We start from the raw sequence: 57,671 nt of genomic DNA, 5'->3' as shown, positions 1-57,671 counted from the left end.
TTCTACTACTGTTTCAGGTGCGAACCATTCTGAAACTCGTTCAGATATGGTCCAAGCGTACCAAACTAAATGTAAGGGGGCATTAATTGTAACCTCATTAGTAATGGTTCTACCATTTGTAGTGGTTGTCAAAACAAATCCTCCTTTTGGAATTATTTTCATTTGTAGAATATCATTAATAGTAAGTTAAATAAAGAATTTTCTGATTTATTTAAAAAGAAAAGATTGTGAAGATTTGTACTTAAAGTAACGGGTAGCTTATGAAAGAATAAATAATTGATTTTTTGATTGAGATCATATTTTTATTTATTCCATTATAGGGCGCAATTCTTGAAGAGGGATTGTGCCTTTTTCAATAATAGGGCGCTTTCCTAGAGAACAAGGATCAGCGCTTATTTTCATTTTAGGACCAAATCTGGAATGGGGGGGAAATGGGGAGTTACTCAAGTAAAACATTTTGTTTGAAAAAGGATAATTGATATTGATCCGGTGAAAATAAGCCTAAAATAGTTAGGGTGATGTAAATGAATAAAAAATTTTCCTATTTATTGTTAATATCAATTATTTTAATTCATGGAGTAAATAATGAAACTATTTTTGCTAATTCTGTAAAAGAAGAAAAACCACCTAAAAGCGTTTGTATAGAAGAATCTGAAAAAGAATATCAAGAATTTAATAATAAGGTGTTAAAAGATATTGTTAAAAGCTTTAACTTAGATTTATCAGAGTATCAAGAATTTATATCTGATGACTTGATGTTAAAAGTAGGGGAGAAGCTTAATGACCATTCTGACAAGATGTCGCTACAGTCTTTATTTGTCGGAAGTAGTAATGGTTCAAGGCGACTATTTTTAAAGAATGGCTTAGAAGGAAAAGAAGGTTATTTTCTTTATAAGAAAATTAATGGAAACAATGTTAAAAAGAAGTTAAGTAAAATTGGTGAAGTATGGGTCGTTATGTCAGTGGATGAAAAGAAGGCCAAGAAGATTCGAATTAAGCGATTCAACTGGGATAAATGCTCTGAAAATTAGAATATACCGGTACATAAATATTTTTTCTTATTTTATTAAAGGGCGTAAGTGTTGAAGTTGAGGGTTGCTGCGGCAATCCTTTTTCTTATTCGACTAAGTGGCAGGTTTGTTGATAAAGGATAAACTCAACTTCATGTCGAATTTCTTGTAAATAAAAGAAAATATGAAGATTCGATAAAGCCATATTAAAGGTAGTAATGAGGAGGAAAAAGATGAATAAACCTTATAACATCATTTTAATTTTAGTGTTAATAATGAATATTGTTATGGGGGTTGCGTTATTTAAACAAAATTCATTACTTATTGAATATAAAAGTAAAATTAACGAACTTGAAGTAAAAGTGGAAGACTTGGATGATGTTGTTAAGGAACGAATTGTGTCTGGTTTGAGAGAAATTTCAAACAAAGATAATTGGAATACACGAAATGAATTTACAAAAAACAGAAAAGTGATACTAAGGGTTATGGAAGATCCAAGTCTGAGGGCGGGAAAATCCTTTGGTTATATATTCAGTTTTTCTGAACCATTTGAAACGTTTAATAGAAAAGAATTAGCTATTTATGCCTACCACAAAGAGACAGGAAATAAAATTACAGTTGTTCCTCCAAAAATCATAACTGATCCATCTTATGGGTATCCTAGTTTAGAACATTTTACTGCAACTTTTATAATACCAATAAGTGGTTTGTGGCGATATGAGGTAGAAATAGATGGTGAATTCTATGCAGATGTAATCCTGATGGTAAAAAAATGAGTTTTTGAGAATAGGTTAGTGTGCTTTAGTTAACTAACTGAGATGCCCATTTGATAGTTTTTTTCACATTTTCCATATTCAGCAATCGGGCGCGATTGTGGTGCAACATAGATAGGAAATGATCAAACTTTTTTATAAAAGAATGAACCAACTGAAAATATTAAGAGCGTGTTTTGATCAATCTTTTTTTCAAAACACGCTCTTTTCTATGATCGTTTATCAAGGTTATTAGTATCAATTTGATCAAACTTTATTTTAAAGCAACAATTGTGTTGTGTAGAGAAAATATTACCGCTTCTTACACAAAAATAAAGTACCTTAAATAAAAAAAACGTTCACAAACCGAAGGTTTCCTGATCCGATTCAGGTAGACCTTCGGTCTTTTTTATGCTCGAAAAAAGGTAGGGAAAAGGTCGAGAAACGCATGAGAAAAGGCATGAAGAAAAGCATGAGAAAGCAAGATACAACAGGGTTTAGCAACGAAAAAGAAAAAGAAAAAGCATGAGTAAAAGTGGGAAAGAAAGCGGGATAAAACCCGATCCTTAAACCTTAATTCTACTCTGTTATTATTATGTCGGATTCAGTGAAAAAACGTTACACAAATGAGGAAAAAGCGTGAAAAAAGTGGGAACGTTATTATTCTTTAAGCTGAAATGGAAAAGGAGGAGAAAAGGGCGTGAGGGCAAGCAGGACAAGGGTTTGAGCGGGGAAAGGCAGGAGAAAGAAGATGGACAAAGAATTTTATGTGTCAACATGTGTAGCTGTCCATCAACATTATAGTTGGTAATTTTACTTTATAATAGGTAACTAAAACATCATGGTGTCACCTTACAATAAGGTATCTTTAATAAAAGTAACATCACCCCAACCGAAGGTTCTCTGATACAGATCAGTTAACCTTCGGTTTTTATTATGCCTGAATAAAATCCTGACAAGACTTGAACAAGAACTAGTAATGTTAAGTGACAAAAAAGTTGCTTTAAAAATGTGAGTCTTTCTATTCAACAATCGGGCCAATTAATTGAATAAAAACAGATTAAATGGAAGGTAATTGATATAGAACAAATTTATAAACATGACTTTTTCTTTTTATTGGACCATAAGGAAGGAATTTAATGGGTGCATCTTGAAAATTACCTAAACTAATGAAAAAAATAGGAGGCAATAGTTGACTCATTCTGGTATAAAAATAATTAATTTTGATGACCAATGGATAAAGGAATTCAAATCAATAAAACAAGTAATTAGTAAGTCATTAAGTGATTTGATTATTAATATTGAACACGTTGGAAGCACTTCAGTCAAAGGGCTTGGAGCAAAACCAGTCTTGGATATAGATATTGTAATTGAAGATTACGATGTCTTCCCTAATGTTATTCAAGCACTTGAAAAGATAGGGTATTTTCACCAAAAAGAATGGAGTTTTGAAGGTAGAGAAGCATTTGGAAGAAAAAATACATCTACTCCTTGGGATGGAAAAGGTACAAAATGGATGGAGCATCACCTTTATGTTTGTAACAAAGATAGTAAAGAGCTCGCAAGGCATATAGCATTTAGAGATTACCTTCGTAATAACCCAGAAGCAGTAACTGAGTATGAAAACATTAAAAGGACTTTAGCAAAGACTATGAAAGACCGAACTTCCTATACGTCAGGTAAAACAGAGTTTATAAAAAAAATTTTAGAAAAAGTAATGGATTAACAATCAAATATCTTTTTAGTTCTTCAACAAAAGGGCACTTTTCTCTAACAAGGAAAGTACCCTTATTTATGTAAAGGGCCATATAATTGAACAACCCTCTTCAAAAAAAACGATATTTATAGTGAAGGATTTTCACTTATGAAGTTTAAATTTCCTAATAAATTTTTATAAAACATATGAATGTAAACGCTTATCTGTTAAAATTATGTAAAATCATAAAGGGGAATTTATTTAAAACGATTCACCATAAGAAAATCATGTTAACCGGATGTATATATGCACCGCAACATGATAACGAGTATATCCAGGATAATATGCGCTTCCTCATCGACAAAGAAGAAAATGGAGGAATAAATGAATATTGAACTTGAAAAGCTGATTTATGCTTTAAACCAACGGTTCAAGACGAATATCATCTCTACTGACTGCCAAACTATGCCGTTACAGGGCGGAACTGTGGGGAATGTGTACCTGGTAACGGGAATCGCCGAAACCGTGGATGGCGAAAAATTGCCGTACCGTATAGTGCTGAAAATCCAGAACAAATGGGAGCGTTACGGCGATCTTGGTTCATGGCGCCGGGAATATGATCTCTATTCGTCTGACTTGGGAGCGACTTTCTCGCAAGCCCTTCGTTGGCCGATATGTTATCACGCCGAGTTCAATGCCGAAGTTAATGAATACCATCTGTGGCTGGAATATATCGATGGCGTAACCGGTTTAGACTTGACCGGTGACATGTATGAAGAGGCCGCGTTGGAGTTAGGGCGCTTTCAAGGCAAGCTGTATGCGGAGAAACCCGCCGTGCTGCAGAGCCTGACCAACCTGAGCCATCCGGATCTCATGAAGAATACGTATTTGCATTACCGGTCATGGCCGGTCGTCTACGATTATATACGATCGGAAGACTGCGAATTGCCCCTGCACGTGCGGCAAATGCTCATCGACATCGATGAGCAAGCAGACGAGATATTCGCTCGTATTGAAAAATTGCCCCTCGTTCTATGTCACCGGGACTTCTGGGTAACCAATCTTATCTATGCTGACGGGAATTTCGCGCTTATCGATTGGGATACCAGCGGATGGGGCTACCTGGGCGAGGATCTCGCAAGCCTGATCGCGGATGAACCGGATATCGATAACATGGTCGAACACTACCAACGATGCATCCCTGCGTATTACAAAGGCTTTTCGGAGTATGCGGATGTATCCCGAATTTCCGATCATTGTGTCTACGAGATAATCCTTCTCGTATTCGGGTACAGGCTTGTCGAGGGGTATCTCCACACAGAGGCTGATGACGAGAAGACGAAGCATGTCCATACTCTCCAAAAAATCTATGAAATGAAAACCATACCCTTTATGGTTTAATAAAATTAACAGGCTATCACATCAGCCTGTTTTGTGTTTATCCCTAAGGGTCAATTTGGGTATTTTTGCATATCCCCCGAAAAAGGGTATGCTTATTCAAGATAAGGGCGCGATTGTTTAATAGGTGTCTCTTTCTTATTCAATTAACTGCCAATTAGTTGTATGAGAGAAGGACATAACATATTAGTCATATAAAATATGTTATGTCCTTTAATTTATCTATACTTTTTAATTTAGGTCTTGATAAGTTTTAAAAGTTTGATAATTTAAAATAAAGATCGATAAAAATCCTGTGTTGATATACAGGATTTTTTCATGTTCCACAATCGGGCCAGATTATTGAGGAACTTATTCGTCAATTAGAGTATTCGAGTTTGAATATATCATTAAAATTGTGAAGATTTTACTAAACTAATTGATGAAGGTTAGTTTAGTAAGAAAACGTTATAATGTAGGTGAAAGAATTTCATATATGTGGATTTAATTAATTGAAGGTAGCCATTCAAGGGGGAGAACGATGTACACATATTTAGAGTTTGAAAATAAAATGGTTGATGAATTAGTAGAATTTTTAACATCAGAAACATGGAGTTTTCATGGACAGGAGAATCCTACTGAGGAGTCTATAAGAGAAAATTTAGCCAACGGAAATTATAACGAAAATGGGAACCAAACATTTTGGATCATGGATAATCATACAAAAATTGGTTTAATAAGAATTTTTGATTTAGAAGATCCCATATGTTTATTCGATTTGCGATTGAAAGAAAAGGTTAGAGGCAAAGGAATAGCAAAGCATGTCCTTGATTGGTTAAGTACTTATGTATTCAATAATTACACTCATATTATTAGAATCGAAGGTCATACAAGATATGATAATTTTGCGATGAGAAAAACGTTCTTTAATAGCGGATTTGTAAAAGAATCTTATAACCGTAGATCCTGGAGACAAAGCGGACAATTATTTGATTCTGTTGGATATGCACTGATAAGAGAAGACTGGGAGAACAATACCAAAACAATAATAGAAGATAACTTTCCATACTAACTTAAAGGAAACATAGATGAAGAAAGATTCTGAAATGTAATAAGTGGTAATTGATCATGGATATTGCAGAAGGTTCTTAATACTGTTAAATGATCTTCCGTTAAAGGGCGCTTTCCTGTAATAAGGAAAGTGCTTTTGCAATATAAGGGCCAGATTCTTGAAGATTCCCCTTCTGAGAGAATCGGTATCAATGTTAAAATATTGCAAGAGAAATCAGGTTCCTAGAGACTTATAAGTTCAAGCAAATAATGCAGAGACGAAGGGAGGACGGTACTAACATGGAAAACGTATCAAATGTAGATAAATTGGAATCAATAAAATCCTTCCAATCGACAATCAGAAAACTCGAAAACTCCTTGGCTACAATGACTCAGAAAGGCGCAAATACCACCTTATTAAAGAAACGACTCAAAGCTAGTTACATCGGCTTAGCCATGCTCGAAAACGTTTGGAATCAAAGACCCCATCATTACACCATGGAAGATTTAGCAGAAACTCGCAATGTTCTTACTGGTTTATTTCCATCAATTGAGAACAGTTATGCTAAGTTAAAGGTAGGTAGTCCCCAAAGAACGCTTTTAGAAAGAAGAATTAAAGCGTTGGAGCTAGCTGTTAAAGCGATTGATGATCTTTCCAATGAATAACTCATCTAACTAAATGGAGTAACTGGGGCTTTAGTTCTAAAATAATTAAGTTATTTCAGGATTGAAAACACACCATTGTTATTCAAGTAAAGGGCGCATTTCTGGAAAAAGAATTGTACCTTCTTTAGCTATAGGGTTAGATTATCGTTATGGGTAATAGTCACGAAAAATAGCAAATATTATTATGCTAAATAGTTTTAAACGTAAAATATTACTTATGTGGTTGTTTAAAGATTTTTACCTATAAACTGGAATGGACCATTTTAATTAAAAAGGAGAAAAAATACGGTGGATAGTATAATCGAGAATGACGAGGTTGGAAGGGTTAAAGAAACGATTTTAAAAAATTTTGAAAACGTGAAAATTGATCATACAATAAAACTTGGTGAAGGTTGGATGAATCGTGCATACCTGATCAATCATAAGTTCGTATTTCGATTTCCAAAGGAAAAAGACGGAGCGATTGATACAGAAAAAGAAATAAAAGCGTTACCGAACCTAAAAAAACATATCTCCCTAAATATACCTCAATTTATTTATTGTGGGAAACAAGATAATGGATATCCTTTTGTCGGCTATGAAATATTGCCTGGAGTGCCTATGAATGAACAACTATTTCACTCATTATCATCGGGAACAAAGGACGAAATCGCCTATCAAATCGCAGAGTTTATGGATCAGATCAGTTCATTCTGTGTTGAACAAGCGAAGGATTTAAATATACAAGAAAGTAACTTCCATCAAGATTACTTCGAGATATTTCATGAGGTGAAGGAAAAAGTTTTTACTAAAATTGGTCAAGAAATGCAAACATATATTTCTTTTCGATTTAAAACATACCTGGAAAATAAAGACTACTTCAGATACTCACCTAAGCTCCTTCATGCCGATTTATCGTTGGAACATTTATTATTTGACCAAAAGAGGCAAAAACTAACTGGAGTCATCGATTTTGGTGACATAAGGATTGGTGACCCTGATTATGAATATTTATATTTGTTCGAAGAGTGTGGAGAAGTATTCACAAAAAAAGTGATGGCAATGAGAGGGGATGAAAACGTTCAACATAAGCTGCGAAAGCTCTCTTTTTTTCTGCTGGCCGATAACGTTGTACTATTATTAGAAGGCATAAAAAGAAACAGTAGCGAGATGGTAGAAGAGGCAATAAAAATCATTCAGTACGAAATGAAAAAACCACTAGCCTGAACACTACGATTAAAGCAAAGTTTATTCTACAAACGGGCGCGATTGTTTAATAGGTGTCTCTTTCTTATTCAATTAACTGCCAATTAGTTGTATGAGAAAAGGACATAACATATTAGTCATATAAAATATGTTATGTCCTTTAATTTATCTATACTTTTTTAATTTAGGTCTTGATAAGTTTTAAAAGTTTGATAATTTAAAATAAAGATCGATAAAAATCCTGTGTTGATATACAGGATTTTTTCATGTTCCACAAAAGGGCCATTTGAATACTTATGGTAATGATAGTATGGTGTTTCTGAAAAATTGTACTTAAACTATCTGGCCCTTAGTTGAACAAGGTATTAGTCCACTAATAATAGAATATTTATATAAAACTATTACTAGTAAAGAGGTGTTTCTTTTTGAATCGGGTATTAAGAAAATTAATTATAGCGACCATTTCAACTGTTTTGGCAACGCTAATTACATATCTAATTTTTTATAAGGACATCGATAAAGGTGTTCTAGTGCTTGTTTTTATAATATTTGCTCTTGGAATATTTACATATGGAATCGGAGTATCACTCCTTGCAAATTATTTTGCCAAAAAGATTAATCAGAAAGCAGTGAAAACTTTAATTAAATTTCTTATTTACTTAATCTTTGGTGGGATTTTTACCATATTTGGATTTATTGGTGTGTACAGTTTAATTGCTTCTTTTTGTTTTTTTATTACTGAAGAAATCATCTCAAGATAATACTAAATCAGAGACTTTATCATTATTCAAAATACGGTGGTTTTCTCTGGATAGAAATTAATCACTTAACAGATGCGTTAGTTAAACTAGCTTAATGTAGCAATTCATAATCATTATCTTGCTCTTCCTGGAATCGGGCGCGATTCATTAATATGAACGAGAGTCCTTTTTATATTTGAGACAGATACTTTAAGAAGGTTTTTAAGTTAATGATAAAGAAATAAAAAAGAATTATGTTTCTTGGGAGAGGTTGTAAAATGATTAAGGCTGTCATATTTGATTTAGATGGAACCTTGTTAAATCGGGATGAATCAGTTAAAAAGTTTATTGATAATCAATACAAGCGATTGAATAAATGGGTAGGGCATATTCCAAAAGAGAAATACACCATAAGATTCATAGAGTTGGATAGTCGTGGGTATGTTTGGAAAGATAAAGTGTATCAACAATTAGTCGATGAATTTGAAATAACTGGTGTTAATTGGGAAGTTTTACTTGGGGATTATATAAGCGAATTTAAGCATAGTTGCGTTCCTTTTCCTAATCTACTAAGTATGTTAGAAGATTTGAGAAAGAGCAACCTATTATTAGGAATAATTACAAATGGATATGGGCAGTTTCAGATAGATAATATAAAGGCTTTAGGTATTGAAAAGTACTTTAAAACTATTTTAGTTTCTGAGTGGGAAGGAATAAAAAAACCTTCCCCTCAAATATTTAAAAGAGCCTTGGAGCTACTGAATGTTTCAGCTAATGAAAGTATATTTGTTGGAGACCACCCAGAAAATGACGTGAAAGCTGCTCAAAATGTAGGGATGAAAGGAATTTGGAAAAAAGATTTTCAATGGGAAAATGTCAAAGCAGATATTATTATAGATGATTTTGCGGCATTACCCTTAATTATCAAAAATTTAAACAAACAATTAATTGAGTCTTGATAAACTAACGGATAGAAGCGCAGATGTTATTCCGTTAAAGGGCGCTATTGTTGAATTACGATAACACAGGGGGGGGAATCTTTAGCAGATAGGTGGTTTACAATTAAACATCCAGTTGCTTGATTAGCCAGGGAAAAAGGTTTTAAAGAATGTTACAAAATCATTTTGTGATTGAAACTGAGCGTGAAAGTATAATATTTGAAAATCGACCAGATGGTTTTTATTTAAAAGGACAACGTGTTCTTGATATTTTTTCTATCACTGAAAAATTAAAAAACTTTTCAATCGAGGAAGCTACTAGTAGTAATCAACTTACTGGTGAATTAAATGTTAGCATGGATTATATCTATCTGAATTGACCATATATTTTAATTTCAGAACAGAATGGAAAGGGAATTATAAGTCTTCGTAATGAACCTATCCAAAAAGCATATAAATTATAATTTATTGTTTCTGACAAGGAGTAAATAATGAAGAATATAGATTACCGAATCAAACACGAGGCAGATGAGTTTAGAGAGCAGCTCAATCGATGTTAAAAAAATATAATCCTAGAGACTACTCAGTATTAGTTTCAAATCTAATACATGAGGTACTTGAAGGTAGAAAGCACCTAAGCATTATCCCTTACATTTTTTATTACATTCTATCGAGGCTAATTGTTTGTATCATCACAAACATAGAAATGAAGAACTTACAGAAAAGAATTTTAACAAGATAATGAAGCATTATATTCAATACTATGATCCTGTCGCTCAACATTTTTTAGGTCAATACGAGGGTGTCATGCCATTTTTTGAAAAGTTGGACCGTTTCACCCCTTTGGATATGATTATCTAAAGGGGTGTTTTTGTGTCGAAAAGAAAAAGAACATCTAAAATTGATAAGTGGATTAAAGAGGGTCGAGGAACTGGCAGTGGGGCAGTGTACACATCTAAAAAATATTGTCCTTAAACAATAAAGTATGTACTTAAATAAAAAAGTCTGGTTGTGATCAGTTAAGTGTAAAGCTAAGTCATCAGTTTAATATTTATTATTTTCAAGGAAGAGAACAGAGCGATGTTCTCTTTTTTTGCGGAAGCAAGTTGAAGATAAAAGTAAAGGGTAAATAATGCTTTTGGACGATTATATAATTTTTTACTTAGCTTAACTGCTAATAGTATGATACTTTTTTAATATAATAATTTATTAGTTTTGAGAACATTCATTGTGTTGTTTTTATACAAATGAAATATAGGTGAGGGAAAGGATATTAGAATGGAAAGTAAAAAAGCAAGTAATATAGTTAGAATGATTTGGTGGGCAGTCTTTATCATTATTGCGGTATGGAGTGCATATATGTTGTTTGATGGTAGAGGAACGAAGGCTTTCATGGGATTGTTAACGATAGTTAGCTTAATTGCAATTGGTATTTGGCAAAAAAAGTCACGTTATGCATTTCCAGATTTCTTTGCCGGAATGACATATGTGTTTATTTTTATTGCTGTAGGATTGGGAACGTTTGGTGGATTTTATAGCATTCCTCATTTTGATGATTTTCTGCATTTAACTTCAGGGATATGGATTGGATGTGGAGCATGGATCATAATGGGGCTATTAGTAGGAAAAACTATTATTAATCAGCTTCCTAAGTTCTTTATTGGGTTGTATATTATTTTATTTGCGCTAGCAATCGCAGGAGCATGGGAACTTCTTGAATTTGCTGGTGATAAACTGTTTCATTTCACAGCACAAGGTCGAGATCATGATGATACGATGTTTGATATGATTGATGGATTAATCGGAGGTATCATCGCATCCGCTTTTATTATAAGAAGTCATAGCAAGAAATGAAGCTAAAGGGGTATCGTCTATTACGGACGGTACTCTTTTTTGTATTTAATATTTGTATAGAATAGCTAATAGAGTATGATGAAAGCAGGAATCGCTTATTATATGAATCTACAAATGCATGAAAGACTTGATTTTTGATGTTTTATTTAGAAGAACAAACTTTTTTAAGTGATTCATCACCGCTTTTTGTGAAATAGCACATCTTTTTTCAAAATGGATTCTTTTTGGTTCTCACTAAATAAGGGTTTGCAAAACATTTTTGAACAAACTTTATTCCAAACCAACACTTTTGTTATCGGAAATTAGAACTGTTCCGTAGCAAAATATTATGTACTGTAGGTAAAATTAATTGTTTCCTAACACGAGTGAAAATTGGAGAAACCCTCCAGTTTTCCTCGTGTTTTTTGTTTTATAAGGCAAAAAAGCTCGAAAAAAAGTGGGAAAGCGTACTGTTGGTACGTCATCTAAATCTAATCAAACGTTTGATTAAAAGCGTGAAATAGCTTGGTAAATCAAGGTTTTATAGAAGGAAGCATAAGAAAAATAGCGAAAAAAGGCAGGAATGGCAAGGGGGTGAGAATACCTTTTAATTATTCAACTACATGAGAAAAAAGATTTTTATAAAAATAAATGCATGAAAAAAGTTTCCTTTAGATGGTATAATTTTTTATGTATTTTTAATTGGAAGGAAGTGAATTCATGAGTAATTTAGAAAAAATTAAACTCGTGAAGCCACCATTTCCCAAGCTACGATGTTTTTCTTTCAAACCTATAATTATCTAGGAGAGGATTATTTTGAAGAAAAACATCGGAAACAAAACACCTAGCTTATTATTACTAATTGTATTAGTAGGCTTCCCACAAATTAGTGAAACCATTTTTAGCCCATCATTACCTTCTATCGCAGAAGCGTTTGAAACTTCTATGAGTGATGCACAGCTAACGATGAGTGTGTACTTTATCGCTTTTGCCTTCGGGGTATTTTTCTTTGGGCGTTTATCCGATAAAATCGGTCGTCGCAAGGCAATGCTTTATGGGCTGTTTTTATATTTTGTTGGTAACGTACTTTGTTTAGTAGCAAATGAAATGGTGGTTTTATTAGTCGCTCGCTTTATTCAAGCGTTTGGTGCAAGTGTTGGCTCTGTCGTGACACAAACGATTTTGCGTGAAAGCTTTTCTGGCGTTGAGCGTCATAAATTGTTTGCTCAAATTTCAGCTGCCCTTGCCTTCACACCTGCCATTGGCCCGTTAATCGGTGGCTTTACCGATTATTATTTTGGCTTTAAAGTCGTATTTTTGGTGTTAGTCGCTATGAGCGTTATTGTATTTTGCTATGCGTTTTTACGCTTACCTGAAACAGCGCTTGCTACAATTGAAATGAAGCCTCTACTACCAATAGTAAAGCGCATGATTACAAATGCGCGTCTATGGCGCTACGGCGTATTAATTGGCGGTATTAACGGTGTATTATTTAGCTTTTATACCGAAGCACCATTTATTTTTACGCAATACTTTACACTAACAAGTGCGATGTATGGTTTTTTAGGCATTATCGTTGCGCTCGCTTCTATCGCAGGTGCGGTTGCTTCTAAACGACTCGTTAGCCACACAAAACCTGAGAAGATTATCGTACGCGGGTTAGCCATTATGCTCATCGGTACATTGCTCGCTACATCGGTACATTTTTTACCGATTTCATTACAAATGCCGACCATGATTGTTAGTGTGTTCATTATTTTATTTGGTACAGGTACCGCTTTACCAAACTGTTTAAGCTTAGCGCTCATTGACTTTCAAGACGTCATTGGTTCTGCGGGTGCGATATTTAGCTTAGGTTATTATTTACTTGTCAGCGCTACAATCTATGGTATGAGCGTTTTCCATAACGGAACAGTCCTTGCGATGCCACTATATTTTTTAGCACTAGGGATTGTTATGCTTTTAATAAGCTTACCCTTACTTTATAAAAAAGAGGCGATGTTTTGAATAATGTCGCGATGCTTAAAAAAAGATAAATGCTTGACCCTCACGCTACGTAATAGGGGTCACTATATCATTTATAAGCCAAGTCGAAATAAACTTTAGGCACCTCGAAAGTGATTAAACTTTTTTATAAAAACTAAACTTAATCTGCTGGGTAAGAATCCATTTTGATCAATCTTTTTTCAAAATGGATTCTTTTTATTTATCGTAAAATCTGGGTTTTCGTGGTATTTTTGATCAAACTTTATTTTAAAGCTACATGTGTTGTCGTTTTAAAAATTTTTGGGGGAAAAGCAGGAGGAAATGATGGACAAAGATTTTTATGTGTCAACAATAGATTTTTATCAAACTTTGTTTTAATTTATCAATCATTTTTATTAGTTACCGAACTTTTTTACAAATTATCATAATTTAATTTAAATAAATATAAAAAATAAGCATGTATTCTGTTTCAGACTAGAACTTTTTACCATTATACATCTCTACCCAAATCTATTAGAATAGATAAGATATAGTTTTTTCAAGATTCTTAATAGGATAAGGAGAGCAATTAAGTGAAGAAATGGAATTTTTTATCGACAGTCATTATTTTAGCTGTTGTTATTATGATAATGCCTAGTAAAAGCAATGCTACTTCCCTGTCAGAAGCAGAGAAGCTGGTTCAAAAAGCTGAGAATGCTGCAACAGTATTAAAATGGGAAATTTCTTTAGAGCATAGAAAAATAAAGTATTCAGATCCTGTTACATTACCGAATATGGATTTATATAATACTACAAAACATGCTAGACAATTAGCATACAATGCAATCAAAAGTCTTCCAGCTCAGGAAAAAGTTAAATTAACTAAAAGAATGGAGAGCAACGTAGACATTCATTTTAATAGGTCTATGGCTTATATTGACGCTATAATGTCCGGAAAAAAGATCATGTATAAAACAAATGACTTTTATGAAGCGTATGGATTGAATCCGCTAAGTGATCAAACCGAAAAGGCTTATCATGATTTATCTAGTGAGATTAGGAAGCAAGCGATATTACTATATCGTGTATATGGTAAGTCAACAAGAGATGCGATAATAGACAAATATAAAAGTCCAGGGGAAAAAGCTATACAATCTACAAAATCTGTCATAAGTGTAAAAATGGAAATAGACCAACTGCATCAATCTATTGCTAATAATAAAAACAAGGAAGAATTACTTTTGACCGTTAAGGAAATTGAATCAACTGTTAATAAAATACATGATGAAAAAGCTAGACAACTATTACATACAAAATTAGATGAGGCTAAAAAGACCATTCAAGGAGACAGTCTGCTAGATAAATCGTTCTTGTATTTATCTGATTTAATTCGGGAGGCTGTTATACATCCATCACAGCCTATTATTTATGCGTTAAATGAAAATAAAGATGTTCTAGAAATCAACTATGAAACTGGTAAAGTTCAGCGGCTTACAATGAACTTAATTCCCGAAAGAATTTATTTTTACAATAATGAGCTTTATGTCGCCTTATTGAAAGGTACACATAGTCCTTATTGGTGGAAAGAATATCAAGAAGGAGCCATTGCCATTATTGATACTGCTACTTTTACATTAGCAGAACAGTTTAATATTGATATCGATCCATTTGATATTGTTGCAGATGGAAAGTCTATTTATGTATCAAGTGGTTCAGGACAATGGACAAATATTAAAGGATATTCAAGAGAAACTCTACTTGAAACATCAAAGAGCGGCTCAGTTTACCATAAGAGTTTTTTAGAAATGCACCCAAGTTTAGATAAGCTCTATGTCATTGATACGACTGTAAGTCCAAGAGATGTTGAATGCCACTTAATTGTAGATGGTAAAATAACAACAGGATACGACTCACCTTACCATGGTGATTACCAGCTTAATACAAATATGACTATTTCTCCTGATGGAAAATATATTTTTAACGGTTCTGGTGTCATTATGATTGCTTCTGATGCCAAGGCAATGAATATGAAGTACCTAACAAAACTATATTTTCCTTTTGAACAAATCACCTTTAACATGAATGAAGGATTCTTCTATACAAGTTATGGAAAAAATCTAGATGTTTACAATTACAAAACAATGGAAAGAGAAAAGCATTATGTAATGAGCGGAGATATCCAAAACGTATTTTATCAAAATGGGAAATTAGTTATTATTTCAGTCGAAGAATTATATTCTTCAAAACTACCAACATACGCTATAAAAACGTATAAGGTTGAAGGAAATAAAATTATTCAGTAATTGAAGGTTTTTCCTGATAGGTCAGAATTTAGTTTTAGGGAAAAACAATAAATATCACATAGAATAAGGGTACCAATCGGATAATGATTGGTACCCTTATTTTTATCAGTCAATCAGCGACAAATAGCGCATTACATTCTAGCTTAAAATTATTTTTGACAACTTTTCACTCATTTTTTGGAGTGTTATACTCATCTTCCACAAAACCAGCTAATAGATTGTCAACATTTTTCAATAAAAAATATAAAACCTACATGATATACTAAAAATGAGTATGCTAAATAACCTTCCTTAATCTAATTGGAAGGTTTTGTTTTATTTACTTAGATATGATTTCTAAACCATATTTTGGAAAGTTGTTCTACTTTTTAATAGTGCATAGATCCAATGAAAGAGCTTATTCGCACAAGGAATTATTGCTACTCTAAAAGATTTTCCTTCTTCTCGTTTTTTGTCGTAAAACTTTCTCAATCTCTTATTTCTAGGGTCAAATCTCATCACTTGTTTTTTGCTTACGTGCATCTCTTATACCGCATATTAGTGTAGAGTGACAATAAAGTTGTTCGGCAGTACATATTGAAGCGTAAATAGGACGAGTAACGGTTTGTGCAGAAGCCATTGCGATTGGTAGTGCGATTTCGAATGGACAAAAGGATTTTGACACGATTGTAGCTGTTAGACACCCTTATTCTGATGCAGTAGATAGAAGTATTCGAGTAGTAAGTCCTTGTGGTATGTGTAGGGAGTTGATTTCAGACTATGCACCAGATTGTTTTGTGTTAATAGAAGAGAATGGAGAGTTAGTCAAAACTAAGATTGAAGAACTCATTCCACTCAAATATACCCGAAATTAATAGTTTCAATAGTTAAAGGGCAATTGTTAGCAATTCGCTTTCCAAATTAATCAACTTTACTATGTAATCTCTGCAAATTATTGTCTGATTGAAAGTAAGTTGTACTCTAGATAAATCTAAAGGAATGTCTCAATTTTGGAGACATTCCTTTTTTTCTAACCAATAATATTTAATTTCCTTCTTAAACAAAAGCTACCCATTATCTAGAACAATTAAATGTTTCAATCGGAGACCAAATTATACTCATTGAAACAGAAGACGGCTTTTTACTTAAAAAAGTTAATGAGCAAGTAGTGAATAAAAAAATCGAAAAATAATGGAGGGATAGAATTGCCATATTTACATGTATAGCTGCTGGATGGGAATGATTCGCGGTGTAATCATGTGAAAGAAGCATAGGAGGAAGTAAAAGCTCCATAAAGAAAATCGGCTGTATCCAATGGGGATAGATGGTTTTAAAAATAATTAGAAAATCCAGTTGACAGTACTTCTACTGCGTGTTACGATATACTTGTAGTAAGTTACACTGGATACCAACACCACTGAATAGTGAGGTTGCAAAAATATTTTTAAGAAAAATAGTTGACTTCCTTTCTACTCGGTTATACAATGTACTTGTAATAAGCAATACTGAATAGCGTAATTCCCAAAAGCTATTCAGTAAAAATTTCCCTTAGTACTATGTTGTACTGAATATAAGTCAGACAAAATAGGAGGGTAAAGGAGACTCTGAACATGGAAAATTTAACTGAAATGCTGAAGGGTTCGCTGGAGGGCTGCGTGCTGGAAATCATCAGCCGCCATGAAACCTATGGATACGAGATTACCCGCCGCCTGAACGAGCTTGGGTTTACCGAAGTCGTGGAAGGGACGGTCTACACCATCCTTGTGCGATTAGAAAAGAAAGAACTTGTGAATATCGAAAAGAAACCGTCAGATATGGGGCCGCCCCGCAAGTTTTACTCACTTAATGAGGCTGGCCGCCAGGAACTTGAATTGTTTTGGAAAAAATGGGACTTTGTATCATCAAAAATCAACGTCTTAAAGTCAATTTAGCTACATAAGATATTCCGTCCGATATTTTTGGAGTGTCTTGTTCAGCTGTATAAAAAAGGAGGAAAGATAACATGATGGAAATGTTCAAAAAAATGATTGGTGATAAAAAAGAGTACAAAATGATGATGGCACGGGTTGAAGCCCTGCCAGAGGACTACCAGTTTGTATTTAAGAAAATTCAAAACTACATGTGGAATTTCGCAGCGGGCAACGGGATGGATATGCTGCACATGCAGTATGAATTAATCGAGTTGTTCGAAGCCGGTGCGGCGGAAGGTAGACAAGTGCTGGAAATCACTGGGGACGACGTGGCGTCCTTTGCCGACGAACTAGTGGCAAACGCTAGAACCTATATCGCCAAGTATCGTGAAGATTTGAATCAGAGTATCATGAAGCGATTGGGAAAAAAGTAAATTCAATAGATAATACCGACTGAATAGCTGGTTACAAATGTGAATTGCCACCACCTTCACTATTCAGTTATATTTTTACCCCAGTAATAAGTGATACTGATTATCAGTCAGACTAAATAGAAGAGTATAGACAATCTAGCTCCGCAAGGCGCTTTTTATAAGGAGGAAAAAATTATGAGTAATGCAGTGATTTCTGTAAAAGGGTTAAAAAAATCCTTTAAAGACAAGGAAGTCTTAAAGGGAGTGGATTTTGAGGTGCAACGTGGCGAAATTTTCGCACTGCTGGGCTCAAATGGAGCGGGCAAGACGACGACGGTCAACATACTCTCGACGCTGATGAAGCCCGATGGCGGCGAAGTAGGTATTTGCGGCTTTGACGTTCAGCGTCAACCGGATCATGTTCGCCAGAGCATCAGCCTGACAGGGCAGTTCGCAGCTTTAGACGGCATCCTCACCGGGCGGGAAAACCTGATGATGATCGCCAAGTTGCGGGGAGTTTCCAATCCCGCCGGGGTCGTCGACAATCTGCTTGCAAGATTCAGCCTGACTGATGCGGCTAACCGCCGGGCGGACCAGTATTCCGGCGGGATGAAGCGCCGGCTTGACATCGCCATGAGCCTGATCGGGACCCCAGCAGTTATTTTTCTCGACGAACCGACGACAGGGCTTGATCCCGAAGCGCGGATTGAAGTCTGGGATACCGTCAAGGAGCTTGCCGGCGGCGGCACGACCATCTTGCTGACGACCCAGTACCTAGAGGAAGCCGAACAACTGGCGGACCGTATCGCCATCCTGCATGACGGAAAAATCATCACGACCGGTACCCTTACCGAACTCAAAGAGATGTTCCCGCCAGCGAAAGTGGAGTATATCGAGAAGCAGCCGACATTGGAGGAAATTTTCCTCGCGATCATCGGCAAAAAGGAGGAGATGTAAATGAAAAGCAAAACAGGGGTATTACTAGGGCGTTTAATGCGCAACATCATGCGCAGCCCGGATACGATTATCACGGTGGCGATTACGCCGATTATGATGTTGCTGCTGTTTGTCTACGTATTTGGCGGCGCCATAGAGACAGGCACGGACAACTACGTCAATTATTTATTGCCGGGAATCTTGCTGATGGCTATCGCATCCGGCGTCGCTTACACTTCCTTGCGGCTGTTTAACGATGTAAAGAGCGGGCTGATGGCACGTTTCATTACCATGCCCATCAAGCGCTCGTCGGTATTGTGGGCTCACGTGTTGACCTCGCTTGTTTCCAATGCGCTTACTGTCGTGGTGGTTATCCTTGTCGCGCTCTTGATGGGCTTCCGTTCCAGTGCTGATATCCTGGATTGGCTCGCGGTAACTGGGATACTAGGGCTGTTTACGCTGGCGCTGACATGGCTGGCGGTCATTCCCGGATTGACAGCTAAGTCTATGGAAGGGGCGACAGCTTACTCGTACCCGTTGATTTTCCTGCCGTTTATCAGTTCGGCCTTTGTCCCAACCGAAACCATGCCTAAACTTGTCCGTGCGTTCGCTGAGAACCAGCCCGTGACTTCAATCGTGAATGCGGTTCGTGCCCTCTTGTATGAAGGGTCCGTTGGCAACGATATCTGGATCGCGCTTGCCTGGTGCGTCGGCATCATGGTCATCGCTTACTTCTTCGCCAGTAAAGCATTTAAACGCCAGTTAGGGTAAGTACACCATTATGGGATTATCCGTTTCAATGCAACTTTGTTCTACCCTTTTGGAACTAAGTTCGTTCCAGAGCGGGAAGAGGACTGAGAAAAGAACGGGAGAAACAATTTGTACTCTGTGGTTTTTCAATCATCACCCAATCGGGTTTTTACTAATGCAACCGTCCTGATGAAACAAGTCAGAAGTAAAGAGTGTCCGGTCGGTCTCTTCATAAAGGAATCCTGCATCCGCGCAATTGTTTAAGATCAATTAGGCTGGCAACTGCTTGACTGAACTGAGGAAAAAGCGACTTAGGGCCTGTATGATGCAAAAGAGGCTCCTCATCTCGAACTAAAAATACATTGTACTGGAATCCCGCTTCCGTTGAGAAGATCGAAAGACAAAACACATCGGACTCGATTTCATCAATACGCACCATAAATTATATCCTTTTTCCAATAATATGAATCCATTATAACGAACATGCGTTCTGCAACCAATCTGCCGCTGAAGGAATCTGAGATTTAAAAAAGGAATGTCACCGAATTTCCCGAATACGTAATATAACGGGATGGGGAAAAATTGCTTCAAAAGCACCGGGATTGTGCAGCAGGCTGAAGAGCTGGAATAAATCATCTCGTTATAAGAATTGCGGCGCATAATGGAGTTTGAAGAAGGGGGGAGAGTGAACACAATATCGCGGATCCGGAACGTGATCCGTCGCTTTGAACCATCTGCGCAATAGGGTGCTGGTTATCGCTGTAAGTGTACATTTCGGGCTTGTCCATCGCGAATATTCAGCCCGACTTGCACGCTCATGCGCATACTTTAGAAGATTTTTCGGAGGTAAGTTGATGATCAGAAATTCAATCTTTATCGTTTTAACGATGATCGTATTCCTTGCAGGTTGCAATAACGAACCAGAAAAGAATGCTTCTAACACTCAGACCACTTCGAGCACTCAGAGCCCGTCGGATTTGAACCAGAGTAAAGAATCGGCAGAGAATAGTCCAGAAAATGATTCAAACACTCAGCCCTCCTCGGATTCGAATCAAAGTAAAAATCAGATTGTTCTGACAGATGAACAAATCTTAATGAAACCCCCAGGGCGTTTTGCCGGTTCCAGCTATGATGATCAGAATGTTCAAGAGGCTTTGGATCAGTTGCCAACCAGCTTGACATCCGATCAATATATGGAAGAGCTGCTCCTTCTGTTGGCTGAAGATTATCGTCCTTACGTAACTACATTCATTAATTTTGAATCCGAGATTACCGTGAATATTCCACGGCCTAATGAAAAGATTACATTGCCCGCCAACAAGAAGCTGCATATTTCAATCTTGCTGGATGCAAGCGGCAGCATGCAGGCGAAAATTCAAGGAAAATCAAAAATGGATTCCGCAAAAGAAGCTATTCAGAGCTTCGGGGATAAGCTGCCCAAAAATGCGGAGGTATCTTTGCGGGTCTATGGACATAAAGGATCAGGAAGCCAAGAAGATAAGGAATTATCCTGCAGCAGTACAGAAGAAATCTTTCATGGTCAAGGCAAGCAGACTGATCAAATAAAAACAGCTCTTCAAGATGTAGAACCCGTTGGATGGACACCTATTGCGAATGCACTGGAATCGGTAAAGCAAGATATAGATCCTGAGACCACCGATTCGGTCGTATATGTGGTAAGCGATGGAATTGAAACCTGCGGAGGCGACCCCGTACAGGTTGCAAGAGAGCTCAATCAATCAAAGGTGAAAACAATTGTAAATATTATTGGCTTTGATGTGGGTGATGAGGGCCAAAAAATGCTTCGTCAGGTTGCCGCATCCGGCGGCGGAGAGTTTACTTCCATCGATAATGACGAAGCACTGAAAAATTATTTGAACAAGGCGTATGAAAGATTGCGAGGCGAGTGGACACGATGGATAGAAAAAGGAACAGGGGCGGCCAATATTCAAAAAGAAGAGAAACAGGGAGCGCTCAATAAGACACGGGAAACGATGCAGCTTCTGGCGAACCAAGAAAATTCGAATCTGCTGGGAGCCCTCCAATATTTGAAAACGAAGAAAGAAAATGATTTCCCCTGGAGTGAGATCTTTAAAAAAATTAACGAACGCAAAAATTTCGCATGGAGTTATGCAGATGAAACAGGGAGGCGTTTATTTAACGAAGTTTCCCAAAACGGTAAGCAGGTTTATGATGATATCAAGGATGAAGGAGATCAGAACATCGATGATTTAACGGATAAGAATAATAATTAGCACCATGCAGCGCCCCCAAAGTGATTGAGCCCGATCTGGCGATCTATGATCGGGCGACTCCCCAATCTGCTCCTCAACAAAATCCTGTGGTTGCAGGATTTTTTTCTTTAACTATCGCACGCCAGTTTAGTTGAATAGAACGTGTTAAAAATTTAATCGCAGATTAACGGGCAGTAAGACCCCCACTGATGGAAGTTTCACTTTATAATGAAGTTGTCATTCTAGATAAAATGAACATTGTGGGCTTTATAAAAATGGTTCAATATGTTCCTCCTCATTTATGGCCGAAAAAATAAGGTATATAAAATTAGTAGCTTTTAAATGAAAGAAGGCAGCCGGTCATTGTGATCGGCTGCCTTTGTTACTAACGTTATCTTATATTAAGTATAATATGTTTTGGATCAGTACGAAGGACTGTATCATAAATAACTTACAAATTTCCCGAACGAGAAAGGCCATATATCAATATTATATTTTGGACTGACTACATTGGCTTGAACATGATTTTTTTAATTCACAAGCTGCACATTTTCCCTGCTTGGAGCGATTAATAAATTTATACAATGCCCAAATGGAATAGCCAAAAATTGCGCATCCAATAATGATGCTTGCAATCATTTTCTTTCACCTCTTCAATTAGGATAATCCGATTAACTTTCCGCCTTGATAAATAATAAACGAAATGAAATAAGCAATTATTAATGCATACACAATTGAAAAAACAGACCATTTTTTTGAACCTGTTTCTTTATATATCGTTGCCACAGTTGCAAGACAAGGTATATACAGAAGAATAAATGCCATAAAGCTTAATGCCGATAATGGTGTGTAATGATCTATCAATAATCCTTGTAGTGAAGCTGCATCTGGAACGAAATAAATAATATTCATCGTTGAAATTATTACTTCTTTAGCTAAAAATCCAGTGATTAATGAGGCACCTGCTTGCCATGTACCAAAACCAAGTGGTTCAAAAATAGGAGCAATTAATCCTCCAATTTTCGCTAAAAAGCTTTGATCCATTTCAACATTAAATCCACTCGGCCCTGCATAGGTTAAGAGCCAAATAAAGGCAGACCCAGCAAAGATAAATGTCCCTGCTTTCCGTAAGAAGCCCTTTCCTTTATCCCATGTCCCTCTCCATAACGCTTGAAACTGAGGTAATCGGTATGGAGGGAGTTCAATTACAAATAAGGAAGTCTCCCCTTTTAAGAGTGATTTTGAGAATATTTTTGCTAAAATTAGCGCAATGACCACTCCAAGTACATATAAGAATAGAACAATTAATGCCTGATTTTTAGCAAAAAAAGCACCAGCAAAAAGAGCATATACAGGTAAGCGCGCAGAACATGACATTAACGGTGTGAGTAAGATAGTCAATAATCTTTCCCTCGGTGTTTCAATTGTACGAGCAGCCATAATGCCTGGAACATTGCATCCAAAGCCAATTATCATTGGAATAAATGCTTTTCCGTTTAAACCAACAGATTCCATAATTCTGTCCATCACAAGGGCAACCCTAGCCATATAACCAGAATCCTCTAGCAATGAAATAAAGAAGAACAAAATAATAATTTGTGGCACAAAGACTAATACTCCACCCACACCCGCTACAATGCCATCAATAACTAGAGCATGGATAAAGCTTGAAACACCAAGTGTTGTCAATAAAGAATCTATTCCTGAGGAAACAGGACCTGATATGAAAGCATCTAAAGCATCAGATAGAGGTGTTCCAAGCCAATCGAATGTGAGCATAAACATGAAATACATCATAAATAAGAAAATCGGAAGCCCTAATACCTTATTCGTGACAATTTGATCGATTTTCTCTGATAGTGGAACAATACTCTTTTCTTTTCTCTCCGTTGCCATTTCAATAATTGATTGAATAAATGCTTTTCTTTTTTGATAAATAAACTGATCAAGAGACTTTGTACCATAAGCTTGTATCACATCATCTTGAAGAGTATTAATTAATTCATTTAATAATTTCAAATCAAGAAATTGGCTTAGGTAGTCTTTTACATATTGATTTCCTTCAAATAACTGTAAAGCTAACCAACGTGTCGAATGCTCCGATTGTTCTCCAATAAGAGACTCCAAATTTAATATCGCCTTCTCAATTTCATTTCCGTAAGAAATAATATTTGTTTGATAGTTTACGATATTTAGCTCGGAAGCAGCTTTAACTAAAGCATCGCAACCTTTTCCTGTTCTAGCTACTATAGGTGTCACACTTATTCCTAATTCTTTTGATAAAACAGAAGGGTTTATTTGAATCCCTCGATGCTTAGCCACATCGACCATATTTAGACCAATAACGGCTGGCTTTCCAAACTCAATTAACTGAACTGTCAGATGAAGATTCCTTTCCAGTTGTGAAGCATCAATAATATTAATTACTTTCTCAAACTTATCTGTAAGAAAGAAGTTTGTCACAACTCCTTCATCTTTAGACAAAGGATTAAATGTATATATCCCTGGTAAATCTATTAATTTATCCTTTTTATTTTTAAATTGACCAATTTTTTTCTCAACTGTTACTCCACTCCAGTTTCCGACATATTCGTAGGAGCCAGTTAAATTGTTAAATAATGATGTTTTTCCAGTGTTGGGATTTCCTAAGAGTGCGATTTCCATTAAAATTTTTCCACCTCGATGCAATTTGCTTCTCTTCTTCTAATTCCAACACATTGTCCACATGATTCGATCATGACAGGGCCACCAAATGGCATCACACATTTTATGCATATTTCAGAGCCTTCGCTTATCCCAAGGTCAAGGAGCCTTCTACGAACCAGCTTCTCAGTCGAGGTAATATCGGTAATTTTTGCTTTATCACCTATTTTTAATTGACTCAACATAATTATCACCTTATTGCAACTTATTTTCTAAAGACTTATTACTTTATTTAAAGAAAGTATGATGATAAACATTATCAAACTATTAATCTGGTACATTCAAATATATTAACTAAAGTCATTATACATAAAAAAAATCTAATTGAGAACGATTATCTTTATTGATTACACAAAAATTATTTTTTGGTATTAATCTTTGAAGAATCATTTATTGATACTTGATTGATAAGAATATTCTTGCTTTGTTTTGAAAATAACAGTATTACTTCAAAATTATACTTATTTCTATATTCATAAAGTTTAAAAAAAGACTGTAAACACAATCGAGTTTTTGGTTACAGTCCAGGATAACCAGGTTGTCTAACACCAAAAATTATTCAAATAATAAATGATTTTGGAGAGATATTTTTGAGGTGAATATGGAAAGAACGTTATTGTAGCGTTCTTTTTTAATGAAAGTGGCATTTCATAATGATCGAGAAATGCCTTTTTTTCTTGAACAAAAAGATAGTATATTGACTAATCTAAAATGTTCGATTTTTATCTATTTAGACATTATACTGTCTAAATAGAGGGGGATGTTTATGGATATATACAGAGATCTGTTTTTAATGCAGCAAACTTACGGTACATTATTTTCTCTTACCAATAAGATTCAGGTAAAAGGTGATAAATACCTAGAATTTTTAACGTCAAGACAGTTTATGACAATGGTGGCAATTGCTCATTTACCCGAGGATGAAACTACTATAAATAATATTGCAAGAAAGTTAGGGGCCACAAAACAGAGTGTGAAACAGTTGATAACACTTATTGAGTCTAAGGGTTACGTTATCACAGTACCTAGCAAGAAAGATAAACGTGCGATCAATGTGAAAATTACGGAATCTGGAAAACAGGTCTTGTTGGTAGACGCTGAAAGAGGAATATTCCTTTTGGAAGAACTTTTTAAAAATTTCTCATCAGAAGATCTTGAAACAATGTGGAGGTTATTAAAGAAACTATATTGTTTTGACGGCGAGGAACAAGATGGTTTTGAGGAAGAGAGTAAATTAGAAATGGATGAAAATCAGAATAAAGTACAAAAGAGAGTATTAAAGGAATTTGAAAGACGAAGAAATCAGTCAAGAAATGGAGAGTTGGAATGATGAAGAATAAGCTTAAGAGGCTAATTTATCTTGAAGAATATATATCAATTAATGGCATTAAACAATTTATGTTTCACTTGGGAACAAGTTATGATAACCCGGTAATGCTATTTTTGCATGGAGGACCCGGTTCGGTAGAATCCTTATTTACATGTGCATTTCAGGAAAAATGGGAGGAAATCTATACAGTTGTTCATTGGGACCAGCGCGGAGCGGGAAAGACACTGACTAAAAACCCTGATAAGCTCCCAACAATCGATTTGATACTACAGGATTTGTTTGAAGTTATCCAATATCTGAAGAAAAAATATAACAAGCAAAAGATAGTAATACTTGGTCATTCATGGGGAAGTGTTTTAGGTTCTGTGTTTATCAGAAAATATCCCGAAGAGGTAGCCTATTATATAGGCGTAGGGCAGGTTATCAATATGCTCGAAAATGAGCAGGTTGGTTATAAAAAAGTGAAAGAACTGATTGAACAAGCAGATGATAAAAGATCCATGAAAAGGCTTGAGAAAATAGGTGAATATCCGGGCAACAAAATCGTTTTTAACAAAAAATTTTTAAAAAAATGTGATGAGGTTAGAAAGCTGCAGGGAAAATATAAATTGGGAATGAAGATCGATCTCGCCTTGTGGATCACTGTATTCAAAAGTCCGATTTTCAAGTTTTCGGATATTATCGCATTTATGAAGATTTTTCAAGCAAATGCAAAGCTTCATAGTTTTCTAGGTGAATTCAATCTAAGTAACGAACCAGCAATATATCAAGTCCCAATATATTATATTTTAGGCGGAAATGACTGGCAGGCTCCATATATCATTGCCCAAAAATATTTTGAAGAGATCAATGCGCCCAATAAGAATATATACGTCATTCCCAATGCCGGACATATGACAATGATGGAACAGCCAGAACTTTTTTTTGATGCCTTATTAGAAATAAATAACACAGAAGTAAAGAATAAATGTCATTTTATACAAAAGTCAGAAGATATTGCTTATGATGAGTATCTGGAAAGTAAAGTAAGATGACAATTTCACGCACCAAAATTCCTCTAAAGACGCACCTCTAATGTAAAACTCAACAAGCTCAGGTTACTTATGTTTCAAAACACAGGCGTTTCTTAGATAGTTTTAAAACTATAGAAGTGCAATTCGTAAAGTCATGTAAACTACAAATGCCGTAGAAAGAATTCATTCAAAGGAACATTTCCAAATGAAAATACTCTAACCTTCTCTATTTACGTATTCAAGAATTAGAGAAGAAGAGGGGGATGGACATATGAACAAGCGTTTATTAAAAATCTTGTTAAATACTAAAGGGATCTATTCATCTCAAATTTAAACAATAAAATGAAATAAAGTCGCAACGTTTACAAAAAAGATGCGAAGCTTTACCCCTTTAGCTATTATTATCTAAAGGGGTGTTTTTTTTATGGTAAAAAGGACATCTGATATTGAAAAATGGATTAAACAAGGTAAAGGTTCGGACGTTGGTGAAGAGTACAGATTTAGGAAATACCACATACTAAAGGGCAAGATATTATCGGAATCTTTATCGTAAAAAACTTCTGACGAGGAGAATCAAGATGAAAAATAATGTTGTTGAATATAAGAAATTGCAAAGTGGGGATGATTCTAAGTTTTCTCAGTTGGTGCTTTTGTTTAATAAGGAATTTGAATCACCAAATTTGAATTTTGTAAACTCGAAAAATATCAGGAATCTTTTGATTAATCCTAAGTTTGTATGTTTTGTAGCCTGTATCGATAACAAGATTGTAGGAGGATTAACTGCATACGAATTAGAGATGTATGATCAAGAGGGATCTTCGATGTATATATACGACTTGGCGGTCGGTAAAGAGTATCAGCGTAATGGAATTGGAAGTAGGTTAGTTCATGAAATAATAGATTTTTGTAAGTCGAAAGGAATTCAAGATTTATTTGTTCAAGCTGATGGAGTTGATCAACATGCTATTAAATTCTACAAAAAAATCGGTGGTGAACAGTCAGAAACATTTCAGTTTTCTTTTAATCCATTACAAATGAAATAAATAAGGCTCATTATGAACTGCACCCCAATTGTTAGACACAACTAACAATTGGAGGTGCAGTTTTTCTATAAGTAAATATTTAGTGGGCTGAACTAATACGAAAAGTGATTCATGAGTCCTAAAATATCATATATAGGAGGAAAAAATTATTTAGGAAAAACTGCATTTAAAATCATTAGAATAATAATCCAATATTTCTTCAAAATCCTTTAAATCATCTTGTGAGAAAAAGCAAAAATTCTTAAATGATAAAACTAGTCTCGAATAAGTCTTTCGAAAATTATCTCATAAGCCCTAGCTCAGAACGAATTTTAACGGAATTGTCGGAAGAAAGTTCGGATATTACTAAATAAGTCAGGAACTTCTAGAGCCGCAAAATAGCCCCACGGTTGAACTCGCTCCAATGCACGATCTTGTACCAACCCTGTAGGTTAGACAATTGGATTTTTGGGTTACTAACCATATTGTTACTGAACATTTGTGAAAAAATAAAGTTGGTAATTTTCAAACATGTATAAAAAATCCTTAAGGAATAAGGTGATGGACTCAATTGGCGAACATATAAAAATAATACGAAAAGAAAATTTTTATACACAAGTTGAGTTTGCAAAAGTAGTGGAAATTTCACAAGGGACTTTAAGTGATATTGAACTCTGACCCCTTTAGGAATGATTGTCTATAGGGGTTTTATTATTGGATAATCCCTCTTCGCAAAGCTTCGGCCACTCCTTGCACTCGATTGAGTACTTCCAGTTTTCGAATGGCGGATCGGACATAATCCTGGACGGTAAATTCGCTAATCCCAAGGGATACAGCCATTTCCTTCGTGCTATTACCCCAAGACATTTTCTGCAATACTTCAATTTCCCGCCTGCTAAGTCTTTTAGGGTCTAAAGAGTAGTCATCTTCTCCAAATATTTGTCCTAAATGTTGCCCATATACATCCAAAGAGTGAAGAAGGCTATCCCTAACGGTAAAGGAATCAGTACTCCCCATACAAGCATAGCCAACTACGTGTGATCCATGGCTAAGGGGAACTACTAGAATTTCAGTTTTCATTCCCTTGGTGTATTTTTCCGGTAATTGCTGAATCATTAGGGAATCCACATGTTTCGGCTTTCTCTCTTGAATGGCCGAATAGATGGGCGGCATGTTTCGAACATCTTCTCTCCATTCTCTTAAGGAAGATATCCCTTGTTTATCGATTCTTAAAATGCCTTCACCGATTTTGCTTAAAGTCGAATAGAAATAGAGCCCCACACGAGAAAAATGGAAAAGATCCATAAATCCTCGAACGGCGAGGATTTGCTTTTCATCATGGGAACGAACTGACTTAATGGAGTGAATTTGCTCTTTTATAGCTGAAATAAGCATGGATTGATCCCCTTTTTGATTTATAGTCTAAATATTCTTATTATACAAAAAAACATTTAATTATAAATCCTATAACAATGTTATTTAAATTTTATCGTGGTGTAATTTTACCCTTTTTGTTCCGTTCTATTGATGAAAATAAGGTAAAGGATAGATCATCTATAAATAATTGAGAAGTAGAAGAAAAGATTCTTAGAGACATACCCCCTATTTTTAGGGGGTATATTATTTTAAAAAGTCTGATTATTATTAAAATTGTAAGCACTTACAAGCTGTGAAAATACCCATGTAAGTTTAAGAGATGATAAAACATTTTCTATTTGAATGAATTCTTATTTTCAGAAAGCGAGTGATGGAAATGATTAGTACTTTTTCTGAATTTCATTTAAGAACATCCATATCTAGCGGAGTGGTGTCAAGAAGTTTACTTCCGCAAATGATTCAGGGGTTAGGCGGAAAGCGGGCCATCCTGTTTACGGATAAGGGATTAATCCAGGCTGGCGTTGCTGCCCAAATTATTGATCTGTTTAAAGGAATACAGGAGAACGTAGAGCTTGTTGGTGTCTTTGACGAGATCGAACAGGATGCCAAAGCGGAAAATGTCACCAAGGCTGTCAGGTTTTTTAAAGAGCATCAGGCAGACTCTTTGATTGCTCTTGGAGGTGGAAGCGTACTCGATGCTGTAAAGGGCATCAAGTGGATGCTCCATAAAGGGTATGCTGATACGGAGGAAGCTCTCCATATCAGCATTAGAGAATTTCCACCGGTAGCCCAACCGATGGGCATCCCGCATGTGGCGATTCCTACCACCGCGGGAACGGGTGCGGAAGTATCGCCAATGGCTGTCATATATAATGAAAAACTCTGCTTGAAAGTAGTGCTGAGGACCCCGTTTCTCAATGCCGACATGGCTATATTGGATCCCGAGTTGACGGTTGGATTGCCGCCAAGAATAACAGCCTTTACGGGATTTGATGCTTTGACGCATGCGATAGAAGGTTATTTCTCAACAACAGCTACTCCGTTCACGGATTCTTATGCTCTGTATTCTGCCCAGTTGATTGTAGAGAATCTGCCGATCGCAGTCAAAGAGGGATCTAATCTTGAAGCCAGGGCCAACATGCTGATGGCAAGTGCGATGGCAATAACGGCATTTGGCTTTGGGAACAATGGAGTTCCGGTGCATAACATGGCCCATGTATTTGGGGCAAAGTTTAGAATTCCGCATGGCCTGGCCAATTCAGTACTCTTGCCGAACATGATGGCTGCCCTGCCTTCCTTATATTTACCGAAGATTAAGCGGTTTGCCGATGCATTGGGAATTGTAGATCCGTCTTCTGATCCTCAGGAATGCTTGGGGGAGGTTATCGGATTCATTCGCGAACTGCGGCAACAAATCGGGCTGCCTGAAACCTTTGCTGAATTTAAACTCGATTCGGATTTACTTCAAAGCATTGTGGCTGAAGTGCAAGGTGATCCAGCCTCCGCTCGGTTCCTTATCCCAGCTGATGTGATCACCAAAGTGACGGACGAAATTTCCGGACTTGCTTCTGGCAAAAAGGCTAACCTATAACAACGTTCAAGGAGGAATCAATCCAACCATGTTAGATCCTCAAGCGAAAACCTTCCTAAATCTATTAGGGGAAAGGGAACCAACCTCCACTATGACACCTGAGCAAAACAGGGTTAGGGCGGCGGAACTGAGAAAGCTAGCAGGTCCAGGGGAGCCAGTGGCAAAGGTAGAGGAGTTCTTTATTCCCGTGAAAAATGGCGAAATCAAGGTGAGGGTGTATACACCGGAAGGGGAAGGTCTATTTCCGATTTTTATCTACCTTCATGGCGGAGGCTGGGTTTTTGGAGATCTTGATACGGCAGACTCACCTTGCCGCAGTCTGACCAATCAGGCAGAGTGTATTGTGGTGTCCGTAGATTATCGTTTGTCTCCCGAATATAAGTTCCCTACTCCTCTCGAAGATTGTTATGCAGCAGCAACATGGGTAGCAGCCCATGCGAGAGAGTGGAATGGAGATCCGACGAGGATCGCCATCGGTGGGGATAGTGCCGGTGGAAACCTAGCTGCTACTGTCTCCCTAATGGCCAAAAATCAGGACGGCCCCACTTTCATAGCACAAGTTTTAATCTATCCGGTAACGGATTTATCTTTTAGTACGTCATCATACGAGACGAATGGGGAAGGATATTTCCTTACCCGCGATAGTATGGAATGGTTTACTAGTCAATATCTAAATGAAGAAGAAGACAAGTTTAACTTCTACGCGGCACCGCTGCAGGCTAAAGATCTAAGCCAACTTCCCCCAGCATTCGTCATTACGGCAGAGTATGATCCGCTTTGTGACGAGGGATTGGCCTATGCCGATCGGCTGCGTCAAGCGGGTGTGCAGGTAGAATACATCTGCTATGAAGGAATGATTCACGGATTCTTCTGGATGGCGGGGATTATGGATAAAGGCAAGATGGCTATTGACCAAGTAGCACGCTATTTGCATTCGGCTTTTTACCATACGGTTTATCCAAATGGTGATTTAAAGGGAGGGATAAAAAAGTGACAAAAAATAGTGAAAACATGAATTTAGATGCTGTCGTTGTCGGGGCTGGTTTTTCGGGATTGTACATGCTATTTCGCTTACGGGAAGCTGGATTTTCCACCCGTGCTTTTGAGGCCGCGGCTGATGTAGGAGGTGTTTGGTATGCGAACCGTTATCCTGGAGCGCGATGCGACTCAGAGAGTATCATTTATAATTATACTTTCTCTGATGAGCTGATTCAGGAATGGACATGGAACTCTAGATTTCCAGAACAGGCAGAAATATTAAGTTATCTTAACTTTGTGGCAGATAAGTTAGACTTACGCCGTGACATCCAATTCAATACACGCATTACATCTGCTCATTACGACGAAGTAAATAACAGATGGAAGATCCTAACAGAGGATGGCGTGACCTTGACTGCTAAGTACTTTATCACGGGAGTAGGATGCCTATCTGCCTCCAACATCCCCAACTTTAAGGGCTTAGATCGTTTTGAGGGTGAGGCGTATCATACCGGACATTGGCCCCATGAAAAAGTAGACTTTAGCGGGAAGCGTGTCGGTGTAATCGGTACGGGATCAAGCGGTATCCAGGCTATCCCAGTCATTGCCCAAGAAGCAAAACACCTAACTGTTTTTCAGCGGACCCCAGCGTTCAGTACTCCAGCGAAAAACTATCGATATGACCCGGATTTTATCCTTCAAACGAAAGCAAATTACAATGAGATTAAGGAACAAATACGGTGGTCTAAAATGGGATATCTTCATACGGTGGTCAATGATCGGTCTGCGCTTGAAGATACACCGGAGGAACGCCATCTAGCATACGAAAAGGTTTGGGAAAGAGGAGGTTTGGGATTTAGCCAAACATATAATGACTTGCTGGTAAACGGAGAAGCCAACGAAACTGCGAGTGAATTTATCCGTTCCAAGATAGATGAAATTGTAAAAGATCCAAAGGTAGCTGAGAAGCTGAAGCCAAGCTACTATTATTCCGCAAAACGTCCAGTTCTGGATACAAATTATTACGAGACATTTAACCGTGAGAATGTCACTTTGGCAGATGTAAAGTCAGCACCAATTCTGGAGATAACACCGAATGGGCTAAGAACCTCTGAAACGGAGTATGAGCTGGATGTCATTGTTTTTGCTACTGGTTATGATGCGATGACTGGACCATTATTTAAGATTGATATCCGTGGTAAAGATGGGGTGTCACTAAAGGAGAAATGGGCTAACGGAACACAAACAAGGACCTACCTCGGTATCGCAAATGCCGGTTTCCCGAACATGTTTATGATTACCGGCCCAGAGAGTCCATCCGTATTGTCCAATGTGCCTGTATCTATTGAGCAGCACGTTGAATGGATTGGCGATTGTATTGAGTATCTTCGCGAGCATGAGGTGGAGACGATTGAGGCAAAGGCGGAGGCAGAGGAGGCTTGGAGTAAGCATTGCAAAGAGTTAGCCGACTCCACGCTTCTTACTAAAGTTGACTCTTGGTACACAGGTGCGAATATTAAAGATAAACCACGCGGATTCCTTATTTATGTAGGGGGTGTTGGCGAATACCGTAAGATATGCGACAAAGTCGCGGCTAAAGGGTACGAGGGATTTTCTCTCATACACACGTCCTCGAAAGAGACGGTTTCCTGACACATAAGCATCCAGATTAGCTTCATTAAATCTGGAAAGGTCGACATTCCTAGTTTGGCTTTTCCAGTAGATACAAGATCGTAAGGGAGTGTAGATAATGTATATCAATGGAGAATGGGTGAAAACGAATCAGGTATTTGAAGTGAATAACCCGGCTACAGGGGAAAAGGTGGATGCCGTTTATTTTGTCGGTAAAGAAGAGACGGATTGGGCGATTCAGGCCGCAGAGAATGCGTTTCCCCAATGGGCTGCTTTAACAGCAGAACAGCGCAGTTCCTATTTATGGCGGATTGTCGAGAAACTTCGGGAAAAGAAGGAAGAAATGGCTCAAATCATTACAAAAGAAATGGGAAAGACAATTCATCACGCCCGGCAAGAAGTAGCCTCGACCATGGCATTCTTTCAATGGTATGCCGAAGAGGCGCGCAGAATTTATGGAGACATCATTCCCTCGTCTGCGGCCAACAAACGACTTCAGGTAATTCTTCAACCTGTCGGTGTTGTAGGGGCCATTACTCCCTGGAATTTTCCGCTGTCTATGGCAGCCAGAAAGTTAGGGCCAGCCCTAGCTACCGGATGTACAGTAATCCTGAAACCCTCGAAAGAAGCTCCGTTGTCTTCAGTTGCGTTATTTAAAATCTTTGATGAAATTGCTTTGCCGAAAGGAGTGGCTAATCTCGTCATTGGGCAATCTGGCCCTATTGCCAACACGCTTATGAATAGCAAAATCGTAAAGAAAATTTCCTTTACTGGTTCAACAGAAGTGGGGAAAGTTCTCATTGCCCAGTCTGCACAAACCGTCAAGCGTGTGTCAATGGAATTAGGAGGCCACGCTCCTTTTATCGTTTTTGATGATGCGGACATTGACTTAGCTGTTGAAGGCTTAATAAGAAGTAAATTTGGTTCAAATGGTCAGCAATGCGTTTGCCCGAATCGAATTTATGTGCAGGAAGGAATTTATTTGGAATTTGCTGAGAAGTTAAAAGAAAAAGTGCAAAACATCAGAGTTGGCAATGGACTGGATGAACAAAATGAAATGGGACCACTGGTATATGAAGAAGCCATCGAAAAGGTACAAGAGCAGGTTGATGATGCTGTTCGCCTCGGAGCTTGTGTCCTTAATGGCGGTAAAAGGCTGTTGGGTGGCAGCTACTCCAGTGGATATTTTTATGCCCCGACTGTTTTGTCGGAAGTTACCGATAATATGCTGATTACTAGGGAAGAAACGTTTGGACCCGTTATTCCACTCCTAAAGTTCCGCAGCGAGGAAGAAGTGGTTGAAAGAGCGAATGACATTGAATATGGACTTGCTTCTTATTTCTATACGAAAGATCTTTCCCGTATGTACCGCGTTTCTGAACAACTGGACTATGGCATGGTCGGAGTGAATGATGCTATTCCCTTTGCAGTCCAAGCGCCATTTGGCGGCGTAAAAGAGAGCGGGATAGGCCGCGAAGGCGGAAAGTATGGCTTAGATGACTATTTAGAAACAAAAATGATTTCCGTACAGATTTAGTAGATTATTAGATTCAGATAAAATTTTGTTTTACTGAGATTGGAAAACCGATGGCAGTTAGTTTTTTAAATGATATTTGTTTTTTGCTGGTATGGCGTATGTGAACAAGTTTCGCATATGCCTCCTTTCCTTTATTTTTCTGGAAGATCAAATGAAAGCAAAATTGTTTGGAAAGGGTCTCCCTTGTATTGCATCAAATTAAAAACGAAGTCAAGGAATGATGTAATGTTTATATTCATCGATTAGGGAGGGAATTATAATGCATTGGTTTGTTCTAGTTATCCTCTTTTTAGGATTCTTAATTAACTTTGCTGACAAGAGTGTTGTTGGGCTTGCTCCTGAACTTTTAATGGGAGATTTGGGTTTGAATTATGCACAATGGGGGGTTATTGGAAGTAGTTTTTTCTGGATCTTTCCCGTAGCTGCGGTTTTCGTAGGGGCTCTTACCGATAAAATCTCTCCCAAGAAAATGATAGCCTTCATGCTTTTAGCATGGACACTTCTCCAGTTTAGTGGCTATATAATCGGAGGTTTTGCATCATTTCTTCTGTATCGTATTTTTCTTGGCTTAGCTGAAGGTGGGTATGCTCCGGCATCTCTTAGACTTTTGTTTGCTTATTTCCCCCCAGCCATGCGGGCACGGGTTACCACCATTTTTACCGCAGGTTCAACGGTTGGAGCTTATGCGGTTGCTCCTTTGATTGTACTCCTACTCCAAATGGTAGGTTGGAGACATACGTTTGCAATTTTGGGATTATTCAGTTTTGTTCTGTTGGTAGTGTGGGTTACTGTAGTTCCTAAAAAAAGTCCAGAACTAGCAGAACTAGCAGTTAAGTCCGACTTTGTTCCAAAAAAGAAAGTAACTTGGTCGGAATTATACCCAGTTTTGTTGTCACGAACTAGTATATTCACTTTATTTGTTGCATTTGGATTCTTTTGTCTATCGAGTTGGATGCAGATTTGGATGCCTTTATACTTTCTAAAAGTGCTTCAAGTATCGGAAATGGGAATGGCGTACGCCACATTGACAGTCGGAGGAACATCGCTGATTGTGTCGCTATCCATGGCAACTATCTCTGATCGTATATTTAAAAATACAAAAAGCATACGTGCGGGACGGGTGAAGGTAACAGGGATTGGAATGTTTCTAGCTGGCTTGCTTATTGGCTCACTTTATTTTACCCAATCGGTGGCGTGGGCTATTATCGGAATAACATTGGCGTATGGATTTAGCTACCTTATTGTTTCAACATCCCATATCATTATGTGCAATCAGCTTCCCGAACGCACATCCACTATTTCTGGAACGATTGTCGCCTTTCAGAACGTCGCAGCAGCTTTATGCTCGTTGGCCACTGGATTCATTATCCAATCCACTGGAAGTGATAATGTTGCTCAAGGGTTTCAGTATTCATTTCTGATGATTTCTTCAATTATGGTAGTAGTTGCAATCCTATTTATGATCTTTGTTCATCCTGATCGGAAAGAGGAAAAATCCAAATCTGTTGATATGGAAGAGGCAGTGTCAAGTACTTAAGGAACATGGACTTGATGTCTGCAAAAGAAATCAGTTAGGGGGAAGCGTAATGGGTTTTGAAGAAAAAGTCGTATTAATCACAGGGGCTGCGGGGGGAATTGGAAAGGAAACGGCTCGTTTATTTGCTAAACATGGAGCGAAACTGGCGTTAGTAGATTTGAATCCCAAAGCACTAGAATCTCTAGCTAAGGAACTAGAGCTAGAGGATTATTTGCTTCAAACCGCAGATGTGACAAGTGAAGAGCAAGTAAAGAATTTTGTTCAGCAAACTAAAAAGAAATACGGGAAAATTGATGTTTTCTTTAATAATGCGGGAATTGAAGGAAAGAGGGCTTCTATTATAGAAACTTCTTCCGAAGATTTTGATAAGGTGCTGAATGTCAATATAAAAGGTGTCTTTTTGGGTTTAAAGCATGTTTTGGCAATCATGATGGAGCAAAGATCAGGAAGTATCATTAATATGGCATCCATTACGGGGTTAAGAGGCTCCGTCGGCTTGGCTCCCTATTCTGCCTCAAAACATGCAGTGATCGGATTGACCAAAACAGCATCTATAGAATCAGCAGAAACTGGGGTTCGCGTGAATGCAATCTGCCCTGGCTATGTCGACACCCGGATGATGCAGGCCATTGAGGAGAGTATAGCACCAGATCATGCAAAACTGGTGAGAGAAAAAACTTTGGCGAAGGTACCGATGAAGCGTTATGCTCGGCCCGAGGAAATTGCAGAACTTGTTTTGTTTTTAGCCTCAGATAATGCTTCTTTCATCACAGGAAGCCATTATGTCATTGATGGAGGGCTTCTGGCATAATAAGATCGTGTGAAACAGCAGTCGATATGCTACTTTTCAAAAAATCTATTAGGCTAAAACTACCTTTACTTTAAGGTATACAAGCACTGTTCACCTGTCGAGTGACAATAAAGTTATTTCATTTACAATAAAGTCGTTTGAAAAATAATAAAGTTGTTTAAAAATGACCGTAGAAACCTGCATTACACCGTTTTTTAAACAACTTTATTTTCGAAAAGAGCGTCATGTATTCCCTGTGAAAACGTAAAATGAAACAACTTTATGATAAGAATCAAGACTGTTTATCACATAAGAATGCACCTTTAGCAACTTATTTTTAAATGACTATATTTTCATTACACAGGCGCGATTATGGAACAACATAGATAGAAATTGATCAAACTTTTTTATAAAACCCAAATTTAAATTTGCTAGAGAAGAATTCATTTTAATCAATCTTTTTTCAAAATGGATTCTTTTCTTTTGCCGTAAAATATAGGTTTGTCGAACGCTTTTGATCAAACTTTATTTCAAAGCAACATCTATAATATGTAAGCTTATACGAAAAGGCATCTCCTTAATCTGTATCAACAATCAAGGAGATGCATATATTTTTTGTTTTGTCTTAATGGTGATGCACTTTGAATAATTCATTCGTTGTTTTACGGATCAGGCTTGGGAGAATGCCAAATGAATAAGGTTTAAAAACTCTTTCTGTCCATTTATGACCGTCTTTCCCGTAAACACCCATTGTCACAGAAGGAATGTTTAATGCTCTTATTCTTTCAAACGGTACAGGATACAGTGTCTCCCATTCTGGAAAATTACCAAGCAATTCATACAGTTCTTTTTCGGTAGCATGAATAGATAGGAAGCTACCATCCGCTAAATAAGGGAAAAATCTTTTAACTTCAAATTGTTCACCTGTTTCACTCGCAACTTCATCGACAACTTTTGTAATGGTTTGCTTTAGTAATTGGTCGCGCTCCACATTTTCTTTAAAATAATTATGAGGTAAGAAAGGAGGAGCGAAAAATAAAATGACACGAGGTCTATACTCTGGATCTGCTTTTTGCAGTGCATTCACGATGGCAAATGCTTGATGACGAGATTCCTGTCCAACATTTTTTTCTAAAACTTCTTTAATAATTAATTCCGTATTTATGCCTTTTTGATTTAAATAGGCAATAAATTCATGGTAAGTCACAACTTCTAGATGCCATGATAAATCGCTCTTTGGTACTTTTGAGAACTCAACATATTTTTCATATTGTTGTTGCAAATATTGCTCTGCTTCTAAACAAACTTGCTGTGTTACAGTCTTAAGCTTATTGATAACTTGATTTGGTGTTTCTTCATATAAAAAATAATTAAAATAAATATGGCTTGCAGAAGCGGTTTGAACAGTATACGTTTCCTTTGTATCACGTTGGTGTAAGCAAGTAGGAGGTAGGATTGTTTCTCCTTCAATTTGCTTAGTTAATTCAAAGTTATTATGAATACGTTCAGTAATTTTAGCTGCAATATAGTTTGGATCAATACCACTTAACGTATCTCCCACATGTACTTCACGACCATAGATATGGAAGGAAGGAAGAAGCTTGCCTGCAACGCCTGTATATATATAACGATGCGGGTCATTTCTGTATAAAGGTGTCGTAAAGTCAGTATTGATAGCCATTAGAAAATCTAAATTTTCTTCTATTTTTAAGCGACTCAGCTCATCTAAAGCATCAATAATGCCATCATGCTCAGATTCTTCTCCGCCATTTAAAATCAGTAATAAGTTACCATCTAGTTCTTCAAGATGATTGGAGAAATAAAGAATGTTGGCAATATGTACAGCTGCGCCACTTTTCATATCAACAGCACCACGTCCAAACATCCAATCACCGCTGAGTGCATCCTTTTGTACATCTTTATTTCCATTGTAAGTTTTAAAGAATTCCTCAAGATGTTGTGGTGACAATGCATATTCCTTTGAATTTCCATAGTCTTCTATATCCACTGTGTCAAGATGTGAGTGGTAAATAATTGTTTTTGTTGTTTCTTTTGGACTTTTGACGCATGCAAAAAGATTCTTACGTCCGATTGGGTCATTTTTAACATCAGTTGTCCACAATAATGAAGGGTTTTTTTGATAGTAAGGGAACGTCTGCATCGTATCATAAACAAATTCGATAATTTTCCCTTCACCTGCTGTACCATTAATGCTATTGATGTTTACTAGACTGATTGTGAGTTTTTCAATTTGATGTTCGATTGGTAATTGACTGAGTTGTTGATGCATGAATATTACCCCTTTTTTTGTTCACTAGATATCTGTTGAAATAATCATCGGTAATCATTTTTACTTCTTTGCTTAAGAATAAAATAGCAATCATATTAGGAACAACGACCACTGCTAATAATAGATCAAGGAACTTCCAAATAAATTGTAAGCCACCAATTGAACCAACGACAATAGCTCCTAAGTATACGAAACGCATAAATAATGCAAATTTGCTACCAAATAAAAACTCGGCTTGTTTTTCGCCATAAAAAGCAATAACGAGTATGGTAGTAATAACAAGCGTAAACAGTACAACGGATACAAATATACCTGCAAATGTTTCTCCAAATACAGGAGAAAAAGCTTTTGTTATCATTAATACAGCATTATCAGCACTTAATTCTTTCCAAGCACCAGAAGCGAGAACGACAAGAGCTGTCATTGTTGAGACAATCAGTGTGTCTACAATTACTTCAAATGCTCCCCAGAAACCTTGTTTAGCAGGATGTACATTTTGTGCAGTCGCATGTGCAATAGGTGCAGTACCCATACCTGCTTCGTTAGAATATAGTCCCCTTGCTAATCCCCAACGAATCGCTTGAGCTATTCCTGCTCCAGCAAAACCACCTGCTGCAGCGATTGGCTGGAATGCAGATGTGAAAATTAAACTAATTGCCTCAGGTATTTCTTTGAAGTAGTAAATAAGAGTAATTACGACTCCAATCATATAAAAAGCAACCATAAATGGAACAAATTTTTCTGTTTTACTTCCGATAGATTTAATACCGCCGGAAACGCTAAGGTATACAATAATAAGCAGGCCAATACCTACGACAATAGCTGGAATCGAAAATGATCCTGAAATAGATTGAGTAATCGAGTTTGTTTGGACCATTATACTTGCAACAATTTCGATCATTAAGGCAAAAGAAAAGAATATAGCTACTTTCTTCCATTTTAATCCGTTTTTCATATAATACATTGGGCCACCAACGTATTCGCCTTGTTTATTCTTTTCCCGATATTTCATTCCAAGAACAACTTCGGAATATTTAGTCGCTATGCCGAAAATGGCTACAACCCACATCCAAAAAACTGCCCCTGGACCACCAAGTGCAATAGCTACAGGAACACCAACTAAATTTGCCGCACCGAGTGTAGATGCAAGAGCACTGGTAGTAGCTTGAAAAGGAGTAACAGTCCCTTCACCTTCGTTATTTTTCTTAAAAATTTTTCCGAAAGTCTCACTTAGGATATGAGGTAGTTTTACAAATTGTAAAAATCCTAAACGTATTGTAAAAAAGATTCCTCCAAAAACAAGAAGGGTCATCATCGGTATACCCCAAATAAAATCTGTAATCTTTGTCATCAAATCCAAATGTAAATCCCCCCATATCTCGTTGATTAAACCGTTTACATTTTTTCGCTATATGAAATTTAATTCATATAATGGAATATAATTTATCGTAAAGGAAAAATAATTAATTGTCAATTTGTATTCTTAGAAAGATTCACTCTATTCCATGAATTAATTGGAGAATATATCTATTTAAATAGGAAAAAGTTCGTTACAATAAATGAAGGGAGGAATAGCGATGATTCAGTCAATTGAGAGAGCAATGATGATCGTAAATGTACTAGCAAAGCATCCTAAACGATTTTTTTCTGTACAAGAAATTTTTAGTGAGACAGAATTACCAACTAGCACTATTTACCGATTATTATATACTTTAGAAACCTTTGATTTAGTGGAAAGAAATGAAGACAAAAAGGAGTTTCGATTAGGTTATACATGGCTTCAACTTGGATTGAAAATGTACCATGATACCGACATAAGAGAAAAAGCACATCCATTATTAGAGGTGCTTGCTCATAATGTTCGTGAAACAATATATTTAAACATTTCAAAGCAGTTTACCTCTATTATTATTGATCGAGTGGATAGCCCTAAAAATGTTCGTATTATAGATATGATTGGTGAAAAAATTCCTTATCCTATTGGAGCAGCAAATAAAGTACTACTTGCTTTTTCCAAGAGAGATGTTCAAATACAATTTTTGGGGACAGTAGATGAGCAAGATAGGAAAAAGCTAATCGAGCAGCTTGAGCAGATTAATGAAAAAGGGTACTCCATAAGCTTGGGTGAAAAAACAAAGGGAACTGTTTCAGTAGCTGCACCAGTGTTTGATTTAAATGGGGAACCGATTGCAGCTATTAGTGCAGAGTGTTTTGAATATGATACCGATGCTGAGAAATTAGAAAGTATAGCCAAACAAGTAACCAAAACAGCACATCAACTTTCTTATGAACTAGGGTATACGTAAACAGGTCTTTCTATTTTTTTGGAAAAGGTCTATTTTTGTTTTGTTACCTATTTCTTTCTTCCATTATTAACGACACCTACCTTTATTTGTTAATTTCATTAACATTAGTAGTGTAAAAAATACACCGTTAATTAGGAAGCCACTGAAAAAGTCCGTTTAAAGAGAAAAAGAAGCTAACGACCTACTATATATAGGCTGTTCGCTTCTTCTGTTGTCTTTATATTGATGAAAATCGGTTATGCTTTCAAAAACCTCCAGTTTTTCACTGCCCTCTTAATTAGGTGTTTTTTGATGACCTTTTATGAACCTTTTTTATGTCCAAAAGTTAAAACTCATGGACGAAGTCTAATCTCTTTGCTCCATTTTATTTTCAAGAATGGTATAACTGGGCAATCCGTTCTCAATTAGAACCAATGGTAAAGGTTGACCAGACGTTGAAAAAACATGAACAAGGAATATTAAGATGGTTCGTTTCAAAGATGACAACAAATGGCCTCCTTGAAGGCATTAACAGTCTAGTTCAAGCTGCAAAGCGTAAAGCTAGAGGATATAGAACAACCAAAAACTTTATCGCGATGGTCTATGCAACAGCTAATAAGTTAATTATTCGGGTAGAACCACATAAGCAAGGGTAGGTCCTTCTCAACCTATTAGAGTTGAGAAGGAGCTTATCCACTAACTCTAGCAAAGAAATCTTCCTTGCCAACACTAAACTTCGATGAACCATAAATCATTTATTTATTCTTCACCAGACTAATTTTCAATAGATTTATGAAACTTTCTAACTATTTTGCAGTTATAATCAAACCGTTTACAGCCTCCCTTCGTTTCCATTAATAGTACCGCTAAAAATCATGTGTGAAATGGAGGAAGAATCATGAAGAAGATTGTGTTCTTATCAGCTTTATTTCTCTTTGTCATTACGGCTGCCGGATTGTCAGCCTATGCAAAAATGGACCGTAAACCGGCGTCCCAGGCAACACCAAATTCCAGTCAGAGTGATCATGTCATCCGGGTGTACGGACCGGGCGGACCACTTGGACCAATCAAGGAAGCTGCTGAACATTTTTCAGCTGAAACGGGAATCAAGGTGGTAGTAACAGCCGGACCAGAGGGCAATTGGATCGGCCAGGCAAAGCAAGATGCAGATATTATTTTCGGTGGCTCCGAGTATATGCTGCAGGACTTCATCTTTAACCATCCCGAAATGATCGACACTAAATCACGAACGGAGCTTTACCCGCGTGCTGCAGGAATATTGGTGAGGAAAGGAAATCCTAAGAAGATTGAAAGCCTGGAGGATTTAACGAAAAATGGAGTAAAAATACTCGATGTGAATGGGGCTGGCCAGCTTGGCCTGTGGGAAGACATGGCAGGCAGAAAAGGGCTGATCGAAGGCATTTCCCAAAATATTAACCTTTCTGTAAAGTCGAGTGCCGAAGCCATTGAACGATGGAAATCGAATTCCAGCCTGGACGCCTGGATTACCTATGAATCATGGCATTACCGGCTCCAGGATGTGACCGACCTGGTCGAACTGCCTGAAGAAGAAAAGCTCTATCGTGGAACGCCGATCGCCCTGACGAAAATCACCGATCAGAAAAAAGAGGCACAGCAATTCATAGATTATTTAAAAACGGAAGAATCCCACCAAATCTTTCAAAAATGGGGCTGGAAGTAAGGACGAGCCTTAAATCAAAAAAAAATCGGAGTAAAATACATGAAAAAAGGAATTTTACCCTCGTGATACTTTCGATTATTTTTGCTTTGGCTGCCTGCGGAAAAAGCACTGAGGAAAGAACAGAGACGGATTAACCGATCAAGTAAATATGGATACCAAAAATAATGTCATTGAACATGATTGCGGCTTTGATATAAAGTCACGCTGTTTATAAAAAGTTGCACCGTTTTACCCCTTTGGATATGGTTATCTAAAGGGGTGTTTTTATTGTGAAAAGGAAAAAACATCTGAGTTGAAAGATCGATTAAGGAACTATTAAGTGAGTTATTTCTAAATTTAGAGTTCCTTACCTTGGCCAACTATATTTTCAAAATCAATAACTAATATTAAAAAGGGGTTTATTTATGAATATATTAGTAGCAGATTTATATAAAACATTTATGGACAAAAAATTAAAAGATCAAACTTTTTTGCTAGGTATTGATGGTTGTGGTGGAGCTGGGAAAAGCACTTTAGCTCAATCATTTAAAGAAGTAGGAGGGAATAATGTTACTATCATTCATATGGATGATTTCTATAAGCCATCAGCATTTAGAAAGCTAGTAAGTAATAAGGCAATTGGTGGAAATTGGGATAGTGAACGTGTAAAAAAACAAGTTCTTGAGCCACTAAGCAATAATGAGCAAACCAAATACCAAAGATATGATTGGGAGAAAGATATTATGGCTGAGTGGCATAATGTTCCTTCTGGCGGACTAGTGGTAATTGAGGGATGTTATTCATTAATAAAAACTCTAAACAACTATTATAATTTTAAAATTTGGGTTGATACTCCCGAAGAATTAAGACTTTCAAGAGGTATTGACCGTGATGGTGAAGAAAAGCGCCACTTATGGGAAGATTTATGGATGCCTGCTGAAGACCAATACATTAAAGAACAAAATCCAATGGGGACAGTTAACTTAATTATTGATGGAGCAGGTAAAGAGAGTGATATTAGAAATTTAGAACTCACCGCTTTAAAGACTCCTGACCTTGGATAAGAGGGGGAAATAATTATGAAAGTAATAATTTTAGATGTAGAAAGAGGCTAATCCCTCTTACCAACATTGTACCTAATTCAATGCTACTCGTTGCTAATAAGCCTTGTTTTAGAACATATCATTTTAAGGCTAAAAAATTCAGGAATAACAGAAAAGACCTAATTAGTCATATATATAAGAAAAACTGGCCTTATTTGAGGGATAATGAATGATGAAACAAATGAAATCGTATCTATTGGTATTACCACGCCCATAACCTCCTAATCTTATTATTCTACCAAAAAGAAAAAAACTGTGAAGTAAAAGCCGTACGCTCTTTTACTTACACAGTTTTTTTTATTACGCTCCCTAAATTTGTATAGCAAAAAAATAATATCTATTTATGCAGTTATTTATATTTGCTAAACATTTTCCGGACTACTTTTCTGAAAGGAAACATTCACTTGTATTCTAACTACCACTTTTCTATATTCACAAACGTATCATAAAAGGCAACATCGTTTTTTCCCATATCTGTACTTAAAATGCGAACCAATTGATTTACATTAACTTCGGATTGGGGATACCAGCCTTGGTAAATCAAAAGAACGTCTTTTGGTACTTTATCACTATATATAGCCATAATTTCAATAGTATCTTGAGCGTTAAAGATTTTTATGACTTCTCCATCAAGAATCCCCAGAGTTTTTGCAATTTCTGAATTAATTTCTATATATGCTTCTTCTTCAAAAAAATCAAGATAATGGAATTAGAGTCTAAGCGAAATATGAAACAAAATGTTGAGAGGATTTCTACCTATGTAGGAGTCCTCTTAATATAAAGAGATCATGGAAATACGAGATATTGTCAAAAAAATAATGTGCGCAAATAGGGGTAATCGTCAGGGAAATTTGCTTAGCGTTGTAATTCCGCATTTTCCAGATGCTACCCCTTATTATACTAAAACTTTATTGCAGGACTTCAAGGCAGAAGTAGAGGAAGCAGAAATTATAGAAAACTTGTTGGCGAGAAGCAGAAGAAGCTGAAGCGAGATTACAACAGGAAAAAATTTCAGGTGATGGAATAACTATTACATCATAAAGAGATTGGTAAAATATTTGTCCTGAAATGATCTATGGCTCGTTATACTATTTTTCTATATCCTGACTTTTGCAGCTAATTAGACGAAAAAACAGCCTTCATCCCTTTTTGAATAAGGGTTTGAGGCTGTTGTTTTTTTTCAAAAAAGCATAGCGAATTTTATCCTTTTTTGGTAGTAGCGATTATTTTTTTTATTTCACCAAGGGAACGAATTCTTTTCGAAAAATCAATTTGAAAAATGGACCCGATGTCATCAAGGAACTTATCAAAATAATCAAATAAATAGTAGTTTTGCTTCAAGTGTGTGTACTCCGCTTTCGCCAGACTTTCAAGTATTCGTCCAATACTGTACTTATGATCCAACTTATGTTCAATAATCCGGGCAATAGTAAGTGCGATGAAACAAGTCAGAAAATGTGCTTGTATATGTTCTTCTGTAGAAACAAAAACAGGACGTGCTTCCAGATCGCTTTTGGTTACACGAAAGGATTCCTCAATGCGCCATAACCCACGATACATGTCAATGATACGAACAACGCGCTCTTTATACTCACTTGTTACAATCGCGTAGTAACCGTCAAGAGCCTCCTCCGTCTGTAATTTTCCATGTCGAGTTCCGAGTCACGCTCTACTTCTCTCCAATTGAACTGGAATTTCTTTCTCCGTATTAGCCGGCTTTTTCGACCAATATGTAGCAAGGATCGGGCCGGATATATTGTGCCAAACCGATCCAACCACGCTAGGCAAGGCTGCTAATGGACCGAAATGGGCGGTAGCTAAGGCGACGCCCAAACCGGAGTTTTGCATACCAACTTCGATGGAAATGGCACGGCGAGTGCTTTCATCGAGACCAAGTACACGAGCAGTGATATAACCAAGCGATAGGCCTACCGCATTATGAAGCACGACAGCGATGAAAATAATTAATCCGGCAGACGCGAGCGTTTCCACATTGCCCGCAACAACGGCAGATACGATCATCATAATGGCAATTACCGAGATTAACGGAATGACATGGATGCTTTTATCGACAAAGCTTGGGACAAATTTTCTAACAGTGACGCCCAACACAATCGGAATAATGATAACTTGAATAATCGACATAAACATCGCCATTGGATCAACGGGCATCCATTGACCAGCTAGCCATAATAAAATAAATGGTGTAGCAACTGGTGCCAATAAAGTCGAAACAGAGGTCATCGCAATGGACAAAGGTACATTTCCTTTTGCAAGATACACCATCACATTCGAAGCGGTTCCTCCTGGGACTGATCCAAGTAAGACAAGTCCGGCGGCTAATTCCGCTGGTAAGTTCAGTAAATAAGCAATGGCAAATGCAGTGAGTGGCATAATCACAAATTGGGCACACACGCCGATAATGACAGGAAGCGGCTTTGTTAATATGATTTTGAAATCAACTGCTTTTAATGTTAGACCCATACCGAACATAACAACGCCTAATAAAATGGTAATATATCCTTGGAATACAAGAAAAGGAGCTGGAACGAAAAAAGAAACTAAGGCCGTTAAAATCACCCAAACCGCAAAATATTTTCCGGCAAGGGTACTGATTGTTTCTAAAAGTTTCATACATTCACCTCTTATGATTTCGTATTTAATATTTTATTAGGATTTAATAGAGTAAGAGGATCAAGCGCTTGTTTGATTTTTTCCATGACAAGCAAGGCCTTTCCATGTTCTTTCTCTTGATATTTCTGCTTGCCGACGCCAACACCATGTTCTCCAGTACAAGTGCCACCTCGTTCAATCGCATACATCACGATTTTTTCATTTAATTCATCGGCTTTTTTCTTCTCTTCCTCGTCATTCATATCAATCATTAACAGGACATGAAAATTACCATCACCCACATGTCCAACAATTCCTCCAATGAGCGCCAGCGCATCGAGCTCTTCCCTTGCATAACGAATTGCACCTGCTAATTCAGACATCGGCACACAGACATCGGTGACCATTAGCTTTTTCCCCAGATAACCATGAACATAGGCATAGGCTAAATTGTGGCGTGCTTCCCATAGCTGCACGCGAGCGGCATTGTCTGTTTCGAATTCAATTTCTTCACATTGAAATTCGGCAACAATTTCCCTCATAAAATCTACATCTTGCTTTAAGCCAGCCTCATTTCCATGAAACTCCAAAAATAATGTCGGCTGTTCCTTATACGAGGTGTCGCTATGAAGATTGACTTGCTTCATCGACGGTTCATCTACAAGCTCAACTCGGGCAATCGGAATCCCCGCTTGCAAAATAGCAACTACCGCTCCGACCGCATCATCGACCGTTGAAAAAGAGGCTCTGGCCGCCATAATAAATTCCGGAATTCCATAAACACGGAGCGTTAATTCAGTAAAGCAACCTAGCGTTCCCTCTGAACCAACAAACAGACTATTTAAATGATAGCCCGATGAAGATTTCGCTGCTAAATTACCTGTGTGAATCACGGTACCATCTGCTAGCACCACTTCTAGATCACGCACTTGATCACGCATCACACCATATTTGACTGAAGTGGTCCCGCTAGCATTCGTTGCGGCCATTCCTCCAAGCGTGGCATCGGCCCCTGGATCAACAGAAAAAAACAAGCCATGTTTTTTCAACTCTTTATTCAATTGCGAACGCGTTACACCAGGCTGCACACGAACAAGAAAATCTTCTGCTCTTACTTCTAATACTTTGTTCATCTGCGAAAAATCAATCGTTATGCCATGATCATATGGAATGACATGCCCTTCTAAGCTCGACCCCACTCCAAATGGTATGACTGGCACCTCATATTCAGTAGCGATTTTCATGACCGCACTCACTTGTTTCGACGATATTGGAAAAACGACCACATCCGGTGTGCTCGCCGCATGATAAGATTCATCTTTACTATGCTGTTCTAAAATCGTTTCATTTACTGATACTTGCTGATCAGAAAGAGCCACACGTAAAGCTCTGACCCATTCTTTTTTTGTATTCATTTTCATTTCCTCCATCGTCATATATAATCCGTTAAAGATCTAACCAAATTTAAATTGGTCCAACCTTTTTTCTATTGTACCAAATTATCTGAAAAGATCAATAATTAAAATACTTCTTAAAATTATTGTAAGATAAAATTAAGGGGGGAGACTTCGTGATTCCACAGCCAAAGAAAAAAACTTATCAAGTGATTGTTGATCAAATAAAAGAATATTTTTTAACAGAAGAATTAAAACCAGGGGATAAACTACCAACGGAAAGAGAATTAGCTAGCCGCTTCAATGTCAGCCGAACATCTGTAAGAGAAGCATTACGAAAACTGGAGAGCAAGGGAATCATTGAGATTAAACAAGGCAGTGGAAGCTTTATTAAAACATCGGAGTTTCAATTACTTGGCGAAGAACTGTCCACAACGATCATTCACGCGGAAAATAAACTCGTCTATGAAATGCTAGAGTTACGCCGTGCTCTTGAAGCAGAATGTGCCTTCTTAGCTTCTAAACGAGCGACCTCTGAAGACTTAGAAGCTATTCGCCACGCCATTGAAAAAATGAAAGCCGCTGAAAATGACGTCGAACTTGGATTAGAAGCCGATCTCAACTTCCATTTTAGTATCGTTCGTGCTTCCCATAACTCGATCTTTTTACAATTGGTCCAAACACTGAGCGAGCATATGCAAGACACGATTCGTGGCACGCGAAGACAGCGCCTAGCTGACCCTGAACGGCTTCAAGGCACCATTGAGGAACATAAAGAAATTTACATAGCGATTGCAGCTGAAGAAGCAGAACGAGCAAAACAGCTTATGGAGATACATATTACGCAAATTAGAAAAGAATTGGCGGAGTCACTGTTAAACCAGGAATGAGGTGCCAAATGAATCGAGGTTTATTTATTTTCATTTAATCGGGCGGACATGAGGTTGGGAAATGCTTACAATCCCGCTGATCTGTACGATAGGTTTTCGTTCGGTACATCTCTTCCTGCTGGCGGTAGAGTTCATTGCTGACGAGGAGTTGACGTAGTTGCCAATTTTAGGAATTAAGTACGACGGACAGGACAAGGAATGCTTCGATAGCGATTATCATCGCACGAAGGAAAAGCGATAGCTTTTACGAGGATGTCCTAGTCGGGCGAATGCCACAGGATAAGGAAAGCTTCGTCAGAGATACATCGCACGACCAAAAGAGAAACTTTTGGGAGGACGTGGCATATATGAGCGCGATAAGTGCAACTGCGCCTCTGTCTTCGCCTTTCCAAGGCTCGCCAATCGGCGAGTTTTCTTTATTTGCCTGAAGACTTTTTATTTTTTAATCAAACGTTTGATTAAAAGCAGGAAAAAGCTGATATCTATGATTAAAGTGGGGAAGAACTTAATTTCTTAAAGCTTCATTTACAGGAAATATTGAATATCTATAGACAGATAGTTGAATAGGATAGAACTATCTGTATATGAATAGATTGTGGTTTAGAAATTGTTAGACTTTAAGGGTTTTGTAAAGAAATTGTAAAAAATTTATAGAAGTGTTATTAGTCAAGTAATATGTAAAAAGAGGAGATAATTTATTGTTAAAATTTCAAAGGTCTTAAATGAAATCCGCATAGATGATCATTATGATTTTATTTCTTATTCTTATCGTATGTTCGTTTTTAATATTTTAATATAGGAGTTATTTTTATGGAAATCAATAAGAGGTGTTTGTATTTAGGAGCTACATGGACATTATTATTTGCTGCCTTGAGTTTCTATTGGGCAATGGGAGGGATGTTTGGTGTTAGATCCCTAGGAGGTTCAATTTATGAAATGGCATTAGATCCACCACAATCGTTTTTAGCAATTGTTTGGATGACTGGATTCATAAAATTGCTCGGAGTAGTATTGCTGATAATGCCGTTAATGAAATGGAGAAATTCTTGGATTCAAAAATCGCTCTATTTTACAATAAAAATTTGTGGACTATTACTTTTTTTATATGGTTTGTTCAATTTCATAACAATCTCCTTGAATGCAATTGGTATATTAAACTTTACATTAGATAGATACTCCGCCTTCTGGAGATTAGTTTTTTGGGAGCCTTACTGGATGCTCGGAGGTATATTTTACTTTTTTTCTATTAAAAAACTTCGGAATGTGGAATTACAAGATACAGTATCATCTAAACAATAATTAGGGGCGTAAATTCAAAAAACTACTATTGGATGCTGAATTTAATAGAAAGCTCAGGGTAACACTGAGCTTTCCATTCTATTAAAATTTTGAATCTCTTCTACAAAGATTCCCCATCTAATAAATCCTCAATCTCCCGGGCAAGCTTGAAATCCAATTCCGTCAATCCATTTTCACTCCAGGAGGTGAGGGAGACAATTACCATTTTGTATTGAATGTTGATAAAAGGGTGATGGTTTTCCTTTTCAGCAAGGGATGCTATTTGATTAACGAAAGCGATCCCGTCTAAGAATTCTTTGAATCGATAACGGCGTTCGATCCATTTGCTGTCGATCCTTTTCCACTTGGGCAGTGAAGCTAGTTGCAGGGATACTTCTTCTTCACTTAATCGTGTCATACGGTTACATTCCTCCGATCGAAGATGACATCTAATCCATTTTGAATTAGTCTGACGTATTGATCCTCTCCACTTAATTTTCCAAGCTGATCAAGTATTCGCTGTTTAAGTGATGATTCCCTGTCATGGTTTTCCAATAGTTCAAGGACTTCCAGCTGAAGAAGCCATTCTTCTGGGAATTCATCGAGAATTTTTCCTGCAATGCTATGGATGTGATGTCCATCAGGCAAATTTGTTTCCCGTATTAGCCTTACTTCTGCATATAATTCTTCAAGAGGAGTAAGAGCTTTCCCGTCTTTTTCATCGCATTCGTTTATTAAAGGTTCACCATGGAATGACAAGTAATCGGCCGCGGTTGGGCGCGCAGATATGACGTGGCTTCCCACAGCTAAATCATACGTACCCCAGGTTGGATGGAACAATACTTCATCCCTGTGTGTTACAAAGCATTCCTCTAAAGTGATCAAGACAAGTGAACCATGATGAAACACAAGGTCTGTCACATGACCAGAAACTTCAATACCACTTTCGAAAGTAATTTGCATCATCTTATTGATTTCAATGCCCAGTTTCTTCAGACTCTCTTCCGTTTGATCCTCTAACTGAATGCCTCCTTGAAGCTTTCCGATCGGTGCACCAAAGCCATCATAGTGCACATCGGTTCCGTGATGATCGAGCTGTCCATTTTGAATGGAAAGGGCACTAGGTCCAGATGTTTTAACATAAATGGCTTCTCCATTCGTATCTTTAATGATGTCACTGAATTGGCCTGTAATTTGAATTCCTGAATTGTACTCAATGTGAGCAATTTGGCTGGAAGCGATCGCTTTCTCAATGGCTTCTGTGCCGCCTTGACGAAAGGCCATTGTTTCACCGAATTTCGTTACTTCTTCAATTAATTGTTCAAAACTTTTGCAAACGAATAACTGGGTTTGCATGGATGTAACGTCATAGCTAGTCGCAATTGCGTCCTCGATTGTAAACGGTCGTTTTGTCACTTCGTTGGACAGGCAATGCTTGCTTTCCCCTACAGAGGATAGAAGACCGGCTCCAAATATTTTTGGCTGATGAAGATCACCAATCAGACCAAATTCAACCGTCCACCAAAAGATTCGGGAGATTTGTTCGGCTTCAGAAAGACCCTTTACCGCCAGCTGCTTTTCTTTCAATCTATTTTTGGCAGCTTCGATTTCGACCGCTGTTGATGTCGGACTCTCCATGACAATTGATAAATGCCTTGTCGCCTCAAATACCTCATGCTCTTCTTTTGTAGCAAAAGCATTGGCACCGATATTTCCGATTAATTTTACAAACTTAGAGTATGTTTCATCGAAAATAATCGGTGCATGACCTGCCGCTTCATGAAGAATATCGGGGGCAGGTGTGTATTCGATATTGGTCTTCTGACGGATATCCGTCGCGATCGGGAGGATGCCATGTGCCTGAAAATCAAAAAAGGCTGTCCCGGGAATCAACCCGTCAACAATGACGGCACCCCAGCCGATTTTTCCTAAATGTTCGTTCATTTCGCTCACTCTCGGAATACTTTCAATATTAATTCCTGATGATATTAATCCAGTCGTGAAGGCATCATGAGCAATACCTTCAAGAAAGTGATGATTCTGTCTCATTACATAACGCCAAACTGAATGATCAATGGGACTGTATGCATTGTAATGCTGCCTGGCTACAAATGGTCGTAAGTGTACTGGTATAGACTGTTTCATAATATTATTCTCCTTACATAGTGTTATTTTTATCTCTTAAACGCTTTTAAGCGCGAAAGTAAATGTATAAAAAAAATCCCTGCTGAATATTTAATTCAGCAGGGACGAGTTTACTCGCGGTACCACCCTGATTGTAAGCAAAGAACTTACCACTTAATAGAGTAACGGATAAACCGTCTTATTTCAGAAAAAGAAATAAGAAGCTCCAGAACCGTAATTCATGATCTCCTTTGTACTGGTTCGCAGCACCACCAGCTCTCTGCAACAGGGAAGATATCACTACTTCAATTCCTTCAAAGCATTTAAGTATAGATATGATGCTTTTTATCTTAAACGCTTTTAAGTATTAAAGTCAAGGGTGGATTTTTAAATTATATATTTCGAGTAATCTAACTTATGAATAGAATCACAATAGCTTGAAAAGGAATTAACCATGTTTAGCTAAGCAAAGAGTAAATCAAAAAGCTCCCTTTAAATTGCCAACGTACAAGTGCGTAACCAGCTAAAAGACTAGTGATAAGCTAAAGTCCTGTCATAAGGAGGGTATTGATAAAATGGGAAAAAAATAAACAATTTAATAAATGAAAAGATAAACGAAAAAGAGCTTGTCTATGCTTAGAATTATTTTTCAACTAGAATAATAGCACAATCATACTATTAAAAAAGTAGGTGTTTTTTGTAAAATAATGTCGATAATTCTTTAACATTCAAGTTTTTGTCCGATAAAAGGCTTATAGTTTTTTATCTAGGAGGACAATTAGTGAATATTAGTGAAGTCATTAGCAAATTAAATGAAAGTATAGATGAACTTGATTTAGTATCCTCAAGAAGATACATCGAACAAAATATCGACATATTAAATAATAATAAAAGTCTACTAAAAAGTAATGCCAGAGTACTATTAGACTTTTTTACAAACATTTTAGAGACAGGAGTAAAACCCCTTAATAGACAGGAATTAAGTACAATTCATTCAGTTAATACTTATGCATCTCGCTTTGATTTACGGGGTTTAAAGCTTTTTATTAAAGGAAAAGAAAACTTACTTTTAAGAGCAGATGCTGTTCAATACTTAAATGCAGATGCTAAGATTATTTTAGAAGGAATGGGAGCAATTGAGAAAAACGGCCAATGCGTTCCTGTTCCTAAAGTGTAATACTTAATTTTTTTAGTGAAAAAAAATTGCTTTGAATGACTAGCTTGATCATTAAGCTTGCGAAATGAAAAAAAAATAACCTGCTCCCTGTATTTTGGGGTGGCAGGTTATTTTTTTTTATTGGCCGGAGTAATTTAAGAATTTCTTAAGAATCGATTAAGAAATAAGTGAGTTTTAGGAACTAGAATAAACTTATCTTAACAGTGAGGGGAGAAGAAATGATAAAACTTATTAAATTGGAATTGAGAAGTAACAGCATCAGCACCTATTTAGTTGCCAGCATGATGATTGCTATAGTCATGTTAGGTTTCCTTTATCTTTTTGCCTATGCGCCAAAGCTGGATCCAAACGATAAAGATTTAGAAGTTTTATTGGGTTATAGCAATCTTATTCCTTTGTTTGGGGTATTAAATATGACGGCTTTTTGCGTATTATCGGCTGTTATGTCTTCTAAATTTATAATCGAGGATTATTCCGGAAATAGACCGATTTTACATTTTTTATATCCGGTAAGCAGAAAAAAGATCTTATTTTCAAAATTAAGTGTTGTTGGTCTGTTTACGATTTTTTCAATGATTATCAGTAATCTTATTATTTTCTTGATATTTGGTATAACAGAAAAATTTATGCATCTTATAAGTGGAGACTTTACTGTTTCTATCATGCTGCAAGCTATAAAGATTACAGTCGTCTTGGCCTTTACAGCCGCCTGTATAGGAATGATTGCAACGGGCATCGGATTTATTAAGAAATCAGTTCCCACTACCATTATTTCGGCTGTTCTTTTGGCTTCGTTAATATGCAATATTGTGGTAAGTACAGCTTCAAATCTGACGGTTATTTATATAGTCTTCTTAATGATAATGTTTATCGGAATACTCTTTTCGATCAATCTGAAAAACAAAGTCAATCTTATGGAGGTAGAATAAATGGAACAAAGATTTGAAAATGCTATTGATAATGCACTTGAAAGCATTTCACCGCAGCTTAATTTTGTGAATGTTGGTTTCGGAATTGTGCTTGTCATATTCGGAATTGTCCTCTATTTCTCTGGCCAGCGTACAAAAGGGAAAAGTGGCAAAACTAATGCTGGTTTAATTTGTGCGGCAATTGGTATATTCGGTGTTGTGAATGGAATTATCCGAATGTTCTAAAGCAAAATATTTAACCTAACAGTAAGAAATAAATCGAACTAATAAGTTGTTTATATTCACTATGGAAAGTATAAAGGAGGTACTACTTTAATTGGAATATCTCTTTTTAAAGTTCATTATCATAATTGTTTTTAAATTTTTTATATGGCTGCTACTTCTCATGGATACCGTGCATTTTCTATTTAAGAAAATCATCAATCTTTTTTAAAAAAGGAAGCCGATATCCAAATAAAATGAGTGTGGGCTTTTTCAAAATAAGGGAGGAATTTTTTATATAAAAAGAAGGGAACATTCGTATTTAAGTAGAATGAAATACTTAAATAAAAGGAGGATGATCTCGTTGGAAAGAAGAGCTTTACTGGTATCCTCATTACCAAATTGTCATGATGAAATCGGACGATGGCTATGGTGTTTAGAAGATGTTCGTCGAACCCTTATAACAAAATTGACTGGAATCAGCCAAAGTATACTCGACACAAAAATGGATGAAAGACAAACAATTGGATCACTGTTATATCATATTGCATTAATCGAGGCAGATTGGTTATACGAAGAAATCCTTTGTTCTGAATGGGATCCAGAAATTCGTTCACTGTTTCCATTAGAAGACCGTCCAGAAGACGGCTCTTTGACTCATTTTGAGGGACAAAGCTTAGAAGAACATTTTTACCGCCTTAATAAGGTGCGCGAAGTATTTCTTTCCCACACTCGTTCAATGGACCTAACGGATTGGCGTAAACCGAGGGTACTTGAACATTATGACGTTACACCTGAATGGGTTGTTTACCATTTAATTGAGCATGAATCACATCATCGAGGACAGATTTTCCAATTGCTTAGGGAATTATTGAATGATTAAGAGAAATTCGAGGTAGTTCTTTTAATGACAAGGAGGAGCAAGCTAATGGAAAAGAACCGCGCTAAGAAAATGTACGATTACCACGTTTGGGCTAACAAAAAAGTGTTCGAGCATTTGAAGCAATTACCTGATAGGATTTATAACGAGACGGTTAATAGTGTTTTCTCATCGATCTCAGATGTTATGATTCACCTATATGCCACTGACATTACCTGGTTGGAGACGATGAAGGGAAGTAGCTACCATGATACTGTTAGAGAAGTTCAGCGTCGAAAGCTAGAAGCATCAGGAGCATCGTTAGATGAACTTGAAGCGTTCTATCATTCTCTTTCAGAGGAATACTACCGTTTTTTTGTGGAGCAGCAGGATCCAGAACGAATCATCATTACTGAGCATCCTCAATATGGTCGCAGTGAGTTCGTACTTGCCGATCTCATTCACCATGTAGTGAATCACGGAACCTATCATCGCGGAAATGTGACAGCGATGCTGCATCAACAAGGTGAAAGAGGCGTACCTACGGATTATGTATATTTTCTTTTTAAATGATAGCATTATTAAGAATTGAAGGATATATATGGTAAATGATAGAATCCATTTTTTGATCAATCTTTTTTTCAAAATGGATTCTTTTTTGTTCGGAAACTCCGTTTTAAACAAATACTCTTCTAGAAAGTTTATATGTTCTAAGTTTAATTTCCCTATGCTAAAGATATAGAATTTCTATTATCGTTTGAGCAAATATGTAATGATTTGCTAGAATGTTTTAAATGGGTAGAAAGGAAACGTTAAACAAACTGGTACGTTAAAGGTAATGTTTGGATGAGTATTACAGAGGTAGATTATGAATGGTTTACATTTATTAATAATATAGTCCAGCAATCTCCATTATTGGACAACATAATGATTTTGTTTGCTGAATATGTTCAATATGCTTTTGCTTTATTAATTGTCATGCTATGGCTGCTAAACAAGAGTAATTATCGCGTGATGGCCTTTCAGGCTATGCTTGCATTTACTTTGGCGTATTCAATAAACAGACTTATTGAATTATTCTTCTTTAGGGATCGACCTTTTGTATCACATGATATTATTCAACTCATAGATCATACTGCTAATTCCTCTTTTCCAAGTGATCACGCTACATCTGCAATGGTTATTGCTTTTACTTTGTGGCTAGTATCCTATCGTTTTAAAAATATTTGGTTTGTTCTTGCAATAGGAGTGGCTTTCTCGAGAATATGGGTAGGAGTTCATTATCCATTTGATGTTATGGCTGGTTTTATAAATGGACTATTAGTAGCGTTATTTACACACTATATTTTATTTAAGACGCCACTTATAACTTCATTTATAAAAAGGCCGATTTTTCAAGGTAAAATGGGAGATTGTTAAGCCTTCTCGAATAAAAAAAGGACTGCATTTTTATCGAAATCATAAAAGTGCAGTCTTTTTTTTTACTCATAATATGATCGTATATATGTTACTCTGTCTTAAAAATCTTAACAATATTAATAATAAGCACCTTTACAATAGAATAAGCTGGGATGACAAAAATGACTCCAACAATACCTGC

At 37.0% G+C, this 57,671-nt stretch carries 52 protein-coding genes, 5 pseudogenes and 1 other annotated feature (2 of these 58 cut by a window edge); of the genes and pseudogenes, 42 read left to right on the top strand and 15 right to left on the bottom strand.

The window, feature by feature from the left end:
- Positions 1-132 carry the beginning of an SRPBCC family protein gene (locus KHA94_RS22150; RefSeq protein ID WP_213104285.1) on the bottom strand. Its footprint begins 363 nt before the window's first position, so only the first 132 of its 495 coding nucleotides appear in the window; it begins with the start codon at positions 130-132; its stop codon lies beyond the left edge, outside the window.
- A gap of 392 nt (positions 133-524) precedes the next feature.
- On the opposite strand from KHA94_RS22150, the gene KHA94_RS22145 reads away from it, so the two are divergent.
- The 13 genes from KHA94_RS22145 (at position 525) to KHA94_RS22085 (ending at position 15,515) form a co-directional block, all read left to right on the top strand.
- Positions 525-1,031, top strand: coding sequence for a hypothetical protein (locus tag KHA94_RS22145; protein ID WP_213104284.1), 507 nt, complete (start codon positions 525-527; stop codon positions 1,029-1,031).
- 212 nt (positions 1,032-1,243) lie between these two features.
- Positions 1,244-1,786, top strand: coding sequence for a hypothetical protein (locus tag KHA94_RS22140; RefSeq protein ID WP_213104283.1), 543 nt, complete (start codon positions 1,244-1,246; stop codon positions 1,784-1,786).
- Between the two features lie 1,168 nt (positions 1,787-2,954).
- Entirely contained in the window at positions 2,955-3,488 is a 534-nt protein-coding gene (locus KHA94_RS22135) for a GrpB family protein (RefSeq protein ID WP_213104282.1), read from the top strand.
- Between the two features lie 354 nt (positions 3,489-3,842).
- Positions 3,843-4,859, top strand: coding sequence for an aminoglycoside phosphotransferase family protein (locus KHA94_RS22130; RefSeq protein ID WP_213104281.1), 1,017 nt, complete (start codon positions 3,843-3,845; stop codon positions 4,857-4,859).
- Positions 4,860-5,376: 517 nt separating this feature from the next.
- Positions 5,377-5,907, top strand: coding sequence for a GNAT family N-acetyltransferase (locus KHA94_RS22125; RefSeq protein WP_213104280.1), 531 nt, complete (start codon positions 5,377-5,379; stop codon positions 5,905-5,907).
- 278 nt (positions 5,908-6,185) lie between these two features.
- Entirely contained in the window at positions 6,186-6,551 is a 366-nt protein-coding gene (locus KHA94_RS22120) for a hypothetical protein (RefSeq protein ID WP_213104279.1), read from the top strand.
- A 288-nt stretch (positions 6,552-6,839) separates the two neighbouring features.
- Complete coding sequence (locus KHA94_RS22115; protein ID WP_213104278.1) at positions 6,840-7,757, top strand: phosphotransferase; 918 nt, start codon at positions 6,840-6,842, stop codon at positions 7,755-7,757.
- 404 nt (positions 7,758-8,161) lie between these two features.
- Positions 8,162-8,497 carry a hypothetical protein gene (locus KHA94_RS22110; protein ID WP_213104277.1) on the top strand — a complete coding sequence of 112 codons (336 nt, stop codon included), beginning with the start codon at positions 8,162-8,164 and terminating at the stop codon, positions 8,495-8,497.
- Between the two features lie 257 nt (positions 8,498-8,754).
- On the top strand, positions 8,755-9,435 hold the full coding sequence (locus KHA94_RS22105) for an HAD family hydrolase (protein WP_213104276.1): 681 nt from the start codon (positions 8,755-8,757) through the stop codon (positions 9,433-9,435).
- 149 nt (positions 9,436-9,584) lie between these two features.
- Positions 9,585-9,794: a hypothetical protein gene (locus tag KHA94_RS22100; protein WP_213104275.1), complete on the top strand. Its 210-nt coding sequence runs from the start codon at positions 9,585-9,587 to the stop codon at positions 9,792-9,794.
- A gap of 898 nt (positions 9,795-10,692) precedes the next feature.
- A complete protein-coding gene (locus KHA94_RS22095) occupies positions 10,693-11,268 on the top strand; it encodes a DUF2238 domain-containing protein (protein WP_213104274.1) in 576 nt (191 codons plus the stop codon).
- 795 nt (positions 11,269-12,063) lie between these two features.
- On the top strand, positions 12,064-13,254 hold the full coding sequence (locus tag KHA94_RS22090) for a multidrug effflux MFS transporter (protein WP_213104273.1): 1,191 nt from the start codon (positions 12,064-12,066) through the stop codon (positions 13,252-13,254).
- A 551-nt stretch (positions 13,255-13,805) separates the two neighbouring features.
- Positions 13,806-15,515 (top strand): hypothetical protein, encoded by a 1,710-nt coding sequence (locus KHA94_RS22085; protein WP_213104272.1) that lies wholly within the window; start codon positions 13,806-13,808, stop codon positions 15,513-15,515.
- A 336-nt stretch (positions 15,516-15,851) separates the two neighbouring features.
- Here the strand turns inward: KHA94_RS22085 and KHA94_RS26085 are convergent.
- Positions 15,852-16,047, bottom strand: a pseudogene (locus KHA94_RS26085) (IS110 family transposase); the annotation flags it as partial.
- A 31-nt stretch (positions 16,048-16,078) separates the two neighbouring features.
- On the opposite strand from KHA94_RS26085, the pseudogene KHA94_RS22080 reads away from it, so the two are divergent.
- The 6 genes and pseudogenes from KHA94_RS22080 to KHA94_RS22055 form a co-directional block, all read left to right on the top strand.
- Positions 16,079-16,369 (top strand): annotated as a pseudogene (locus KHA94_RS22080) (cytidine deaminase); the annotation flags it as partial.
- A gap of 735 nt (positions 16,370-17,104) precedes the next feature.
- Complete coding sequence (locus KHA94_RS22075) at positions 17,105-17,425, top strand: PadR family transcriptional regulator (RefSeq protein WP_213104271.1); 321 nt, start codon at positions 17,105-17,107, stop codon at positions 17,423-17,425.
- 71 nt (positions 17,426-17,496) lie between these two features.
- A complete protein-coding gene (locus tag KHA94_RS22070) occupies positions 17,497-17,838 on the top strand; it encodes a DUF1048 domain-containing protein (RefSeq protein ID WP_213104270.1) in 342 nt (113 codons plus the stop codon).
- A 174-nt stretch (positions 17,839-18,012) separates the two neighbouring features.
- On the top strand, positions 18,013-18,774 hold the full coding sequence (locus KHA94_RS22065) for an ABC transporter ATP-binding protein (RefSeq protein ID WP_213104269.1): 762 nt from the start codon (positions 18,013-18,015) through the stop codon (positions 18,772-18,774).
- On the top strand, positions 18,775-19,524 hold the full coding sequence (locus KHA94_RS22060; RefSeq protein WP_213104268.1) for an ABC transporter permease: 750 nt from the start codon (positions 18,775-18,777) through the stop codon (positions 19,522-19,524).
- A gap of 833 nt (positions 19,525-20,357) precedes the next feature.
- Positions 20,358-21,758 (top strand): VWA domain-containing protein, encoded by a 1,401-nt coding sequence (locus KHA94_RS22055; protein WP_213104267.1) that lies wholly within the window; start codon positions 20,358-20,360, stop codon positions 21,756-21,758.
- A 468-nt stretch (positions 21,759-22,226) separates the two neighbouring features.
- On the opposite strand, the gene KHA94_RS26805 is transcribed toward KHA94_RS22055, so the two are convergent.
- The 3 genes from KHA94_RS26805 to KHA94_RS22040 are packed head-to-tail and all read right to left on the bottom strand — an operon-like array spanning position 22,227 to position 24,625.
- Positions 22,227-22,376, bottom strand: coding sequence for a FeoB-associated Cys-rich membrane protein (locus KHA94_RS26805; protein ID WP_213104266.1), 150 nt, complete (start codon positions 22,374-22,376; stop codon positions 22,227-22,229).
- Positions 22,377-22,394: 18 nt separating this feature from the next.
- Entirely contained in the window at positions 22,395-24,401 is a 2,007-nt protein-coding gene (feoB, locus tag KHA94_RS22045; protein ID WP_213104265.1) for a ferrous iron transport protein B, read from the bottom strand.
- On the bottom strand, positions 24,401-24,625 hold the full coding sequence (locus tag KHA94_RS22040) for a FeoA family protein (RefSeq protein WP_213104264.1): 225 nt from the start codon (positions 24,623-24,625) through the stop codon (positions 24,401-24,403). The genes feoB and KHA94_RS22040 overlap by 1 nt, the downstream gene beginning before the upstream one ends.
- Before the next feature lie 581 nt (positions 24,626-25,206).
- Here KHA94_RS22040 and KHA94_RS22035 point away from each other — a divergent pair.
- The 5 genes from KHA94_RS22035 to KHA94_RS26735 all read left to right on the top strand — a co-directional run bounded on the left by KHA94_RS22035 (position 25,207) and on the right by KHA94_RS26735 (position 28,483).
- Positions 25,207-25,770: a MarR family winged helix-turn-helix transcriptional regulator gene (locus KHA94_RS22035; RefSeq protein WP_213104263.1), complete on the top strand. Its 564-nt coding sequence runs from the start codon at positions 25,207-25,209 to the stop codon at positions 25,768-25,770.
- Positions 25,767-26,804: an alpha/beta fold hydrolase gene (locus KHA94_RS22030; protein ID WP_249365683.1), complete on the top strand. Its 1,038-nt coding sequence runs from the start codon at positions 25,767-25,769 to the stop codon at positions 26,802-26,804. The genes KHA94_RS22035 and KHA94_RS22030 overlap by 4 nt, the downstream gene beginning before the upstream one ends.
- Before the next feature lie 403 nt (positions 26,805-27,207).
- Entirely contained in the window at positions 27,208-27,336 is a 129-nt protein-coding gene (locus tag KHA94_RS26360; RefSeq protein WP_275950925.1) for a hypothetical protein, read from the top strand.
- A gap of 25 nt (positions 27,337-27,361) precedes the next feature.
- Positions 27,362-27,826, top strand: a complete 465-nt coding sequence (locus tag KHA94_RS22025; protein WP_213104262.1) for a GNAT family N-acetyltransferase — start codon at positions 27,362-27,364, stop codon at positions 27,824-27,826.
- A gap of 510 nt (positions 27,827-28,336) precedes the next feature.
- Entirely contained in the window at positions 28,337-28,483 is a 147-nt protein-coding gene (locus KHA94_RS26735) for a helix-turn-helix domain-containing protein (RefSeq protein WP_420828185.1), read from the top strand.
- A gap of 33 nt (positions 28,484-28,516) precedes the next feature.
- On the opposite strand, the gene KHA94_RS22020 is transcribed toward KHA94_RS26735, so the two are convergent.
- Entirely contained in the window at positions 28,517-29,200 is a 684-nt protein-coding gene (locus KHA94_RS22020) for a LuxR C-terminal-related transcriptional regulator (RefSeq protein WP_213104261.1), read from the bottom strand.
- A 352-nt stretch (positions 29,201-29,552) separates the two neighbouring features.
- On the opposite strand from KHA94_RS22020, the gene KHA94_RS22015 reads away from it, so the two are divergent.
- From KHA94_RS22015 to KHA94_RS21990, 6 genes are all read left to right on the top strand, one after another.
- On the top strand, positions 29,553-30,773 hold the full coding sequence (locus KHA94_RS22015) for an iron-containing alcohol dehydrogenase (protein WP_213104260.1): 1,221 nt from the start codon (positions 29,553-29,555) through the stop codon (positions 30,771-30,773).
- Between the two features lie 28 nt (positions 30,774-30,801).
- Positions 30,802-31,767, top strand: a complete 966-nt coding sequence (locus KHA94_RS22010; protein WP_213104259.1) for an alpha/beta hydrolase — start codon at positions 30,802-30,804, stop codon at positions 31,765-31,767.
- Complete coding sequence (locus tag KHA94_RS22005; protein WP_338030859.1) at positions 31,764-33,404, top strand: flavin-containing monooxygenase; 1,641 nt, start codon at positions 31,764-31,766, stop codon at positions 33,402-33,404. Before KHA94_RS22010 ends, KHA94_RS22005 begins: the two co-directional genes overlap by 4 nt.
- A gap of 97 nt (positions 33,405-33,501) precedes the next feature.
- Positions 33,502-34,920, top strand: a complete 1,419-nt coding sequence (locus KHA94_RS22000; protein ID WP_213104258.1) for an NAD-dependent succinate-semialdehyde dehydrogenase — start codon at positions 33,502-33,504, stop codon at positions 34,918-34,920.
- A gap of 259 nt (positions 34,921-35,179) precedes the next feature.
- Entirely contained in the window at positions 35,180-36,457 is a 1,278-nt protein-coding gene (locus KHA94_RS21995) for an MFS transporter (protein WP_213104257.1), read from the top strand.
- Positions 36,458-36,506: 49 nt separating this feature from the next.
- Positions 36,507-37,268 (top strand): SDR family NAD(P)-dependent oxidoreductase, encoded by a 762-nt coding sequence (locus KHA94_RS21990; protein WP_213104256.1) that lies wholly within the window; start codon positions 36,507-36,509, stop codon positions 37,266-37,268.
- A gap of 604 nt (positions 37,269-37,872) precedes the next feature.
- Here the strand turns inward: KHA94_RS21990 and KHA94_RS21985 are convergent.
- Together KHA94_RS21985 and KHA94_RS21980 are read right to left on the bottom strand one after the other, a co-directional pair.
- The gene (locus KHA94_RS21985; protein ID WP_213104255.1) at positions 37,873-39,537 is read right to left on the bottom strand and encodes a M20/M25/M40 family metallo-hydrolase; all 1,665 of its coding nucleotides are present in this window, start codon (positions 39,535-39,537) and stop codon (positions 37,873-37,875) included.
- Positions 39,494-40,888, bottom strand: coding sequence for an alanine/glycine:cation symporter family protein (locus KHA94_RS21980; RefSeq protein WP_213104339.1), 1,395 nt, complete (start codon positions 40,886-40,888; stop codon positions 39,494-39,496). The genes KHA94_RS21985 and KHA94_RS21980 overlap by 44 nt, the downstream gene beginning before the upstream one ends.
- A gap of 226 nt (positions 40,889-41,114) precedes the next feature.
- Here KHA94_RS21980 and KHA94_RS21975 point away from each other — a divergent pair, with 226 nt between their 5' ends.
- From KHA94_RS21975 to KHA94_RS21960, 4 genes and pseudogenes are all read left to right on the top strand, one after another.
- Positions 41,115-41,843 carry an IclR family transcriptional regulator gene (locus KHA94_RS21975; RefSeq protein WP_213104254.1) on the top strand — a complete coding sequence of 243 codons (729 nt, stop codon included), beginning with the start codon at positions 41,115-41,117 and terminating at the stop codon, positions 41,841-41,843.
- A gap of 356 nt (positions 41,844-42,199) precedes the next feature.
- A pseudogene (locus tag KHA94_RS21970) lies at positions 42,200-42,478 on the top strand (transposase); the annotation flags it as partial.
- A 242-nt stretch (positions 42,479-42,720) separates the two neighbouring features.
- Complete coding sequence (locus tag KHA94_RS21965; protein WP_213104253.1) at positions 42,721-43,524, top strand: extracellular solute-binding protein; 804 nt, start codon at positions 42,721-42,723, stop codon at positions 43,522-43,524.
- Positions 43,525-43,928: 404 nt separating this feature from the next.
- Positions 43,929-44,567: a uridine kinase family protein gene (locus KHA94_RS21960; RefSeq protein WP_249365682.1), complete on the top strand. Its 639-nt coding sequence runs from the start codon at positions 43,929-43,931 to the stop codon at positions 44,565-44,567.
- Positions 44,568-45,021: 454 nt separating this feature from the next.
- On the opposite strand, the pseudogene KHA94_RS26730 reads toward KHA94_RS21960, so the two are convergent.
- From KHA94_RS26730 to KHA94_RS21940, 4 genes and pseudogenes are all read right to left on the bottom strand, one after another.
- Positions 45,022-45,282 (bottom strand): annotated as a pseudogene (locus KHA94_RS26730) (molybdopterin dinucleotide binding domain-containing protein); the annotation flags it as partial.
- A gap of 524 nt (positions 45,283-45,806) precedes the next feature.
- Positions 45,807-46,250, bottom strand: a pseudogene (locus KHA94_RS21950) (IS1634 family transposase); the annotation flags it as partial.
- An 18-nt stretch (positions 46,251-46,268) separates the two neighbouring features.
- The gene (locus KHA94_RS21945) at positions 46,269-47,240 is read right to left on the bottom strand and encodes a bile acid:sodium symporter family protein (RefSeq protein WP_213104252.1); all 972 of its coding nucleotides are present in this window, start codon (positions 47,238-47,240) and stop codon (positions 46,269-46,271) included.
- An 11-nt stretch (positions 47,241-47,251) separates the two neighbouring features.
- Entirely contained in the window at positions 47,252-48,634 is a 1,383-nt protein-coding gene (locus KHA94_RS21940; protein WP_420828184.1) for an FAD-binding oxidoreductase, read from the bottom strand.
- 155 nt (positions 48,635-48,789) lie between these two features.
- On the opposite strand from KHA94_RS21940, the gene KHA94_RS21935 reads away from it, so the two are divergent.
- Both KHA94_RS21935 and KHA94_RS21930 read left to right on the top strand, forming a co-directional pair.
- Positions 48,790-49,503, top strand: a complete 714-nt coding sequence (locus KHA94_RS21935) for a FadR/GntR family transcriptional regulator (protein ID WP_338030857.1) — start codon at positions 48,790-48,792, stop codon at positions 49,501-49,503.
- Positions 49,504-50,313: 810 nt separating this feature from the next.
- Positions 50,314-50,802 (top strand): DUF3995 domain-containing protein, encoded by a 489-nt coding sequence (locus KHA94_RS21930; RefSeq protein ID WP_213104250.1) that lies wholly within the window; start codon positions 50,314-50,316, stop codon positions 50,800-50,802.
- A gap of 100 nt (positions 50,803-50,902) precedes the next feature.
- Here KHA94_RS21930 and KHA94_RS21925 read toward each other — a convergent pair whose 3' ends face one another.
- Positions 50,903-51,199, bottom strand: a complete 297-nt coding sequence (locus KHA94_RS21925; RefSeq protein WP_213104249.1) for a 4a-hydroxytetrahydrobiopterin dehydratase — start codon at positions 51,197-51,199, stop codon at positions 50,903-50,905.
- Positions 51,196-52,926: an aromatic amino acid hydroxylase gene (locus KHA94_RS21920; protein WP_213104248.1), complete on the bottom strand. Its 1,731-nt coding sequence runs from the start codon at positions 52,924-52,926 to the stop codon at positions 51,196-51,198. Before KHA94_RS21920 ends, KHA94_RS21925 begins: the two co-directional genes overlap by 4 nt.
- A gap of 97 nt (positions 52,927-53,023) precedes the next feature.
- Positions 53,024-53,232: a binding site (T-box leader), on the bottom strand.
- Between the two features lie 454 nt (positions 53,233-53,686).
- On the opposite strand from KHA94_RS21920, the gene KHA94_RS21915 reads away from it, so the two are divergent.
- The 6 genes from KHA94_RS21915 to KHA94_RS21890 all read left to right on the top strand — a co-directional run bounded on the left by KHA94_RS21915 (position 53,687) and on the right by KHA94_RS21890 (position 57,490).
- Positions 53,687-54,082: a hypothetical protein gene (locus tag KHA94_RS21915; protein WP_213104247.1), complete on the top strand. Its 396-nt coding sequence runs from the start codon at positions 53,687-53,689 to the stop codon at positions 54,080-54,082.
- A gap of 218 nt (positions 54,083-54,300) precedes the next feature.
- On the top strand, positions 54,301-55,011 hold the full coding sequence (locus tag KHA94_RS21910; RefSeq protein ID WP_213104246.1) for an ABC transporter permease: 711 nt from the start codon (positions 54,301-54,303) through the stop codon (positions 55,009-55,011).
- Positions 55,012-55,236 carry a hypothetical protein gene (locus tag KHA94_RS21905; protein ID WP_213104245.1) on the top strand — a complete coding sequence of 75 codons (225 nt, stop codon included), beginning with the start codon at positions 55,012-55,014 and terminating at the stop codon, positions 55,234-55,236.
- A 340-nt stretch (positions 55,237-55,576) separates the two neighbouring features.
- Positions 55,577-56,095, top strand: a complete 519-nt coding sequence (locus KHA94_RS21900) for a DinB family protein (protein ID WP_213104244.1) — start codon at positions 55,577-55,579, stop codon at positions 56,093-56,095.
- 45 nt (positions 56,096-56,140) lie between these two features.
- Complete coding sequence (locus KHA94_RS21895) at positions 56,141-56,644, top strand: DinB family protein (protein WP_213104243.1); 504 nt, start codon at positions 56,141-56,143, stop codon at positions 56,642-56,644.
- A gap of 273 nt (positions 56,645-56,917) precedes the next feature.
- Positions 56,918-57,490, top strand: a complete 573-nt coding sequence (locus KHA94_RS21890; protein ID WP_213104242.1) for an undecaprenyl-diphosphatase — start codon at positions 56,918-56,920, stop codon at positions 57,488-57,490.
- Positions 57,491-57,578: 88 nt separating this feature from the next.
- Here the strand turns inward: KHA94_RS21890 and KHA94_RS21885 are convergent, their stop codons facing one another.
- Positions 57,579-57,671, bottom strand: the 3' end of a protein-coding gene (locus tag KHA94_RS21885) for an AI-2E family transporter (protein WP_213104241.1). 990 nt of this gene lie beyond the right edge of the window; only the last 93 of its 1,083 coding nucleotides appear in the window; its start codon lies beyond the right edge, outside the window — the gene reads right to left on this strand; the stop codon is at positions 57,579-57,581.

Origin of the sequence: Cytobacillus citreus (genome assembly GCF_018343665.1) — a bacterium.
Classification (GTDB): domain Bacteria; phylum Bacillota; class Bacilli; order Bacillales; family Cytobacillaceae; genus Cytobacillus; species Cytobacillus citreus.
This window is presented reverse-complemented; position numbering and strand designations above follow the sequence as displayed.

What these genes read in the sequence shown, in the direction of transcription:
- KHA94_RS21965 (WP_213104253.1), top strand. Translation starts at nt 42,721, where the DNA reads ATGAAGAAGATTGTGTTCTTATCAGCTTTATTTCTCTTTGTCATTACG.
- KHA94_RS22140 (WP_213104283.1), top strand. Translation starts at nt 1,244, where the DNA reads ATGAATAAACCTTATAACATCATTTTAATTTTAGTGTTAATAATGAAT.
- KHA94_RS22100 (WP_213104275.1), top strand. Translation starts at nt 9,585, where the DNA reads ATGTTACAAAATCATTTTGTGATTGAAACTGAGCGTGAAAGTATAATA.
- KHA94_RS26735 (WP_420828185.1), top strand. Translation starts at nt 28,337, where the DNA reads ATGTATAAAAAATCCTTAAGGAATAAGGTGATGGACTCAATTGGCGAA.
- KHA94_RS21980 (WP_213104339.1), bottom strand. Translation starts at nt 40,888, where the DNA reads ATGACAAAGATTACAGATTTTATTTGGGGTATACCGATGATGACCCTT.
- KHA94_RS22035 (WP_213104263.1), top strand. Translation starts at nt 25,207, where the DNA reads ATGGATATATACAGAGATCTGTTTTTAATGCAGCAAACTTACGGTACA.
- KHA94_RS22065 (WP_213104269.1), top strand. Translation starts at nt 18,013, where the DNA reads ATGAGTAATGCAGTGATTTCTGTAAAAGGGTTAAAAAAATCCTTTAAA.
- KHA94_RS22000 (WP_213104258.1), top strand. Translation starts at nt 33,502, where the DNA reads ATGTATATCAATGGAGAATGGGTGAAAACGAATCAGGTATTTGAAGTG.
- KHA94_RS26805 (WP_213104266.1), bottom strand. Translation starts at nt 22,376, where the DNA reads ATGATTGCAAGCATCATTATTGGATGCGCAATTTTTGGCTATTCCATT.
- KHA94_RS21895 (WP_213104243.1), top strand. Translation starts at nt 56,141, where the DNA reads ATGGAAAAGAACCGCGCTAAGAAAATGTACGATTACCACGTTTGGGCT.
- KHA94_RS21920 (WP_213104248.1), bottom strand. Translation starts at nt 52,926, where the DNA reads ATGAAACAGTCTATACCAGTACACTTACGACCATTTGTAGCCAGGCAG.
- KHA94_RS22040 (WP_213104264.1), bottom strand. Translation starts at nt 24,625, where the DNA reads ATGTTGAGTCAATTAAAAATAGGTGATAAAGCAAAAATTACCGATATT.
- KHA94_RS21975 (WP_213104254.1), top strand. Translation starts at nt 41,115, where the DNA reads ATGATTCAGTCAATTGAGAGAGCAATGATGATCGTAAATGTACTAGCA.
- KHA94_RS22070 (WP_213104270.1), top strand. Translation starts at nt 17,497, where the DNA reads ATGATGGAAATGTTCAAAAAAATGATTGGTGATAAAAAAGAGTACAAA.
- KHA94_RS21990 (WP_213104256.1), top strand. Translation starts at nt 36,507, where the DNA reads ATGGGTTTTGAAGAAAAAGTCGTATTAATCACAGGGGCTGCGGGGGGA.
- KHA94_RS26360 (WP_275950925.1), top strand. Translation starts at nt 27,208, where the DNA reads ATGGTAAAAAGGACATCTGATATTGAAAAATGGATTAAACAAGGTAAA.
- KHA94_RS21910 (WP_213104246.1), top strand. Translation starts at nt 54,301, where the DNA reads ATGATAAAACTTATTAAATTGGAATTGAGAAGTAACAGCATCAGCACC.
- feoB (WP_213104265.1), bottom strand. Translation starts at nt 24,401, where the DNA reads ATGGAAATCGCACTCTTAGGAAATCCCAACACTGGAAAAACATCATTA.
- KHA94_RS21995 (WP_213104257.1), top strand. Translation starts at nt 35,180, where the DNA reads ATGCATTGGTTTGTTCTAGTTATCCTCTTTTTAGGATTCTTAATTAAC.
- KHA94_RS21905 (WP_213104245.1), top strand. Translation starts at nt 55,012, where the DNA reads ATGGAACAAAGATTTGAAAATGCTATTGATAATGCACTTGAAAGCATT.
- KHA94_RS22060 (WP_213104268.1), top strand. Translation starts at nt 18,775, where the DNA reads ATGAAAAGCAAAACAGGGGTATTACTAGGGCGTTTAATGCGCAACATC.
- KHA94_RS22010 (WP_213104259.1), top strand. Translation starts at nt 30,802, where the DNA reads ATGTTAGATCCTCAAGCGAAAACCTTCCTAAATCTATTAGGGGAAAGG.
- KHA94_RS22125 (WP_213104280.1), top strand. Translation starts at nt 5,377, where the DNA reads ATGTACACATATTTAGAGTTTGAAAATAAAATGGTTGATGAATTAGTA.
- KHA94_RS21925 (WP_213104249.1), bottom strand. Translation starts at nt 51,199, where the DNA reads ATGACACGATTAAGTGAAGAAGAAGTATCCCTGCAACTAGCTTCACTG.
- KHA94_RS22145 (WP_213104284.1), top strand. Translation starts at nt 525, where the DNA reads ATGAATAAAAAATTTTCCTATTTATTGTTAATATCAATTATTTTAATT.
- KHA94_RS21985 (WP_213104255.1), bottom strand. Translation starts at nt 39,537, where the DNA reads ATGCATCAACAACTCAGTCAATTACCAATCGAACATCAAATTGAAAAA.
- KHA94_RS22030 (WP_249365683.1), top strand. Translation starts at nt 25,767, where the DNA reads ATGATGAAGAATAAGCTTAAGAGGCTAATTTATCTTGAAGAATATATA.
- KHA94_RS21940 (WP_420828184.1), bottom strand. Translation starts at nt 48,634, where the DNA reads ATGAATACAAAAAAAGAATGGGTCAGAGCTTTACGTGTGGCTCTTTCT.
- KHA94_RS22075 (WP_213104271.1), top strand. Translation starts at nt 17,105, where the DNA reads ATGGAAAATTTAACTGAAATGCTGAAGGGTTCGCTGGAGGGCTGCGTG.
- KHA94_RS22020 (WP_213104261.1), bottom strand. Translation starts at nt 29,200, where the DNA reads ATGCTTATTTCAGCTATAAAAGAGCAAATTCACTCCATTAAGTCAGTT.
- KHA94_RS21930 (WP_213104250.1), top strand. Translation starts at nt 50,314, where the DNA reads ATGGAAATCAATAAGAGGTGTTTGTATTTAGGAGCTACATGGACATTA.
- KHA94_RS22025 (WP_213104262.1), top strand. Translation starts at nt 27,362, where the DNA reads ATGAAAAATAATGTTGTTGAATATAAGAAATTGCAAAGTGGGGATGAT.
- KHA94_RS22105 (WP_213104276.1), top strand. Translation starts at nt 8,755, where the DNA reads ATGATTAAGGCTGTCATATTTGATTTAGATGGAACCTTGTTAAATCGG.
- KHA94_RS22015 (WP_213104260.1), top strand. Translation starts at nt 29,553, where the DNA reads ATGGAAATGATTAGTACTTTTTCTGAATTTCATTTAAGAACATCCATA.
- KHA94_RS21890 (WP_213104242.1), top strand. Translation starts at nt 56,918, where the DNA reads ATGAGTATTACAGAGGTAGATTATGAATGGTTTACATTTATTAATAAT.
- KHA94_RS22095 (WP_213104274.1), top strand. Translation starts at nt 10,693, where the DNA reads ATGGAAAGTAAAAAAGCAAGTAATATAGTTAGAATGATTTGGTGGGCA.
- KHA94_RS22055 (WP_213104267.1), top strand. Translation starts at nt 20,358, where the DNA reads ATGATCAGAAATTCAATCTTTATCGTTTTAACGATGATCGTATTCCTT.
- KHA94_RS21945 (WP_213104252.1), bottom strand. Translation starts at nt 47,240, where the DNA reads ATGAAACTTTTAGAAACAATCAGTACCCTTGCCGGAAAATATTTTGCG.
- KHA94_RS22120 (WP_213104279.1), top strand. Translation starts at nt 6,186, where the DNA reads ATGGAAAACGTATCAAATGTAGATAAATTGGAATCAATAAAATCCTTC.
- KHA94_RS22130 (WP_213104281.1), top strand. Translation starts at nt 3,843, where the DNA reads ATGAATATTGAACTTGAAAAGCTGATTTATGCTTTAAACCAACGGTTC.
- KHA94_RS21960 (WP_249365682.1), top strand. Translation starts at nt 43,929, where the DNA reads ATGAATATATTAGTAGCAGATTTATATAAAACATTTATGGACAAAAAA.